The organism is Anaerococcus ihuae, assembly GCF_928368155.1.
Taxonomy (GTDB): Bacteria; Bacillota; Clostridia; order Tissierellales; family Peptoniphilaceae; genus Anaerococcus; species Anaerococcus ihuae.
Genome location: NZ_CAKMRU010000001.1, coordinates 115,343 through 173,013 on the forward strand (window position 1 = coordinate 115,343; position 57,671 = coordinate 173,013).

Annotated in this window: 50 protein-coding genes, 3 tRNA genes and 1 pseudogene (2 of these 54 running past the window's edge); 43 read left to right on the forward strand and 11 right to left on the reverse strand. The window is 28.6% G+C overall.

Features of this window, described 5'->3' with window-relative positions; all coding sequences use genetic code 11:
- The 4 genes in view from L6653_RS00520 to L6653_RS00535 are tightly spaced (at most 11 nt apart) and all read left to right on the forward strand, a layout consistent with a single transcriptional unit that may run on beyond the window.
- Positions 1–156, forward strand: partial view of a DUF4430 domain-containing protein gene (locus L6653_RS00520; protein WP_236784873.1) — the end only. Its footprint begins 270 nt before the window's first position; the window shows 156 of its 426 coding nt (coding positions 271–426); its start codon lies beyond the left edge, outside the window; it ends in the stop codon at positions 154–156.
- A complete protein-coding gene (locus L6653_RS00525) occupies positions 157–669 on the forward strand; it encodes a hypothetical protein (RefSeq protein WP_236784875.1) in 513 nt (170 codons plus the stop codon).
- 9 nt (positions 670–678) lie between these two features.
- A complete protein-coding gene (locus tag L6653_RS00530) occupies positions 679–1,794 on the forward strand; it encodes a uroporphyrinogen decarboxylase family protein (protein WP_236784877.1) in 1,116 nt (371 codons plus the stop codon).
- An 11-nt stretch (positions 1,795–1,805) separates the two neighbouring features.
- Positions 1,806–2,918 (forward strand): uroporphyrinogen decarboxylase family protein, encoded by a 1,113-nt coding sequence (locus tag L6653_RS00535; protein ID WP_236784879.1) that lies wholly within the window; start codon positions 1,806–1,808, stop codon positions 2,916–2,918.
- A 101-nt stretch (positions 2,919–3,019) separates the two neighbouring features.
- Here L6653_RS00535 and msrB read toward each other — a convergent pair whose 3' ends face one another.
- Positions 3,020–3,457 (reverse strand): peptide-methionine (R)-S-oxide reductase MsrB, encoded by a 438-nt coding sequence (gene msrB / locus L6653_RS00540; RefSeq protein WP_058990818.1) that lies wholly within the window; start codon positions 3,455–3,457, stop codon positions 3,020–3,022.
- A 120-nt stretch (positions 3,458–3,577) separates the two neighbouring features.
- Here msrB and L6653_RS00545 point away from each other — a divergent pair, with 120 nt between their 5' ends.
- From L6653_RS00545 to L6653_RS00565, 5 genes are all read left to right on the forward strand, one after another.
- A complete protein-coding gene (locus L6653_RS00545; protein WP_236784881.1) occupies positions 3,578–4,816 on the forward strand; it encodes an aminotransferase class I/II-fold pyridoxal phosphate-dependent enzyme in 1,239 nt (412 codons plus the stop codon).
- 457 nt (positions 4,817–5,273) lie between these two features.
- Entirely contained in the window at positions 5,274–6,779 is a 1,506-nt protein-coding gene (purH, locus tag L6653_RS00550) for a bifunctional phosphoribosylaminoimidazolecarboxamide formyltransferase/IMP cyclohydrolase (RefSeq protein WP_236784883.1), read from the forward strand.
- A 9-nt stretch (positions 6,780–6,788) separates the two neighbouring features.
- A complete protein-coding gene (locus tag L6653_RS00555; RefSeq protein ID WP_236784885.1) occupies positions 6,789–10,457 on the forward strand; it encodes a phosphoribosylformylglycinamidine synthase in 3,669 nt (1,222 codons plus the stop codon).
- Between the two features lie 8 nt (positions 10,458–10,465).
- Complete coding sequence (gene guaB / locus L6653_RS00560) at positions 10,466–11,917, forward strand: IMP dehydrogenase (RefSeq protein WP_236784887.1); 1,452 nt, start codon at positions 10,466–10,468, stop codon at positions 11,915–11,917.
- Between the two features lie 85 nt (positions 11,918–12,002).
- On the forward strand, positions 12,003–12,395 hold the full coding sequence (locus L6653_RS00565; RefSeq protein ID WP_236784889.1) for an ATP cone domain-containing protein: 393 nt from the start codon (positions 12,003–12,005) through the stop codon (positions 12,393–12,395).
- A gap of 32 nt (positions 12,396–12,427) precedes the next feature.
- Here L6653_RS00565 and L6653_RS00570 read toward each other — a convergent pair whose 3' ends face one another.
- Genes L6653_RS00570 through L6653_RS00580 form a run of 3 tightly spaced genes read right to left on the reverse strand, consistent with a single transcriptional unit; the run spans position 12,428 to position 14,908 of the window.
- A complete protein-coding gene (locus L6653_RS00570; RefSeq protein ID WP_236784891.1) occupies positions 12,428–13,120 on the reverse strand; it encodes an LrgB family protein in 693 nt (230 codons plus the stop codon).
- The gene (locus tag L6653_RS00575) at positions 13,113–13,463 is read right to left on the reverse strand and encodes a CidA/LrgA family protein (RefSeq protein ID WP_004838185.1); all 351 of its coding nucleotides are present in this window, start codon (positions 13,461–13,463) and stop codon (positions 13,113–13,115) included. The genes L6653_RS00570 and L6653_RS00575 overlap by 8 nt, the downstream gene beginning before the upstream one ends.
- 17 nt (positions 13,464–13,480) lie before the next feature.
- Positions 13,481–14,908 (reverse strand): D-lactate dehydrogenase, encoded by a 1,428-nt coding sequence (locus L6653_RS00580; protein WP_236784893.1) that lies wholly within the window; start codon positions 14,906–14,908, stop codon positions 13,481–13,483.
- 567 nt (positions 14,909–15,475) lie between these two features.
- Here L6653_RS00580 and L6653_RS00585 point away from each other — a divergent pair.
- From L6653_RS00585 to murJ, 11 genes are all read left to right on the forward strand, one after another.
- Entirely contained in the window at positions 15,476–16,612 is a 1,137-nt protein-coding gene (locus L6653_RS00585; RefSeq protein ID WP_236784895.1) for an acyl-CoA dehydrogenase, read from the forward strand.
- A gap of 27 nt (positions 16,613–16,639) precedes the next feature.
- Positions 16,640–17,452 carry an electron transfer flavoprotein subunit beta/FixA family protein gene (locus tag L6653_RS00590; protein WP_058990801.1) on the forward strand — a complete coding sequence of 271 codons (813 nt, stop codon included), beginning with the start codon at positions 16,640–16,642 and terminating at the stop codon, positions 17,450–17,452.
- Positions 17,453–17,462: 10 nt separating this feature from the next.
- The gene (locus L6653_RS00595) at positions 17,463–18,467 is read left to right on the forward strand and encodes an electron transfer flavoprotein subunit alpha/FixB family protein (RefSeq protein WP_236784897.1); all 1,005 of its coding nucleotides are present in this window, start codon (positions 17,463–17,465) and stop codon (positions 18,465–18,467) included.
- A gap of 146 nt (positions 18,468–18,613) precedes the next feature.
- Positions 18,614–19,951, forward strand: coding sequence for an acetyl-CoA hydrolase/transferase C-terminal domain-containing protein (locus L6653_RS00600; protein ID WP_236784899.1), 1,338 nt, complete (start codon positions 18,614–18,616; stop codon positions 19,949–19,951).
- 112 nt (positions 19,952–20,063) lie between these two features.
- Complete coding sequence (locus L6653_RS00605) at positions 20,064–20,906, forward strand: 3-hydroxybutyryl-CoA dehydrogenase (protein WP_058990798.1); 843 nt, start codon at positions 20,064–20,066, stop codon at positions 20,904–20,906.
- 125 nt (positions 20,907–21,031) lie between these two features.
- Positions 21,032–21,874, forward strand: a complete 843-nt coding sequence (ispE, locus tag L6653_RS00610) for a 4-(cytidine 5'-diphospho)-2-C-methyl-D-erythritol kinase (protein WP_236784901.1) — start codon at positions 21,032–21,034, stop codon at positions 21,872–21,874.
- Positions 21,867–22,616, forward strand: a complete 750-nt coding sequence (gene murI / locus L6653_RS00615; protein ID WP_236784903.1) for a glutamate racemase — start codon at positions 21,867–21,869, stop codon at positions 22,614–22,616. Before ispE ends, murI begins: the two co-directional genes overlap by 8 nt.
- A 51-nt stretch (positions 22,617–22,667) precedes the next feature.
- Positions 22,668–23,573 carry a Ppx/GppA phosphatase family protein gene (locus tag L6653_RS00620; protein WP_236784905.1) on the forward strand — a complete coding sequence of 302 codons (906 nt, stop codon included), beginning with the start codon at positions 22,668–22,670 and terminating at the stop codon, positions 23,571–23,573.
- Positions 23,574–23,576: 3 nt separating this feature from the next.
- Positions 23,577–25,745: an RNA degradosome polyphosphate kinase gene (locus L6653_RS00625; protein WP_236784907.1), complete on the forward strand. Its 2,169-nt coding sequence runs from the start codon at positions 23,577–23,579 to the stop codon at positions 25,743–25,745.
- Positions 25,746–26,022: 277 nt separating this feature from the next.
- Positions 26,023–27,021 (forward strand): M15 family metallopeptidase, encoded by a 999-nt coding sequence (locus tag L6653_RS00630; protein ID WP_236784909.1) that lies wholly within the window; start codon positions 26,023–26,025, stop codon positions 27,019–27,021.
- Between the two features lie 170 nt (positions 27,022–27,191).
- Positions 27,192–28,712 (forward strand): murein biosynthesis integral membrane protein MurJ, encoded by a 1,521-nt coding sequence (gene murJ, locus L6653_RS00635; protein WP_236784910.1) that lies wholly within the window; start codon positions 27,192–27,194, stop codon positions 28,710–28,712.
- A 46-nt stretch (positions 28,713–28,758) separates the two neighbouring features.
- On the opposite strand, the gene L6653_RS00640 is transcribed toward murJ, so the two are convergent.
- On the reverse strand, positions 28,759–30,486 hold the full coding sequence (locus L6653_RS00640; RefSeq protein WP_236784911.1) for a vWA domain-containing protein: 1,728 nt from the start codon (positions 30,484–30,486) through the stop codon (positions 28,759–28,761).
- Entirely contained in the window at positions 30,479–31,387 is a 909-nt protein-coding gene (locus L6653_RS00645) for an AAA family ATPase (protein ID WP_236784912.1), read from the reverse strand. Before L6653_RS00645 ends, L6653_RS00640 begins: the two co-directional genes overlap by 8 nt.
- A 96-nt stretch (positions 31,388–31,483) precedes the next feature.
- On the opposite strand from L6653_RS00645, the gene L6653_RS00650 reads away from it, so the two are divergent.
- From L6653_RS00650 to L6653_RS00660, 3 genes are read left to right on the forward strand one after another with little or no spacing between them, the layout of a single operon-like run.
- Complete coding sequence (locus L6653_RS00650; protein WP_236784913.1) at positions 31,484–31,927, forward strand: MarR family winged helix-turn-helix transcriptional regulator; 444 nt, start codon at positions 31,484–31,486, stop codon at positions 31,925–31,927.
- Positions 31,924–33,690, forward strand: coding sequence for an ABC transporter ATP-binding protein (locus tag L6653_RS00655; RefSeq protein WP_236784915.1), 1,767 nt, complete (start codon positions 31,924–31,926; stop codon positions 33,688–33,690). Before L6653_RS00650 ends, L6653_RS00655 begins: the two co-directional genes overlap by 4 nt.
- The gene (locus L6653_RS00660; protein ID WP_236784917.1) at positions 33,680–35,536 is read left to right on the forward strand and encodes an ABC transporter ATP-binding protein; all 1,857 of its coding nucleotides are present in this window, start codon (positions 33,680–33,682) and stop codon (positions 35,534–35,536) included. The genes L6653_RS00655 and L6653_RS00660 overlap by 11 nt, the downstream gene beginning before the upstream one ends.
- 35 nt (positions 35,537–35,571) lie before the next feature.
- Here the strand turns inward: L6653_RS00660 and L6653_RS00665 are convergent, their stop codons facing one another.
- Positions 35,572–37,467, reverse strand: a complete 1,896-nt coding sequence (locus L6653_RS00665) for an acyltransferase family protein (protein WP_236784919.1) — start codon at positions 37,465–37,467, stop codon at positions 35,572–35,574.
- 178 nt (positions 37,468–37,645) lie between these two features.
- Between L6653_RS00665 and L6653_RS00670 the strand changes: the two genes are divergently transcribed.
- The 3 genes from L6653_RS00670 to rlmH all read left to right on the forward strand — a co-directional run bounded on the left by L6653_RS00670 (position 37,646) and on the right by rlmH (position 41,141).
- Positions 37,646–39,928, forward strand: coding sequence for a metallophosphoesterase family protein (locus L6653_RS00670; RefSeq protein WP_236784921.1), 2,283 nt, complete (start codon positions 37,646–37,648; stop codon positions 39,926–39,928).
- A 101-nt stretch (positions 39,929–40,029) separates the two neighbouring features.
- The gene (gene trmB, locus L6653_RS00675; RefSeq protein WP_236784923.1) at positions 40,030–40,662 is read left to right on the forward strand and encodes a tRNA (guanosine(46)-N7)-methyltransferase TrmB; all 633 of its coding nucleotides are present in this window, start codon (positions 40,030–40,032) and stop codon (positions 40,660–40,662) included.
- Complete coding sequence (gene rlmH, locus L6653_RS00680; RefSeq protein WP_236784924.1) at positions 40,659–41,141, forward strand: 23S rRNA (pseudouridine(1915)-N(3))-methyltransferase RlmH; 483 nt, start codon at positions 40,659–40,661, stop codon at positions 41,139–41,141. Before trmB ends, rlmH begins: the two co-directional genes overlap by 4 nt.
- A gap of 50 nt (positions 41,142–41,191) precedes the next feature.
- Here the strand turns inward: rlmH and L6653_RS00685 are convergent, their stop codons facing one another.
- Complete coding sequence (locus L6653_RS00685) at positions 41,192–41,572, reverse strand: VOC family protein (protein ID WP_236784926.1); 381 nt, start codon at positions 41,570–41,572, stop codon at positions 41,192–41,194.
- 318 nt (positions 41,573–41,890) lie between these two features.
- Here L6653_RS00685 and L6653_RS00690 point away from each other — a divergent pair.
- The 7 genes and pseudogenes from L6653_RS00690 (at position 41,891) to L6653_RS00720 (ending at position 45,940) form a co-directional block, all read left to right on the forward strand.
- A tRNA-Phe gene (locus L6653_RS00690) sits at positions 41,891–41,966 on the forward strand.
- 6 nt (positions 41,967–41,972) lie between these two features.
- A tRNA-Gly gene (locus L6653_RS00695) sits at positions 41,973–42,047 on the forward strand.
- Between the two features lie 3 nt (positions 42,048–42,050).
- Positions 42,051–42,124 (forward strand) — tRNA-Cys (locus L6653_RS00700).
- Between the two features lie 49 nt (positions 42,125–42,173).
- A pseudogene (locus L6653_RS00705) lies at positions 42,174–42,739 on the forward strand (DUF6873 family GME fold protein).
- A 120-nt stretch (positions 42,740–42,859) separates the two neighbouring features.
- Positions 42,860–44,158, forward strand: coding sequence for a histidine--tRNA ligase (gene hisS / locus L6653_RS00710; protein ID WP_236784929.1), 1,299 nt, complete (start codon positions 42,860–42,862; stop codon positions 44,156–44,158).
- An 8-nt stretch (positions 44,159–44,166) separates the two neighbouring features.
- On the forward strand, positions 44,167–45,033 hold the full coding sequence (locus L6653_RS00715) for a DegV family protein (RefSeq protein ID WP_236784931.1): 867 nt from the start codon (positions 44,167–44,169) through the stop codon (positions 45,031–45,033).
- A gap of 7 nt (positions 45,034–45,040) precedes the next feature.
- The gene (locus tag L6653_RS00720; RefSeq protein WP_236784932.1) at positions 45,041–45,940 is read left to right on the forward strand and encodes a DMT family transporter; all 900 of its coding nucleotides are present in this window, start codon (positions 45,041–45,043) and stop codon (positions 45,938–45,940) included.
- Between the two features lie 25 nt (positions 45,941–45,965).
- Here the strand turns inward: L6653_RS00720 and L6653_RS00725 are convergent, their stop codons facing one another.
- Together L6653_RS00725 and L6653_RS00730 are read right to left on the reverse strand one after the other, a co-directional pair.
- The gene (locus tag L6653_RS00725; protein WP_236784934.1) at positions 45,966–46,658 is read right to left on the reverse strand and encodes a hypothetical protein; all 693 of its coding nucleotides are present in this window, start codon (positions 46,656–46,658) and stop codon (positions 45,966–45,968) included.
- Positions 46,655–47,131 carry a YbaK/EbsC family protein gene (locus L6653_RS00730; protein WP_236784936.1) on the reverse strand — a complete coding sequence of 159 codons (477 nt, stop codon included), beginning with the start codon at positions 47,129–47,131 and terminating at the stop codon, positions 46,655–46,657. Before L6653_RS00730 ends, L6653_RS00725 begins: the two co-directional genes overlap by 4 nt.
- A 102-nt stretch (positions 47,132–47,233) precedes the next feature.
- On the opposite strand from L6653_RS00730, the gene L6653_RS00735 reads away from it, so the two are divergent.
- Both L6653_RS00735 and L6653_RS00740 read left to right on the forward strand, forming a co-directional pair.
- Positions 47,234–48,007, forward strand: coding sequence for an MBL fold metallo-hydrolase (locus tag L6653_RS00735; protein WP_236784938.1), 774 nt, complete (start codon positions 47,234–47,236; stop codon positions 48,005–48,007).
- A 5-nt stretch (positions 48,008–48,012) separates the two neighbouring features.
- Positions 48,013–48,867, forward strand: coding sequence for a DegV family protein (locus L6653_RS00740; protein WP_236784940.1), 855 nt, complete (start codon positions 48,013–48,015; stop codon positions 48,865–48,867).
- Positions 48,868–48,921: 54 nt separating this feature from the next.
- Here the strand turns inward: L6653_RS00740 and L6653_RS00745 are convergent, their stop codons facing one another.
- On the reverse strand, positions 48,922–49,281 hold the full coding sequence (locus L6653_RS00745; protein WP_058990773.1) for a desulfoferrodoxin family protein: 360 nt from the start codon (positions 49,279–49,281) through the stop codon (positions 48,922–48,924).
- Between the two features lie 110 nt (positions 49,282–49,391).
- Here L6653_RS00745 and L6653_RS00750 point away from each other — a divergent pair, with 110 nt between their 5' ends.
- The 8 genes from L6653_RS00750 to recQ form a co-directional block, all read left to right on the forward strand.
- Positions 49,392–50,534 carry a THUMP domain-containing class I SAM-dependent RNA methyltransferase gene (locus tag L6653_RS00750; RefSeq protein ID WP_236784942.1) on the forward strand — a complete coding sequence of 381 codons (1,143 nt, stop codon included), beginning with the start codon at positions 49,392–49,394 and terminating at the stop codon, positions 50,532–50,534.
- 28 nt (positions 50,535–50,562) lie between these two features.
- Complete coding sequence (locus tag L6653_RS00755; protein WP_236784944.1) at positions 50,563–51,981, forward strand: L,D-transpeptidase family protein; 1,419 nt, start codon at positions 50,563–50,565, stop codon at positions 51,979–51,981.
- 89 nt (positions 51,982–52,070) lie between these two features.
- Positions 52,071–52,901, forward strand: a complete 831-nt coding sequence (locus L6653_RS00760; RefSeq protein ID WP_236784946.1) for an energy-coupling factor transporter ATPase — start codon at positions 52,071–52,073, stop codon at positions 52,899–52,901.
- Positions 52,898–53,755, forward strand: a complete 858-nt coding sequence (locus L6653_RS00765) for an energy-coupling factor transporter ATPase (protein WP_236784948.1) — start codon at positions 52,898–52,900, stop codon at positions 53,753–53,755. Before L6653_RS00760 ends, L6653_RS00765 begins: the two co-directional genes overlap by 4 nt.
- Complete coding sequence (locus L6653_RS00770; RefSeq protein WP_236784950.1) at positions 53,748–54,542, forward strand: energy-coupling factor transporter transmembrane component T family protein; 795 nt, start codon at positions 53,748–53,750, stop codon at positions 54,540–54,542. Before L6653_RS00765 ends, L6653_RS00770 begins: the two co-directional genes overlap by 8 nt.
- Positions 54,539–55,297 carry a tRNA pseudouridine(38-40) synthase TruA gene (truA, locus tag L6653_RS00775; protein WP_236784952.1) on the forward strand — a complete coding sequence of 253 codons (759 nt, stop codon included), beginning with the start codon at positions 54,539–54,541 and terminating at the stop codon, positions 55,295–55,297. The genes L6653_RS00770 and truA overlap by 4 nt, the downstream gene beginning before the upstream one ends.
- 21 nt (positions 55,298–55,318) lie before the next feature.
- Positions 55,319–56,305 carry a DUF4097 family beta strand repeat-containing protein gene (locus L6653_RS00780; protein ID WP_236784954.1) on the forward strand — a complete coding sequence of 329 codons (987 nt, stop codon included), beginning with the start codon at positions 55,319–55,321 and terminating at the stop codon, positions 56,303–56,305.
- Between the two features lie 40 nt (positions 56,306–56,345).
- Positions 56,346–57,671, forward strand: the 5' portion of a protein-coding gene (recQ, locus tag L6653_RS00785) for a DNA helicase RecQ (RefSeq protein WP_236784956.1). 462 nt of this gene lie beyond the right edge of the window; 1,326 of the gene's 1,788 nt are visible here — the first part of the coding sequence; the start codon lies at positions 56,346–56,348; its stop codon lies beyond the right edge, outside the window.

Below are 57,671 nucleotides of genomic sequence, written 5' to 3' on the forward strand. Positions count from 1 at the left end.
GACGGAATGATGACAGAGCTTGAAGGAATAAAACAAGATAAGGAAAAAAGTCAATACTGGATGTATTATGTAAATGGAGAAATGGCTGAAGTTGGAATAGGCGATTACCTTCCAAAAGAAAATGACCAAATAGAATTTAGATTTGAACAAATGTAGATGGATACAAAAAAACTTACAAGACTTGCAAGTCTTTGTGCAATTTGTGTAATCACAAGGATATATTTGAAATTAATTCCAAATGTCCAAATCTTATCAGATATAATTTTAATACTTGCAATAAACGGAAAGCTTGACGAATCTTTGATTGTAAATGCGACTACTATGATCATAACAAGTTTTTTTCTAGGTTTTGGTTATTGGGTTATGTTTCAAGTTTTGGATTTTGGAATTTTGGGAATTTCAAATTATATGATATTTAACAAAATAAATATCAAAAAAACAAAAATGAATAAGGCCATAGCTCTTGGGCTTTCTGGTTTTATTTATGGATTTTTGATAACTTTGATGCAAGTTTTTTTGGTATCTGGAAATAAATTTACTTTTTTTGGACTTTATGCTGGCTCAATTCCTTTTGATATTAACCATATGGTTGGAAATATCGTAATTTATATTTTTCTTATCTTTAGGCTTGAAAAATATATTACTGGAGAAAAGCATTTTAAAAATTAAGGAGAGATAATGGATAAAATAAAACTTCAAAAAGAAATTTCAAATTATAAACCAGAGATGACTTCAGACGAAAGATTAAAAGCCTATTTTAAAGGAAAGCGAGTTGACCACTTGCCATTTAATCTCATGAGTCTTGATATGGCCTATGGAATGAATTTGGGATATTCATTAAAAGAAACAGACCAAATTGAAAATTTAATAAAAATTATTAAAAAAAGATGCCAAGAATACAAGGTGTATGGAATTTCTGAAGGTTTAAATCTTAGGTCAATGGGATATGCACTTGGTTCAAGTGGGATTTTTTCAGAAAATGATATAGACCATGTCGAAAAATATTTGTTAGAAGATGAAATTGATATGAATTTATTAGAAATGCCAGATCCTTATAAAAACAATTTTTTAAAAAGAAAAATCGATAATGCAAGAAGGCTCAAAGAAACTTTCCCAGACCATAAAATTTCTACTTTTGTAGCAGGCCCTATGACTGTTCTTTCAGCCCTTAGGCCAATCGAAAAACTTTTGAGGGATTTGAGAAAAAATCCCCAAGGAGTAAAAGAATTGCTGGACTTTGTTTTGGAAGCAAATATGAAATGGATTGAAGCTTTTAATAAAGAATTTGGAGATGTAGGAGTAATGATTGCAGACCCAGTTTCTTGTGATGATATTTTAAGTCCAAAACAAGTAAAGGAATTTTCATTTCCATATTTAAAAGAATTGACCGATAGGATCTATAAGGTAAATAATATCAAGGCAAATCTTCATATTTGCGGTCACACAAAAAGGCAATGGGAAAATCTTACAAATTTACAAATTGGATCATTTAGTGTTGATAATTGTCATGACCTTAGTGAATGTAAGGAAATAATTCAAGATAAATTATCCTTAATGGGAAATGTTCCGCCGGTTGATATAATGAGAAATGGTAGCGTGGATGATGTAATAAATTCTGTAAAATCTTGTATAAAAAAAGGTGCAGATAACAAAATGGGTTTTATTTGTGCAACTGGTTGTGCAACACCTGCAAATAGTCCAAAAGAAAATTTAGATGCCTTTGTCTATGCAGTTCAAAAATACGGAAAAGATGCAAAAATCGGAGAAATTCCACAAGCTGTGTGGGAAGATTAATGGGAGGATTTATGAACAAAGAAGAACTTAAAGAAGAGATGAAAAATTATAAAGCAGAAATCACTTCATCGCAAAGGATATCTAAATATTTGAGCGGCGAAAGAGTTGACCATATTCCATTTGCAATTATGAGTACAAATAGGATTATTGCAAATCATCTAAATTATACAATTAGTGATATGGAAGATGTGGATAAATTGTCAGATATTGTCCAATATAAATACGATAATTATAAAATTGTTGGCTTAACAGAAGAATTAAGTCTTAGGACTATGGGCCATGCTGTCGGTTCAAAATTAGTTTTTCCAGAAGATGACATTGATTATATAGAAGAATTTGTAATGGATGATATGCTTGATATGGATTTGATCGATTTGCCAGATCCCTTTACAAATGAAGTTTTGGCACCAAAATTAGAAAGAGCAAGAATTCAAAAAGAAAGATTTCCAAATATGGCAATAGAAACAGAAATTCCAGGTCCAATAACAACAGCCGCCGCCATAAGACCAATTGAAAAACTTTTGAGAGATTTGAGAAAAAATCCACAAGGAGTAAAAGAATTATTAGATTTTTGTTTTGAAGCAAATATGAGATGGGCGAAAGCTTTTAAAAAAGAATTTGGACCAACAAGTATCATGGTTGTAGACCCTGTAGGATGTGATGATATTTTAAGTCCAAAGCAAGTTAAAGAATTTTCCTTACCATATTTGAAAAAACAATTGAGTGCTTATTATGAATTAAATGGAATAAAAGCAAATTTACATATTTGCGGTCACACAAAAAAACAATGGAAATATTATAAAGATTTGGATATAGATTTTTTCTCTGTAGATAATTGTGAAGACTTAGAAGAATGTAAAAATGAAATAGAAGATAAATTGATTGTTGTAGGAAATATTCCTCCAGTAGAAGTGATGCGATATGGAACAATTGATGATGTAATAAAATCGGTAAAAACTTGCATAAAAAAAGCTGCTGACGCAAAATGTGGCTATATAGCAGCAACCGGTTGTGGTTCTCCAGTAAAAACTCCAATAGAAAATTTGGATGCCTTTATTTATGCGATAAATAAATATGGAAAAAATGCAAAATTAGGCGAAATGCCAGAAGCTATAAAAAATTAAAAAATTATAAAAAATGAGCCGAAAATTTTCAAAATAAAATTTTAGGCTCATTTATTTTTGTCTATCAAAAATATATAAAAAATTTATTTGAAAATTCGTTTTTAATTTTCAAATAAATCAAGATATTCTTCATATCCTTCTTCTTTTAATTTCTTTTTTGGTATAAATTTAAGGCTTGCACCATTTATACAATATCTAAGTCCTCCCATTTCTTTTGGACCGTCATTAAAAACATGACCTAGGTGGGAGTTTGCTTTTTTGGATTTTACTTCAGTTCTAACCATTCCGTGTGATAGGTCTTCGTTTTCTTTTATATTATCTGCTAGTGGTTTTGAAAAAGAAGGCCAACCACAACCAGAATCAAATTTATCTAAAGATGAAAATAAAACTTCTCCACTTATTATGTCCACATAAATTCCATCCTTATAAAAATCATTATAGATACTAGAAAAAGGTTTTTCTGTACAAGAATTTTGAGTAACTTCAAAAGATAATCTAGATAGGTTTTCAAGTCTATCTTTTTTTAATTTTTCATCCATAATATCCTCCTTACAAATATTTTACTAATTTATAATAATTTAGGCAATAGTTTTCTTGCTTTTAAAAAAATATGATTAGTGATACAATATTTTAAATAATAATGAAAAAAGGGGAAAATTATGGGAAAAAATATAATAGCAGATCATGCAAAATGGCCAAGACTTGAAGATGCCATTTTTAAAGTTAGTGGAGAATGTAAAAAAGCAATAGAAAAATTTGGAAAAGAAAAAGTTATAAATTCAACTCTTGGAACTTTAATTGACGATGATGGAAATATTATTGCCTTTGACAGCGTCTATGATACTTTAAAAAATATGGACAAAAAAGATATAGCAAGCTATGGGGCAATTGAGGGCGACAAAGATTATTTGGATTTGGTAATTGAAAAATGTTTTGGACCTTACAAACCAAGTGGATTTATAAAATCAGTAGCAACGGCAGGAGGAAGTGGAGCAGTTAGGCATACTTTTTGGAGCTTTTCAGAAGCTTGCGATTATGTAATTTGTCCAAATTGGTATTGGCCAGCTTATGCCACAATGTGTGAGGAATATAATAGGGAATTTTTAAATTATGAATTTTTGGATAAAAATTTTGAATTTAATTTAAAAGAATTTACAAAAGCCTTGGATTTTTCTTTAGAAAAAAGAGATAGGGCTCTTTGTGTATTTAATTCGCCTGCAAATAATCCAACAGGATTTACTATTGAAGATTCTATGTGGGATAAAATTTTAAAAATTATAAAAGAAAGGGCAGTTGAGGGAAAATTTATTACGATTTTACTTGATGTTGCCTATATAGAATTTGCAGGAGACGGAAGTCAAAAGAAATTTTTCCAAAAATTTGGAGATTTGCCAGAAAATATTATAACAACGGTAGCCTATTCTATGAGTAAATCTTACACAGCTTATGGACTAAGGTCAGGAGCTTGTATTATAATTTCATCAAATGAAAAAATTGCAAACGAGGCTTTCGATTCAATGAAACACTCAAATAGGGCAATTTGGTCAAATATAACCCACGCAGGAATGAATATTTTGGTAGATTTAGAAAAGGATGAAAAAAAGAAAAAATCCTACGAAAAAGAGCTAGAATTTTACAGAATAATGCTTGAAAAAAGAGCCAAAGCCTTCACAGAAAATGCGAAAAAAGTAGGACTTGTAACACTTCCATATTTTGGTGGATTTTTCATATCAATTCCTTGCAAAAATTCAAAGAAAGTTTCTGAGAAATTAAAAGAAAAAAATATGTATATAGTTGCAAACAAAGAAGGATTAAGATTTGCAGTATGTGCAGTAAGCGAAGAAAAATGCAAAATTTCACCAAAACTTATAAAAGATGCTATGGATGAGATAAATTAAAATATTGCCTTTCTAACAGGAAGGCTATTTTTTTAAGGAATGAAAGTGAAAAATATTTTTTGAAATACAAAAAGTATTGATTTTAATGTCTTATTTTGATAGTTATAGTTTTTTAGTGATTGCTTGATGTTTTATGTAAAAATTTTACCTATGCTTTAATACATAAAGATTTTTTAAAAAAATAAAAATACATCTTTAATTTTCAAAAAAACTATGGTATGATTATTTTACATTCATTTGGGGGAAATAATCATGGATTTTGTTTTTAAAATTAGAAAATTTTCAAATATGATTTTATCTATGAAAAAAATTGAAAGACTAAGATATGTCTTTGGATTTCTATGCCCAATTTTGTCTATGAATGGATTAATGTTTTATCAAGGGAAGCTAATTTTTTGTTAGCTTCCCTTTTCTTGTCTTTAATTTAGACTGAAAGCTTTATAATATGGAGGGATGAATGAGAGCTTTAATATCTGTTACTGATAAAAAGGATGTCGAAAAACTTGCTAAAGGCCTAAGTGATTTGGGAGTTGAAATTGTATCTACTGGTGGTACATACAAAAAAATCAAAGAAAGCGGAGTAGATGTAAAGGAAATTGAAGAGATAACAAATTTTCCAGAAATTTTGGACGGTAGGGTAAAAACTTTATCTCCTTATGTTCATGGTGGAATTCTTTATAAAAGAGATGACGAAAATCACAAAAAAACTGTGGAAGAAAATAATATCAAGGATATTGATATAGTTGTTGTAAATTTATATAAGTTTGAAGAGTCCTTGAAGAGTAATGATATTGACAATATTATTGAAAATATTGACATAGGTGGGCCAACTTTGATTAGATCTGCTGCAAAAAATCACAAGGACTGTATCGTTTTGACAGATCCAAAAGATTATGAAGAACTTTTGGAAAGATTAGAAAATAATCAAGTTGATTTAGATTATAGAAGATATTTGGCTATGAAGGCTTATTCTCTTACTGCTTATTATGACAGTGTAATCTCTAGATTTTTCAAAGATTTGACCAAAAAAGAAAGTGAATATAAAACTTACGGTCTTAGAAAAATTGAAGATTTAAGATACGGAGAAAATCCAAGCCAAAAGGCAAGTCTTTATGAAGATACTTATGCAAAGGGACTTTTGAAAGATATAGAAATTCTTCACGGAAAGGCAATGAGCTTTAATAATTATAATGACTTAAATGTTGCCCTAGAACTTGCCAAAGAACTTGGTGAAAATTCTTGTGTAGCTTTAAAACACCAATCTCCTTGTGGTGCTGCTATTGGAGAAAATGCCTTTGATGCTTACAAAAAAGCATACGAAGCTGATTCCTTATCAATTTTTGGTGGAATTGTTGCCTTAAATGGAGTAGTTGATGAAAAAACTGCAAGTATGATGAGTGAAATTTTCCTTGAAATTGTTGCAGCAAATGACTTTACAAAAGAAGCTTTGGAAATTCTATCTAAAAAGAAAAATATCCGTCTAATAAAAGTCGACCTTTCAAAAGATTTTGTAAAAGACGATGTAAAATATTTGGAAGGAAAAGTTTTAGTTCAAGATAGGGATACAAAAGAAGATGATTTTGAAGTGGTAACTGAAGTTAAACCAGAAAAAAAAGATATTGACGATTTAAAATTTGCTATGACTGTTGTAAAATATACCAAATCAAATGCAATTGTAATAGTTAAAGATGGAAAAACTTTGGGAGTTGGCTGTGGACAAACTTCAAGAATTTGGGCATTGGAATCAATCAAAAATAACCACCCAGATGTAGACTTTACTGATTCAATTATGTCATCAGATGCCTTTTTCCCATTTGACGATTGCGTAGAATTTGCCCACAAAATCGGGGTAAAATCAATAATCCAACCAGGTGGATCAATTAGAGATAAAGATTCTATTGAAAAATGCAATGAGTACAAAATGTCCATGGTATTTACCAACAACAGACACTTTAGACATTAAGGATATGATATGAAAAAGTCAGTTAAGAGAATTTATGTAAGAAAAAAAGATAGGTTCGATTACAAGTCCAAAGAAGTCAAAAAAGAAATTGAAAATCTTTTGAAAATAAAATTAGAAAAATTAAATATTTACAACAGATACGACCTTGAAATAAGCGATGAAAATTTGGATAAGGCAATTAATAATGTCTTATCTGAAAGAAATCTTGACTATGTTTATGCAAAGGATGAGGCAAAAAAACTTGAAAATTCTTTTGAATCTGCCCTTGCAGTTGAATATCTTCCAGGACAATTTGACCAAAGAAGAAAGGGAGTTCTTGATACCCTAGACTTAATTTTGGATGAAAAAACAGATTGTAAAACTGCAACTGTCTATGAATTTTCAAAATTAAGTGAAAATGACCTAAAAAAAATTGAAAATTATCTAGTAAATCCAGTTGATAGTCACAAAATTGATTTAAAAGAAATGCCAGAAAGTTTGGATACAAAAAGGGAAAAAAATCTTGAAAATGAAATTTATGATGGATTTATAAATTATTCAGATGAGGAAATTTCTAAATTTTTAAAAGCTCACGACCTTGCCATGGACGAAAATGATTTGAAAATGGTTAGGGATTATTTTAAAAAAGAAAATAGGAATCCAAACGAAACTGAAATAAAAATATTAGATACTTATTGGTCAGACCATTGTAGGCATACAACTTTTAATACCAGTCTTGATATTGATATAAAGGCAAAAACTGTTCTTGATGAGGCTATTAAAAATTCTTTTGAAAAATATTTAAAAATGAGAGATGAGCTTGAAATCAAAAAGCCAATAAATCTTATGAGTTTTGGGACGATTCTTTCAAAATATATGAGAAGTAAAAATGAATTTGATGATTTGGAAGTTTCAAGCGAAATTAATGCTTGCTCTGTTTATGTAAAAGTTAGGGTAGAAAAAGATGGCAAGGAAAATCTTGAAGATTATCTTTTGATGTTTAAAAATGAAACCCACAACCACCCTACAGAAATTGAGCCTTTTGGAGGAGCATCAACTTGTCTTGGTGGGGCAATTAGAGATCCACTTTCAGGCAGAAGCTATGTCTACCAAGCTATGAGAATTACAGGTGCTGGAAATATTTTGGAAGATGTCGGTAAGACAATGGAAGGAAAACTTGCCCAAAGAAAAATTTCAAAACTTGCTGCCAGGGGATATTCTTCCTACGGAAATCAAATTGGTCTTGCAACAGGATTTGTAAAAGAAATTTTCCACGAAGGCTACAAGGCAAAAAGAATGGAATGTGGGGCAGTTATAGCTGCAGCTCCAAAGGAAAATGTAAAAAGACTTACACCAAAAAAAGATGATATAGTTTTATTAATTGGCGGAAGAACTGGAAGAGATGGAATTGGTGGAGCAACAGGTTCATCAAAATCTCACAAATTAACTTCAATAATTACAGAATCTGCCCAAGTTCAAAAAGGAAACGCCCCAGAAGAAAGAAAACTTCAAAGACTATTTAGAAGAAGTGAAGTTTCAAAACTTATAAAAAAATGTAACGACTTTGGAGCTGGTGGAGTTTCAGTTGCAATTGGAGAACTTTATGATGGAATTGATATAGACCTTTCAAAAGTGAAATTAAAATATGAAGGCCTAAAGCCATCAGAAATTGCAATTTCAGAATCTCAAGAAAGAATGGCAGTTTTAATTGATAAAAATGATAGGGAAGAATTTGAAAAATATTGTAGGGAAGAAAATGTAGAAACAGCCCTAGTTGGGATAGTTACTGACACAAATAGGATGAGAATGTTCTATGAAGATAAAAAAATTGCAGATATTTCCTACGATTTTATAAACACAAATGGAGCAGACAGAAAGGCAAAAGTTAATTTTGTAAGCGAAGAAGTTCCAAAATATTTGAAAGATGTATCATCTGATCCAAAATATTTTTATGAGAAAATAAAAGACTTAAATGTTATTAGCCAAAGAAATCTAATAGAAATATTTGACTCAACCATTGGACAAAATACAGTTCTTCAACCACTTGGAGGAAAAAAACAAGTAAATCCTTCCCAAGCCATGGTTGGAAAAATTCCTGTAAATGAAGGAAAATCTAAAACCGTTTCAATAATGTCCTACGGTTTTGACCCATATTTATCAGAAAAAAGCCAATATTTGGGAGGATATTATGCAGTAATTGAATCAATTGCAAAACTTGTTTCTGTGGGAAGTGATTTGGAAAAAATAAGATTATCTTTCCAAGAATTTTACGAAAAAATGGACAATGAAAAATCTTGGTCCAAGCCATTAAAATCACTTTTGGGAGCCTTTGAAGTAACAAACTTTTTCAAAATGCCTCCAATTGGTGGAAAAGATTCAATGAGTGGAAGCTTTGAAGATTTGAATGTTCCACCAACTTTAATTTCTTTTGCAACAACAACTGAAGATATTGAAAATATAAAATCAAATGATTTAAAAGGAAAAGGAAAAATTGGTCTTCTTAGGGCAAAATATAATTCCGATATGACCCTTGATCTTGAACATTATAAAAATTTATTGGAAAAATTAATTGGTGCTATGAGAGATGGAAAAATTATTTCTACAATTGCTCTTGATAATAAGGGAATTTTAGCGAATATTTACGAACAAGCTTTGGGAAATTCTAATTTCACCCTAGATTTTGACAATTTATATACTCCAATGTTTGGATCTTTTGTGGTTGAATATATAGAAGATTTAGATTTTGTTGAAAAAATTGGTGAATTTTCAAAAGATTTAATTGTAAATGGTGAAAAATTAGACGGGGAAAAATTAGAAAAATCTTACTTAAATGAATTAAATCAAGTTTTTGCACCAAAAGAAGAAATTCCTTATAAAAAAATCGACCAAAAAGAGATGAAAGTATCTCTAAAATCAAAAAAACCAGTTGATAAGGTCAAGGTTTCAATTCTTGCCGTAACTGGTACAAATTGCGAATGGGATACAAAAAAAGCCTTTGAAAAATACGGGGCAGAAGTTGAGATAAATTTATTTAGAAATTTAGATAAGAAAGCTATAGAAGAGTCTATTGAAAATCTTTCAAAATCAATAAGAAATTCACAAATTTTTGCAATTCCTGGTGGTTTTTCTATGGCAGATGAGCCAGATGGTTCTGGTAAATTTTTGGCAAATATTATAAGAAATAAAAAAGTAAAAGAAGCCATAGAATATATGCTTGAAGAAAATGATGGATTAATAATTGGAATTTGTAATGGCTTCCAAACTTTAGTAAAAACTGGTCTTCTTCCTTATGGAAAAATTAAAGAAATCGAAGAAGATGATCCATCACTTACTTACAACACAAATGACAGGCACATTTCAACAATTGTTGATACAAAAGTTTTAAATAACCAAAGTCCATGGACAAAAGGTCTTGATTTGGATATAACTTACAAAATTCCAATTTCTCACGGCGAGGGCAGGTTTATAGTAAATGAAGAAAAATATAAAGACTTATTAGAAAATGGTCAAATTTTTTCTGTATATGAAATAAATCCAAACGGATCTGATTATAATATTGAAGGAATTTTATCCAAAGACGGAAAAATCTTGGGAAGAATGGGCCATGTTGAAAGACTGGATTCAGACTTATATAAAAATATTTACGATAAAAAAGAACAAAAAATATTTGAAAACGCAATAAATTATTTCAAAAAATAGGAGGTTTTATGCAAATAATAGGAGAAGGATTAACATTTGATGACCTACTTTTGGTTCCAGGTCCATCAGAAGTTCTACCAAACGAAGTTTCATTAAAGACAAATTTAACAAAAAAAATCAAATTAAATATTCCCTTAATGTCAGCGTCAATGGATACCGTAACAGAATCAAAAATGGCAATTGCTATGGCAAGACAAGGTGGAATTGGAATAATTCACAAAAATATGTCAATAGAAGAACAAGCAAAAGAAGTTGACAGGGTAAAAAGAAGTGAACATGGAGTAATAACCGATCCATTTTATCTAAAACCTGAAAATATTTTGAAAGAAGCTTTGGAAATAATGGCAAATTATAAAATAAGCGGTGTTCCAATTGTCGATGACCAAATGATTTTAAAGGGGATTTTGACCAATAGGGATGTAAGATTCCAAAATGACGAAAATGTAAAAATTGATGATATCATGACAAAGGAAGGTCTTATTGTTGGTCACGTTGGAATTTCTATGGAAGAAGCTGTTAAAAAAATGGAATCTGGAAAAGTTGAAAAACTTCCAATAGTTGACGATGATTTTAAATTAAAAGGCCTAATTACCATTAAAGATATAGAAAAATCAAAACAATATCCAGATTCAGCAAGAGATGATCACGACAGATTATTAGTAGGAGCTGCAGTAGGAATTACTCGCGATATGATGGATAGGATTGATGCTTTGGTTAGTGCAAAAGTTGATGTTGTAACAGTTGATACAGCTCACGGTCATTCAAAAGGAGTTATCACTGCAATTAAAAAAATCAAAGAAAAATATCCAGATCTTCAATTAATAGCAGGAAACGTTGCAACAGGAGAGGCCACAAAAGATTTGATAAAAGCTGGAGTTGATGCTGTAAAAGTAGGAATAGGACCAGGATCTATTTGTACAACAAGAGTTGTAACAGGAGTAGGTGTTCCACAAATTTCTGCAATAATTGATTGTGTAAAAGCTGCAAAAGAATATAATATTCCAATTATAGCTGACGGTGGTATAAAATATTCTGGAGATATTACAAAAGCCCTTGCTTGTGGAGCAAGTGTAATAATGGCAGGATCCTTATTTGCAGGAACAGAAGAATCCCCAGGAGAAACAATAGTATTTGAAGGAAAACAATACAAAGAATACAGGGGCATGGGCTCACTTTCTGCTATGAAATCAGGATCAAGCGATAGATATTTCCAAAATGATACCAAAAAATTTGTCCCAGAAGGAGTAGAGGGAAGAGTTGCCCTAAAAGGATATGTAGGAGATGTAATCTACCAACTTCTTGGCGGACTTCGCTCAGGTATGGGTTACGTTGGAGCAGGAAATTTAAAAGAATTAGAAGAAAAATCAAAATTTGTAAAAATATCCCCAGCAACCCTCGTAGAAAACCACCCACACGATATCCAAATAACAAGAGAGTCACCAAACTATACAAAAAAATAATAAGTAAAAGATTGGCTTTTGTCCAATCTTTTATTTTCTAAAAAATTGGGGTAAGAATATAATAAGAAAAAATTTAGGGGGATATATGTCAGATCTTACAAAAATAATTATTGATTATTATAAAGGAAAAAATCTATCAATTGAGGAAATTGCAGAAGAGCTAGATAAGGCAAAGATTGAAGTTGTTGAAAATTTTTTGGACAACAAATTATATGTTAAAAAGAGAAATGGAAAAATTGAATTATTTGATATAGAAAAAATATCAAGATCCATAAAAAATGCAGCAAGAGATGGGGAAATAGAACTTAACACTTCTGATGTATCCATTTTAAAAAATGATCTAGAAAAAATAGTAGAAAAAAATCATCAAAGAATTCTTCCTACATCTAAAATTAAAGAATATGTAGAAAATATTTTGGAAGAAGACGGATATAAAAAAGTGTTAGAAAAATACAAAACTTATATTAAAAAGAAATAAAATGAGCCGACAAGGCTCATTTTAAATTTCTATTAAATTATTATTTCAACTAATTTCATAGCAATTGGCATTATTATTACAGCAGTTATTCCAGCAATAGCAATAGAAAGACCGCTCATTGCTCCTTGAATTTCTCCCATAAGTCTTGCCTGGCTTGTTCCTACGGCATGGGATGATGTCCCTATGGCAACTCCTTGGGCAACAGGATCTTTTATTCTAAATATTTTCATTACGATAGGGGCAAAAACTGCTCCGCTTACTCCTCTAATTACAACTACAATTGCAGTAAGTCCAATTATTCCTTGGTATTCTCCGGAAAGAGAAATAGCTATTGCTGTTGTTATTGATTGTGGAATTAAACTTGCAACTAAATTTTTATCAATTTGGAATATTTTTGATAAAAATATGGCAAGCACAAATGAAAATATTGTTCCAAATCCAACTCCAACAAGTATTGGCAAAATATTTTTCTTTAGTGTGTCAAGATTTGCATATAAGTCTAAAACCATTGCAACTGTTGCAGGTCCTATAAAAAATGCTATAAAATCTCCACCTTTTTTGTAATATTCGTAGTCGATTCCTGTAATGGATAAAAATCCTATAATCAAAAGTATAGCAATAAGAAGTGGATTTGCTATAGGAGTTTTTAATTTTTTATTTATCCATTTCCCAATTTCGTAGGCAGCAAAGGATAAAACTATGCCGAAATATTGATTATCAAGCATCTTTCCTCCTTTGTAAAAATTGCACTACAAGTCCTGTAAGAGCCATTGAAATTATTGTTCCAATTATAACTAAAATGATTATTTGGAAAATTTTTCCTTTTATGACATCAACATTAGCAAGTATTCCTACTCCTGCTGGTACAAAAAGAAAAGCTAAATTTTTTAAAATACCATCAGAAGTTTCTTTTATATCTTCACTTTTGAGTATGTTAAATTGTAGGGCGATAAAAAGATAAATCATTCCATAAACAGGTTCTGGTATAGGATAATTTATAATACTTCTTGTAATAGCTCCTAAAAATAAACAAACACAAAGGATTACAAATTCTTTTAGGTAATTCATAATCAAATCCTTTAAATTTACTCACCTAATAAGGCAATAACTTTATCTGGATTTAAAATCATATTTGGGTCAAAGGCTTTTTTGATTCCTCTCATTATCTCGATATTTACATCTCCTTCAAAATTCTTTAAGTATTTTTTCTTTCCATGACCAATTCCATGTTCACCAGAAATTTTTCCACCTAAATCATATGCTTTTTTGTAAATTACATCCATGAATTTGTCGACTTCTTCTTTAAATTGATCAAGCTTATCTTCTTCGTTTGATAGGGTATAGATGTGTAAGTTTCCATCACCAGCATGGCCGAAAGATTTTACATCAAACATGTAAGATTCACTTTCCTTGTTAACAAAGTTTATATATTCAGCAATTTTTGTAACTGGAACAACCACATCACATTCATCCAAAAGTTTATTTTGAGTTTCAATTGCTTCAAGGAAAGAACTTCTTGCAGCCCAAGCATCTTTGATTGCATTTGGAGTATCAGCAACCAAAACATCAATAGCTCCGTTATCAACCAAAACTTCAGCAGCTTGCTCAAGAGTATTGTCGATTAAATCCTCATCATCTCCATCAAAAGTAATTAATAAATAAGCTCCAACATCAATTCCTTCCATAGTTTTTGGGAAAGTTTCCTTGCCTATATATTTTTCGCTTGCAATAACAATATCTCTTTCCATAAATTCTATAGCTTGAGGATTTAAATTATTTTGGAATAATTTTGGAACAGTAGAAATACAATCATCCAAATCTTCAAAAGGCACAATTAAAGAAACAGTATGTTTAGGATTTGGGACTATTTTTAAAGTAAGCTCAGTTATAATTCCAAGAGTACCTTCACTTCCAACCATCAAATCTTTTAAAGAATAACCTGTAGAAGATTTAGAAACAATAGATCCAAAAGTTGTAATTTCTCCATTTGGCAAAACAACTTCCATTTTTCTTACATAATCACGAGTTGTTCCATATTTAACTGCACGCATTCCACCAGCATTTAGTGAAACATTTCCACCAAGTGTAGCATTTTTTTCACCTGGATCAGGTGGATATAAATATCCTTTATCAAGGCAGGCTTGAGCTAAAGTACTTAACAAAACTCCAGATTCAACACGAACAACCATGTTGTCTTCGTCAAATTCTAAAATTTTGTTCATAGATTGCATATTAATCATTACACCATTTTTAATAGCAACGCCAGCACCAGTCAAACCACTACCAGCACCTCTTGCTATTACAGGAATTTTATTTTCATTACATATTTTCATAATATTTGCTACATCTTCTTTACAAGTAGCATCAACCAAAAGATCTGGAATGCCTTGTCCATATATTGGCATTTCATCGTGGAAAAAATCTTCATTTATTTCTTCTCCCACATAAACTTTTCCATTGACAGATGATTTGATTTTTTCAATAATTTCATCGTTAATTTTGTTGTAACACATTTTTCCCTCCTAAATTTAAATAGTAATTAATATGTATAATTAACTTGCCACATTAGTTGTCTATTTAAGTATAACATTATTTTAACAATCGGAAAAGCTTTCCCATAAATAATTAAAATATAAACAATATTTATTTTCTCATATAAAAATATGTAATATATATATGTTTAAATTTTCCTAAAATTAAATTATAAATAAATATCAAATAAATAGAGTAATTAAAGATGAATGAAGATTTTTAATATATTGATAAAGATTTGACAGATTGACAGGTTATGATATTATTATAGTGTAGGTAAAGATATTTTGGGAAATCTTTTTTCTTTAATATTGTTATAAATAAATTAAATCAAAATTGCATTTTCAATCTAGATTTTTTATTTACCAAGAAAAGATTTTCAAAATATTTAAGGACTTAAAGCTTAAAAGCTTGATAAATAATTAGCTAAGAGGCTTGACAAGTCTAAGTCCCATTGTTAATATAATAACATAGGCAATCAAAAGTGTTTCTAGATATTATTTTTAACGATAAAAATAATAAATATGGAAAATTATTTAGGAGAAAATATGTATAAATTATCAGAAGATTATGAAGAAATGAGAGAAATGTTTCATGATTTTGCAGAAGGCGAAGTTAAACCTTTAGCTCAAAAAGTTGACGAAGAACACATGTTCCCAGAAGAAACAGTTGCAAAAATGCAAGAATTAGGTTTCTTTGGTATACCATTTGATGAAGAATTTGGCGGACAAGGTGCTGACACACTTACATATGTACTTGCAGTTGAAGAAATTTCAAAATATTGTGCATCAACAGGTGTAGTTTTATCAGCTCACACATCTTTATGTGCAGATTGTATAAACAAATTTGCTAATGATGAACAAAAGAAAAAATATCTAACACCACTTGCAAGCGGAGAAAAATTAGGAGCTTTCGCTCTAACAGAACCAAATGCTGGAACTGATGCTTCAGGTCAACAAACAGTTGCAAAACTTGATGGTGATGAATATGTACTTAATGGTACAAAAATATTTATTACAAATGGTGGATACGCTGAAACATATATTGTATTTGCTATGACAGATAAATCTAAAGGAAATCATGGTATTTCTGCATTTATAGTTGAAAAAGGAACAAAAGGATTTGATTTTGGTACTCTTGAAAACAAAATGGGAATCAATGGTTCATCAACTATGGAATTAATCTTCCAAGATTGTAGAATACCTAAAGAAAATTTACTTGGTGAAGAAGGTAAAGGATTTAAGATTGCTATGGCTACTCTTGATGGAGGAAGAATAGGAATCGCAGCTCAAGCTCTTGGTATTGCAGAAGGTGCTTTAGAAAAAGCTATTCAATATTCTAAAGAAAGAGAACAATTTGGACGTCCTTTAGCAAAATTCCAAAATACTCAATTTAAATTAGCTGAAATGGCTATAGAAATAGAAGCAGCAAGACACTTAGTTTATAAGGCAGCTAGCCTAAAAGATGCTGGTGAAAATTATTCAGTAGCAGCAGCTATGGCAAAATTAAAAGCTTCAAGAACAGCATCATATGTAGCAAGTAGAGCAGTTCAAATTCTTGGTGGATATGGATATATCAAAGAATATGATGTTGAAAGAATGATGAGAGATGCAAAAATTACAGAAATTTATGAAGGTACTTCAGAAGTAATGTTAATGGTTGTATCAGGAGCCTTATTAAGATAAGTTATAGTAAAAATTTAGGAGGAATAAATGAATATATTTGTATGTGCAAAGCAAGTTCCAGATACTAATGAAATTAAAATAGACCCTGAAACTAATACTCTTATTAGAAAGGGAGTTCCTAGTATCTTAAATACTTATGATGCTTTTGCCCTTGAACAAGCTTTAAGAATAAAAGATAAAGATCCAGAAAATGTAAAAATTACAGTAATTTCAATGGGACCACCTCAAGCTGAATCAATGCTTAGAGATACTTTAGCAGTAGGAGCTGACAAGGCATACTTGGTTACTGATAGAAAATTTGGTGGTTCTGATACACTAGCAACAAGCTATATTATTTCAGAAGCTATAAAAGAAGTTGCTAAAAAAGAAGGCGATTATGACATGATTTTCTGTGGTCTTCAAGCAATTGATGGAGATACAGCTCAAGTAGGTCCAGAAATCGCTGAACACTTAGACCTTCCACAAGTAACTTATGCTTATACAGCAGAATTAAATGATGAAGGAATCAAAGTTCTTAAAGAAGTTGAAGGTGGAGCATTAAATATTCAAGCTAAACTTCCAGCACTTGTAACATTTACAAAATATGGTGATGAAGAATTAAGATATCCTAAAATCAAAAATAAAATGAAAGCTAAAAAAGCTACAATTGAACAAATTACTTTTGAAGAACTAAAAGAAAATATTGACGAAACAGCAATAGGACTTAAAGGTTCACCAACAAGAGTTAAAAAATCTTATACACCTGAACATAAGAAATCTGGAGAAATCTACAACGATGAAGATGCTAGCGTTTCTGTAGATAAGTTAATAAATGCTCTTTCTGATGAGAAACTTATTTAGGAGGATATAGATGAGTGAAAATAAAAATCTTTGGGTAATTGTAGAAACAAAAGAAGATGGATCAGCTGTAAATGTTGGCCTTGAACTAATGAATCCAGGAAGAAAAATGGCTGATGCTATTGATGAAAAACTTTATGCTATAATTATCGGATCAAATGTTGATAAGGCTAAAGAAGAAGTTAAAGAATATGGTGTAGATGGAATTATCACAGTTGATGATGAAGTTTACAAAGAATATAATACTGAAATTTATGCAGACGCAATAGACCAATTAGTAAAAAAATATAGTCCAAATATAATCTTAATTGGTGCAACAAACCAAGGAAGAGATTTGGGACCAAGAGTTTCAGCTAGACTTCACACAGGACTTACAGCAGACTGTACAGAACTTGGTATTGACGCTGAGAAAAAAGAAGTTAGATGGACAAGACCTGCATTTGGTGGAAACTTAATGGCTATGATTTTATGTCCAGACCACAGACCACAAATGGGAACTGTTAGACCAGGAGTATTCTCAAAAGAAGCTATTGGAGCTAAAGATGATATAGATGTAATTGATGAAGATATCAAATTTGAAGGTGAAGCTAGAACAAAAATATTAGATTTCATTCCAAGAGATGAGGGAGATGAAGTTGATTTAGTTGGAGCTGAATTTATAGTTTCTGGTGGACGTGGACTTGGAGATCCTAAAAACTTCTCACTTATTAAAGATTTAGCAGATGCACTTGATGGAACTGTTGGATCAAGCCGTGCGGCTGTAGATGCTGGTTGGATTTCACACTCCCACCAAGTAGGACAATCAGGAAAAACTGTAGGACCAAGAGTTTATATAGCTGTAGGAATTTCTGGAGCTATCCAACACTTGGCAGGTATAAATGCTGCTGATAAAGTTATAGCAATAAATAAAGATCCAGATGCTCCAATATTTGGTAGAGCTGACTATGGTATAGTTGGAGATTTATTTGAAGTTGTACCAAAACTTACAGAAGCAATAAATAAGAAAAAAGGAAAATAATTAAATTAAATTTATAAATTTGGGTATATCATTATTAGTATCTCAAATTGATTTTAAGGATGAGATAACTCTCATCCTTAATTTTTATTAAAGATAATATAAATTTTTCTATTATTATGAAAATATAAAAGCAAATGGAGGATGATATGGACTATAGTAAGCTTTATAAAGAAAAATTAATAAGTGCAGGGGATGCGGCAAAGCTTGTTAAAGATGGAGATTATGTTGACTATTCATGGGGAGTTATTTCGCCACATGATTTTGATGAAGCTTTGGCAAAAGAAATTACTAATCTTAATGACATCGTTGTCAGAGGTGGAGTGGAGCTTGAAAAATTCAAAATATTTGATGCTGATCCAACAAATGAACATTTTGTTTATAACTCTTGGCATTCTTTGGGACCTATAAGAAAATTAGCTGGCCAAGGAAGAGCGTTTTATGCGCCAATAAAATATTCTGAACTTCCTAAATATTACAGAACATCAATAAAAAAACCAAATGTTTTTGTAACCCAAGCTACTCCAATGGATGAGCATGGATTTTTTAACTTTGGTGTTTCAGCATCACATCTTTATGCTGCGATTGAAAATTCAGATATAGTAATAATAGAAGTGAACAAAAATGTACCAAAAGGACTTGGTGGTTATGAAAATTGTATCCACATTAATGAAGTTGATTATATCATTGAAGGATCAAATCCAGAAATGATAGCTTTGGGAAAACCTCAACCAAGCGAATTGGATAAGGAAGTTGCAAAATATGTAGTAGAAGAATTAGTTGATGGAGCATGTCTTCAAATTGGAATTGGTGGACTTCCTACAGCAATTGGAAATGAAATTGCAAATTCTGATTTAAAAGACTTGGGAGTTCATACAGAAATGTATGTAGATTCTTTTGTAGAATTATCAAAGGCTGGAAAAATTACAGGTAAAAAGAAAAATATTGATAGGGGAAGACAAGTTTATGCCTTTGCAGCTGGTAGCAATGAATTGTACGATTTTATAGATAATAATGAAGAACTTTGTGCAGCTCCAGTAGATTATTGTAATGGAATAGAACAAATTTCTGCTTTAGATAATTTTATGTCAATAAACTCAGCCCTTGAAGTTGATTTGAATGGTACAGTTTCTGCTGAAAGTTCTGGAATAAAACATATTTCAGGTTCAGGTGGAGCTTTAGATTTTATGCTTGGTGCATATAATTCTAAAGGTGGAAAATCTTTTGTAACCCTACATTCATCAAGAGTTGATAAAAAAGGAGTTAGACATTCAAATATAGTTCCAACTTTATTACAAGGAACTCAACCAACAGGTTGTAGAGCTAACACTCATTTTATAGCTACAGAGTTTGGTATGGTTAACCTAAAGGGTCAATCTTTATGGGAAAGAACAGAAAAATTAATTTCAATTGCTCACCCAGAATTTAGAGATGATCTTATAAAAGAGGCTGAAAAAATGAGAATTTGGAGAAAATCTAATAAATAGTTAAAAAAAAGTCAATATTTCTTGATAAAACGGGAAAACAATGTTATAATATATGTATAAGTTATTAATTTAACAAGCAAACGAAACTTTTTTAAAAAACAAAGGAGTAAATATGAAAATTGGTGTAATTGGATCAGGAATTATGGGTGGCGGAATTGTAGAAGTAGCTGCTAAATTCCACGAAGTAGTAGTAAGAGATATCAAAGATGAATTCTTAGAAAACGCTAAAGCTAGAATTGAAAAAGATTATGCTAAACAAGTTTCTAAGGGAAGAATGGAAGAAGACGCTAAAGAAAAAGCTATAAAAAATATTTCTTACACAACAGAAGTTAAAGATTTGGCTGATTGCGATATAGTTATAGAAGCTGCAACAGAAAATCCAAAACTTAAAAAAGAAATTTTCAAAGAATTAGATGAAGTAGTTAAAGAAGGAGCAATTCTTGCTTCAAATACATCTTCACTTTCAATTACTGACATAGCTGCATCAACAAAAAGACCAGAAAATGTAATAGGAATGCATTTCTTCAATCCAGTTCCAGTAATGAAACTTGTAGAAGTTATTAGAGGACTTCACACAAGCGATGAAACAAATAAAAAAGTATTTGAACTTGCTGAAGAATTTGGAAAACAACCAATAGAAGTAAAAGAAGGTCCAGGATTTGTTGTAAACAGACTTTTAATTCCAATGATCAACGAAGGAATCGGAGTTTTATATGATGGACTTGCAAGCGTTGAAGATATTGATAAGGGAATGCAACTTGGAGCAAACCATCCAATGGGACCTCTAGCTTTAGCTGACCTTATAGGACTTGATACATGTCTTGCAATTATGGAAGTACTATTCAATGAATTTGGTGATAGCAAATATCGTCCAAACCCATTATTAAGACAAATGGTAAGAGCAGGAGATTTAGGTAGAAAAACTGGTAAAGGATTCTACGACTATTCTAAATAATTTAAATTTTAAAAGACTTTGCATAAGCGAAGTCTTTTTTTGTGTGAATTTTTTTATTTTTAAAAATTTTATTTGTATTTTTATTTTCAACAAATTCCTTATGGTATAATTATATTGAGGTAATTATGGAAAGAAAATGTTATTGTAAAATTAATCTTAGTTTAGATTCTTTGTATAAAAGAAATGATGGTTATCATGAAATTGATACTATTATGACTAGGATTTCTTTGTTTGATAAATTAAAAATTGAAAAAAATAATACGAATGATATAAGAATAAAAACTAACAGTGAAGTTTTATCTAATGAAAATATTAAAAATAATTTGATTTATAAAGCTTGGGATATTTTAAAAAACAAGGTAGAAAATCCTGGAGTTAATGTATATTTAGAAAAAAATATTCCCATAGCTGCGGGTCTTGCTGGTGGGTCTACTGATTGTGCTGAAATGATTTTGGCTTTAAATGATTTGTGGAATTTGAATATGAGTGATAGGGAAATTTTTGATATTGGAAAAAATTTGGGAGCTGATATTCCGTTTTTCTTTTTGAAAAAATCTGCAAGAGCCCAAGGTATTGGAGAAATTTTATCTCCTTTTGATATAAATTTAGATATGAAAATTCTTTTGGTAAATGATGGGACAAGTATTTCTTCAAATTTTGTATATAAAAGATTAAAAGATTATGGAAATATTGAAACTGAAAAAATAATTGAAGGTTTAAAATCTTCTGATAAAAATATTGTAAAATATTTTTCTAATGTGATGGAAGATGTGGTATATGAAAATTTTCCTCATCTTTATAAAATAAAAAATAGACTTGAAAATCTAGGGGCAGCCAAAGCACTTCTTAGTGGTAGTGGAGCTAGTATTTTTGCTGTATTTTTTGATGAAGAAAAAATTAATAAAGCTTTTAATGAAATTAAAAACGATTATAAATTTGTTGAGAGGGTGAGTTTGATAGATGACTAATATTGGAGTTTTTGATTCTGGACTTGGAGGACTTACAGTTCTTAAAGAATTAAGTGATAAACATAAGGCTAATTATTTTTACTTTGGTGATAATAAAAATGTTCCTTATGGAGATAAGTCAAGTGGTGAAATAATCGAACTTTCAAAAAATATTGTTAAATTTTTACTTAAAAAAGATATTGATTTTTTTGTTGTTGCTTGTAATACTATTTCTGTTGTGGCAATTGATGAGCTTAAAAAGACTTTTGATAAGAAATTTATTTCTATAACTGATCAAGGAGTTGAGGAGCTTATAAAAAAAGATGGAGATGTTTTTGTTATGGCAACAAGAGCAACTTGCTTAAAACATGGCTATAAAGAAAAAATAAGTAAACTTTCTGATAAAAAAGTCTTCGAACAAGCTTGTCCTTCCTTGGTTTCATTTATTGAACAAGGCATAGTAAATGGTAGGGAGCTTAATAGTGATTTGAAAGAATATTTAGCTTTTGCAAATCAAAAAAAAATCAAGAATATAATTTTGGGTTGCACGCATTATCCAATTATTGAAAAAGAAATTAAGAAAAATTTAACTTATGAAGCAAATATTATTGATCCTGCCAAGGTTTTGGCAAGGGATATTGTTTTTGATGAGGATGAGAATTTAAATATAGAGATTTATATGACTAATGTAAATGAAATCTCACAAAAAATGACAAATATTATCATGGGTAAGGATTTCAAAGTGAAAAGTGCTTATAAGTAAATCTTACAAAAATTTTACATAAATTTTATATTAAAAAAAGGAGAAAATTATATGATATATGCGATTATAGATATCGGATCAAACACTATAAGACTTTCAGTTTATAAGGAAAAAGATGGAATAATCCATAATTTATTTAATGAAAAAGAAGGAGCAAGTCTTAGGTCATATATAAAAAATGGAAAGCTTAGCGATAAGGGTGTTGAAAGATTAATGGATACTTTGAAAAGATTCAAACACCTTATTGATAATTTTGATGATATAGATGTAGTTTTACCATTTGCAACAGCTACAATCAGAGATTCTTCTAATAGAAGTGAAATTTTAAAAAAAGTTAAGGATGAAATAGGCTTTGATATTGAAATTTTATCTGGTGAAGAGGAATCACAATTTGCCTTTATTGGAGCTAATTCTTCACTTGAAATTAAAAAGGGAGTTTTGACTGATATAGGCGGCGGATCTAGTGAAATTGTAATAATTGAGCAAGGTAAGGTTATTAAATCTACATCTCTTGATATAGGTTCTCTTTCTTCTTTTAATGATAATGTTGAATTTTTATTTCCTACAAAAGATGATAGAAAGGATATTGAAAAGGCCATTGAAGATGAATTAGTAGAGAGAAATTTCTATCAAGAAAATCATGAAACTTTGTGTGGAGTTGGTGGTTCTGCTAGGGCAAGCCTAAAATTATACAATGAATATTATAATATTGATAAGGATAATTTTTCTATGGAAAGGAAAAAGCTCAAAGATATGATAAAAGATTTGATTGACCATGAAAATAAAGAACTTTTGGATTTGATTCTTTCTGTAAAGGCTGATAGGGTTCATACTCTTATTCCTGGCATGATTATTTTAAATAAAATTGCAAAATATTTTAAGGCCGATGTTATAAATATAAGTCAAACTGGTGTAAGAGAGGGATATGTTTACGATAAAGTACTAGGAAAGGAATAGAAAATGGATATATCTTTTACGCAAAACAGGGAATTGTCTTGGCTGAAATTTAATGAGAGAGTTTTGGATGAGGCGGATGAAAAAAATGTTGAATTGTTTGAAAGGCTAAAATTTTTCTCTATATTTGATACAAATTTAGAAGAATTTTTTATGGTTAGAGTAGGTTCACTTGAAGATTTGACAAGGCTTAAGAAAAAAGCAGTTGATAATAAGTCAAATATGACTCCAGAAGATCAGCTTGCTGCCATTATGAAAGAATGTAAAAGATTATACCAAAAAAAAGACTCAGTTTATACTAGTATTATAAATGATTTTAAAAGTGAAGGGATAAATATTGAAAAAGTTTCAAATCTTGATAAAAAAGATTATGAAACTGCAAAATTTTATTTTGATAGTAAGATTGAACCAATTTTAAATTTTCAAGTTGTCGATAGGGTAAGACCATTTCCAAGGCTTCCAAATCTTTCTATAAATGTTATTTTTAATCTTGTAAAGGAAAGAGAAAATAAGAAAGACAGAAATTATTTTGGAATAATTTATGTCCCAGATAAGATTGATAGATATTTAAAAGTTTCTCAAACAACTATGGTTTTGCTTGAAGATATTATTAAAGAATTTGGGGAAAATGTCTTTGATAATTACAAGTGCATTTCAAAGCATATAATGTCTGTTACGAGAAATGCAGATATTTCATACGATGATGATGATTATGATGTTGACCTTGATTATAGGTCTTATATGAAAGATGTTTTAAAAAGAAGAAAAAGACTCCAACCTGTAAGGCTTGAACTTGATGAGGAAATTGAAGAAGAAGTTTTTGCTTTATTATTGGAAAAACTCCCATTAAAAAGAGAAAATGTATTTGTTACAAAATCTCCAATGAGAGCAGGGTTTGTTTTTGATATGCTTGATGATATGCCTGAAGAACTAAAAGAGAAATATTATTATGAAAGTTTTTCGCCACAAAAATCAGACAAAATTCAAGATGACATTCCAATGCTTGATCAAATAGAAAAAAATGATCTTCTTTTATCCTATCCTTATGAGAGCATGGATCCAGTAATTAGATTGTTAAATGAAGCAAGCGTAGATGAATCAGTTATAAGTATAAAAATAACTTTATACAGGATTGCCAAAGATTCTGAAATTGCTAAAGCCCTAATAAAGGCAGCAGAAAATGGAAAAGAAGTTTTTGTTTTAATGGAACTAAGAGCAAGATTTGATGAAAATAATAATATTATCTGGTCATCAAGACTTGAAAATGCTGGATGTAAAATTGTCTATGGATTTGATAATTACAAGTGCCATTCGAAAGTTTGTCTAATAACAAGAATAAAAGATGACAAAATTGCCTACACAAGTCAAATTGCTACAGGAAATTATAACGAAAAAACTGCAAAACTTTACACGGATTTTTCTTTTATGACAAGTAATGTTGGAATAGGAACCGATGTTAAGGAAGTTTTTGATAATATCATGATAGGAAATCTTGATGGGGACTACAAACATCTTTTAGTTTCACCAAAACCAATGCAAAGAAGGCTTTATGAATTAATTGATGAACAGATACAAAGGCAAAAAGAAAGCAAAAATGGTTATATAAGACTTAAAATGAATTCAATTTCTGATAGAATTTTGATAGATAAATTATCAGAAGCCTCAAATGAGGGAGTAAAAATTGATCTTATGGTTAGGGGAATTACTTGTATTTTACCAGGAATAAAAAATAGGACAGAAAATATAAAAATACATCAAATTGTTGGAAGATTTCTTGAACACCATAGAGTTTATCAATTTGGTCAAAGTGATGATTGCAAATTATATATTTCATCAGCAGATTTTATGACAAGAAATATTAGAAATAGGATGGAAGTTGCCTGTCCAATTTATCAAGAATCTATAAAAAAACGAATTTTGGAATTTTTAGATATAATGTTTGCTGATGATGTAAAAACTAGGGTCATGAACTCTAAGGGTGAATATGAAAAGGTAGAAAACAAAAAAAATCTAATTGCCCAAGAAAGATTCATAGAACTTGCGAAAGCTAGTGCTAGGGAAAAAGATTTAGTAAATAGGAGTGAGCTTATTCCAAATAATATTTCTATAAATGAAAATGACAAGGAAAAATCAAAAACATTTTTTGAAAAAATAAAAGATTTTTTTAGAAAGTAAATTTAAACCATATACAGTTTGGATTTATTAAAAATAAATTTTAAATCGCTAAAAATTAGAATTTCTAATTATTAGCGATTTTTTTTAATAATTTTCGAAAAAAATCATTTATACTCTACATATTTCTCAAAACTTATGTTATAATGGAGTTAAGAAAATATTATAAAGTTTTTAAAATCTTTTTTTATGAATTGAAATATATTTGTATGGTTTTGAAAACAATCCCACAGACGTAAATTTAGTTATATTGAAATATATTTAAGGAAGAAAACTAAAAATGGCAAACAAAAGTATTAGAGATTTAAGACGTAAAAAATTAAGAGAGAAAAAAATAAAAAGAAGAAAAAATTTAATTAAAGTTGGAATATTTGCTCTTTTGATAACAGGAGCTTTGAAGATAGATTTTAAAAGAAATACCGATGATTTTCAAATTAAAAGACCAGTAGAAAACAGGTATGCACAGGCAAACAAAAAAGAAGAAATAAAAGATGAAATAAAAGCAGTTAAAACTCAAGTTGCAACACCTATTGGATTTGAAAATGTTGTAATTTCTGATGAAGAAAAAATTGATAATGATGGTTATAGTGATGTTATGAAATCCTATGTAAAATCATTAAAAAGTCAATACTGCTACCAAGAACCAAGCGATTTTACAAAAACTGAAGTAAGTATTAATAAAAACCAATATGTTGAATATTATGGTACAGAGAATTCTTTTTCAAAAATAAAAATAAATGATGATTTTTATTATGTGAATAAATATGGTCTCGGAAAGCTTAAGGGGGAAGAAAATATCAATGTTATAAATGGAATTGTATTTGTAAATGAAAAAAATCCTCTACCAAAAGATTTTGATCCAGGCTTAGATCCAACCAGCAAAAAAGCTTTTGATACTATGCTTATTGATATACAAAGACAAGGATTAGATTTAAAAATCGCGTCAGATTTTAGATTAGGCCAAAGTGAAGAAAAATTATTAGATCAAAATAATCCTGATGCGGACTTGGCTTTTACGAGTGAGCACCAAACAGGAACTTGTTTTGACTTTTATACTGATAATACAAAATATTCAGATAAATTTAAAGAAACAGATGAGTATAAATGGCTAAAGGAAAATGCTTATAAATACGGATTTATACAAAGATATACTAAAGATAAGGAAAGTATTACTGGAAAAAAAGAAAGATGCTGGCATTTTAGATATGTTGGTGTAGAAAATGCTAAGTCTATGTTTGATAATAATCTTTCTTTAGAAGAATATTTGAAAATAAAATAATAAATTATAGCACAAGTGATAGGTCTATTTCTTGTGCTTATTTTTATTTTTTTATTAAAGATTAAAATTTAAAATGAAAAATAAATTTTTGAATTTTATAAAATTCACTTAATTGAAAGTAAGATTTTAAAAGATATAATACAATTTATAAATTAAAAAGAGAGGTATTTATGGGACAAACTGCTTTTATGTTAATGATTGTAACAATTCTTTCCAAAGTTTTTGGATTTTTGAGAGAATCTGTTATGGCATATTTTTATGGAGCGGGAGATATAGTTGCAATTTATGCAGTTGCAAACACTCTCCCAGTGGTTATAGCAAATTTTGTCGCATCAGGTATTATTTTTGGATTTATTCCGATTTACACCAAGGCGAAAAATGAAGAGGGAGAAGAAGCGGCTGAAGAATTTACTTCAAATATTTTTAATATTTTGATGGTGTTTAGTCTTGTGGCAGTAATTATTGGATTTATTTTTGCTGGAGCTTTTTGTAAATTATTTTCTCCTGATTTAAAGGGCGAACTTTTACAAACAGCAATTGTATTTACAAGAATTATAATGTTTGCAATTTTTGCATATTTGTATTCAGCAGTATTTAGGGGATATTTAAATTTAAAAGGAAATTTCTTTATACCAGCCATTACTGGCATAATAATGAATGTAATAATAATTGCCTTTACAATTTTTTCAGGCCTTGCCAAAAATCCATATCTTCTAGCAATAGGATGTTTGTTGGGAAATGTTTTGCAGTATATAATGTTTCCAAAGGCAAATAGAGATCATGGTTACAAACACTCAAACACAATTGATATACACAATAAATATATAAGATCATTAATCTGGATTGCAATTCCAGTTATAGTTTCATCAGCTGCAGGAGAGATTGCTCTTACAGTAGATAATTCCATGGCTTCATACTTTTTTGGAAATGCATCAATATCTTATTTAAGATATTCAAAAACTCTTTTATCTTTAATAACAGGAGTTATAACAGTTTCAGTTACAACTTCAATTTTTCCAACCATTTCACATTTGGGTCAAAGTGGAGAATTTGAAGATATGAAAAGTCACATAAATTCAGCCATAGTTTCAACCATGCTTTTGGTAATACCTGCAACAATAGGGATGATGGCTTTGGCAGTTCCAATAATAAAACTAGTTTATCAAAGAGGAGCCTTTGATGATAAATCAGTAATTATCACAGCAGCTATGCTTATTGCATATGCACCATTTGTAATTTTTCAATCATTTTCAGATGTTATTGACAAGGGATTTTATGCAGTTGGAGATTCAAAATCACCAGTAATAATAGTTGTAATCCAACAAATTATAAATATAATTTTCAATTTTATTTTGATAAAATTTTTCGATATTGAAGGATTGGCACTTGCAACAACAATTTCAGCGCTCGCTGGAGCATTAATGATGCTTTATAAATTTAGAAAAAATTTTGGAAGATTAAATTTCAAATCATCATTAAAATCATTGATAAAAATTACCATACTTTCAATTTTAATGGGACTTCTAGTTTGGAAAATTTATGGTTCATTAAGCGGAAAAATGTCATACCTATTAGCTATGTTTATATCAATTTTTCTAGGGGCAATTTTCTATATATTTACAATTCTTTTATCAAGAATTCCAGAAGTTATGAAGATGGTAAATCATCTTTACCATAAATTTAAAAAATAGTTTTAAAATAAATTAAAAGATGACCTAGTAAAATGCTGGGTCATCTTTAGTTTGCTATTAAATTTTTCATATAGATTGAAACTATTTTTGAGAAATTGTCTAAATTTTTTATCCTACAAAAATCAGTTCCATATATTAATTTTGCATTTTCTATATCTTCATCTTCTCCAGTAAATACTCCCAAAACTTGGATTCCATCGCTTTTTAAAGATCTTATTTCTTTTGCAGTATCATCAACTGCTTTTTTGTCTATATATTGGTCCTTAATTTTTGCATTTACTGTATTTATATTGTGCTTTTCATCATTTGGGCGTCCGTCCGATAAAATTATTAAAATTTTTCTCACACTTTCATTTTTATCTTCATTGATTAATTTGTGGATTGTTTTAAAGGCAAGACCATCTCTGTTTGCACCAGAAGCGAAAAAATTATAAATATTTTCATTTTTTCCCTTATCTTTAAAATCCCTGTACATATTAAAAACTGTATAATCTCTTAAAGTTGAAAAAGAAGAAACTCTTATAGGAATATTTACCTTATCCATGGCATTTGCAATTATAAAAGCTTGGTTTGCTACAAGATTTTGCCTTTTGATTTGGCTTGCCGATCCGTCAATTAGTAAATCCAATTGAAATTTTGGTTTTGGATCTTTGTTATTTGAAAAAAATACTTTGGATTCATTTAATACAGGAGCCCTCCAAACATTTATAGAATCAAGAAGCCCATAATTTTTTCTGTAAAGCTCATCTTCTTCGTGATTTGCTAAAGAATTTTCTATAGTTCTTGTTAGCTCATTTACAGCCCTGTTGTTTATTGAAAGATTATTTTCAATATATTCTTTTGTTTTTTCCCTTTGTTTTTTCCTAACTTTTTGGTTGAATTTTGCATTTGGAGAATCAGTGTATTCTCCCTTGGTAAAATACAATTTTTTTGATTTATGAATGCCCTTGGCAAGTTCTTTTTCCAAAAGTTCTTGCCTTTTTTTGCTTATAGAAAGTTTTCCATAAAAATCCTCTATAAAGGAATCTTCTCTTTTGTCTTTTTCACTATCAGATTTTTCAAAGATAAATATATCCTTGTTCATATCTTCTTTTTTTTCTTCAAAATAAATATAACCATTAAATTCTGCTGATTGGATTTGAAATTGGTCTTCAATATTTTTTTCAATGTCAGACTCGTCCAAATCTTCATGATCAAAATTTTTGGGTTTTTCTTCCTTTATCATTTGATCAAAAAGTTCATTGTATTGGTCAAATCTTTCAAAAAGAAAATATTTTTTGAAAAGCTCGTTTAATTTTTCAATTATTTCGCTAGACTTATAGGTATCAATTGAAAAAAGTTCAGCATAAAAATCTCTTACAAGCCTTGCTTCGGTTATAGGTTTATTAAAAATTTTCCCATAATAGGCCTTTTCAATTTGTTCGTAAACATTGTCGGTTTCTTTTTTGTATTGGTATTTGTCGAGAATTTTTTTGGCATAAGATTTTCTTAAATCTTTTATAACAAGATTTGTTTTTTCTAATTTTCTGTAGGATAAATCTTCCAACAAAAGAAGGGTGATTGCCTTAAATTCTTCAAAAAAAGGGTTGTCCTTTTTTAAATAAGAAAAAAATGAAGAAAATAAATCAAGCCTAAAATTTTTAAACTTGTACCCTTCAATTATATTTTTGTAATTTTTATCCATGGGAAAGTATGATTTTGGAAAAATTTTATAATCATCAGCAAAATCCCAAATTACATTCATTGCCCTTAACTTTTCGAAAGTATCAGTCATCAAATACACTCTCTTTGATTTCTTTTGGAAGTTTTGAATCAACGCTATCTCTTACAAGCTCTCTTTCAAATTCATCAAAAGATTTATTAATTAGTCCCATTTCTATTGCATCGTATGGGTTAAGTCCTATTTCCATAGTTTCAATTGCAGAAATTAATCCCCTAAGGTCGACTGATTTTGTAGAAATTTCCGAATTTTCACTTTTTTCTTGGAGAGATTCAAAAATATCTATAAAAGTTTCCATATATTTTTCTTTTAATTTTGGAAATTTATCCCTTAATAAGTGTTTTAAATTTTCTCTTGTAATATTTGGCATATTTATAACCATAAATCTTGATGCAAGTGCCTCGTTTACTTCTCTTGTTCCAACATAACCATAATTCATTGTTGCAATAAATCTTGTCTTATCGTCAAGCTTTATTTTGTCATAGCCTGGAATATCAATTACACGTCTGTGATCAAGGGTTGCGTGGAGGACAGAAATTGCTTCGTTTTTTGCCATATTTATTTCATCCAAAACTCCAAAGCCACCTTTTTTTGCACATTCATAAACTGGACCCTTTCTAAAAACTACTTTTCCGTCTTTGAAAGTGTCAGCTCCAACCAAGGAATTGTAATCAGTATTTACGTGAAAAGAAATATCCCATGATGGACGATTAAAAATATAGGAAAGATTTTGGGCTAAAACATTTTTTCCTGTGGCTTTTGGACCAGAAAGTAAAATATTTTTTCCAGATAAAATTGCAGTGATTGCTTTTTTCAAAACATCTTCACCATAATATTTAAATTCTGGTTTAACAATTCTATCCTTGTCCTCATCATCTATATTTGATTTTCTAAATTCTATTATTTTATCAATTAATTTTTGATCTAAATTTATTTCATTTAAATAATCTATCATAATTCACCTCAACTGATATTATACAACAAAAATTTTTAGAGGCTATTGACAAAGTCCATTTTAGGACTATAATAATTAAAAATAGAAAGGAAGAAAATGAAAAAAGATAAATCACTTGAAATTTTTAAATTATTTTCCTTAATTAGAAAAGTGCAGGGCCTAAAAAACCAAAGCTTCAAAGATAGAAAAGCTAATGGAATTGAGACTGCAATTTTTTTATTTCTAATTTATGAAGAAAAAATCACTCAAGCTATGATTGTAGAAAGAATGGCTGTTGCCAAACAAACAATCAATAATGTAATAATTGAGCTTTGTGAAAAAGAATATATAAAAAAAATTTCAGATAAAGATGATAAGAGAGTAAAAATTTTGGTATTGACTGAAAAAGGAAAAATTTATGCTGATGAATTTTTAAAACCCTTAATTGAATTTAATGAGAAATTATATGATAAGTTGGGAGAAGAAAAAATTGATCAAATGACAAAAGACTTTTCAGATCTTGCTGAAATTTTGTGCGTATTTAATAAGGAGGAGATTTGAATAGTTTAAAAGAATTTTTTGAGAATTTTAAATATCTTACGCCAGCCTTTGGAGATTATAAGAAAAATGCAAAAATTTCTATGTTTGCAACGACCATAGAAACCATTTTGGAGCTAGTTGTTCCAACTATAATGGCACTTATAATCGATAGGGCAGTAAGCAGGAAAGATATAAAAATGACTCTAATTTTGGGTGGACTAATGATTTTGGTTTCACTTTTGTGCATGTATACAGGAATGGTCGCAACCAAACACGCATCGGCAACTTCCTCAGGTTTTGGAGCAAATTTAAGAAAAATTTCATTTGGAAAAATTCAAGAATTTGGTTTTGAAGATTTGGAAGAATTTAGGACTTCATCTTTAATAACAAGACTTACAAGTGATATCCAACAAATCATTTTTTCTGTATTTTTGGGAGTAAGATTTATTATAAAAACTTTGGTTATGGCAATTGTTGCAGTAATTTTATCAGTAAAAGTTTCACCAAGACTTTCACTTTTATTTTTGGTGACCTTGCCACTTTTGCTTGTAGCCATATTTTTTACCATGTCTAAGGCAATTCCTGGATTTAAACAATACAGGAAAGAATTTGACAAATTAAATCAAATTATTCAAGAATCCTTAGCAAATATTAGGGTTGTAAAATCTTTTGTAAGAGATGATTTTGAAATCAAAAAACTAAGAGAACAAAATTTCACCATGTTCAAATTAATTGATAAGGCTGGTGGGGCAATTTCATATATTTTTCCAATTGCAAATGTAATTATGTTTGGATCTATGATTTCCATTGTTTGGTTTGGTGGAAATGAAATTATTAGTGGAAAAATCCAAGTTGGAGAGCTAATGAGTTTTATCATGTATTCAATGATGCTTTTGGGAGCATTTATTGGAATTTCTATGGTTTTAGTTCAAATGATGTCATCAAGTCCAGGAGTTGTTAGACTTGCTGAGGTTATAGAACATAAGCCTTACATGAATAATGATGAAAAAATAAATAATCTTGAAGTTAAAGATGGGTCAATTGATTTTTCAAATGTTTCATTTAAATACGGAAAAGATTCTGATAATTTTGCCCTAAAAAATATTAATCTTCACATAAAAGAGGGAGAATCAATTGGGATTTTGGGTTCAACCGGATCAAGTAAATCAAGTTTAGTTCAATTAATTCCAAGACTTTATGATATTTATGAAGGGGAAATTAAAGTTGGTGGAGAAAATATTAAAAAATATGATTTAAAAAAATTAAGAGATGCCGTAAATATAGTTTTACAAAAAAACACCTTATTTTCTGGAACAATTGAAGAAAATATAAGGTGGGGTGATGTGAACGCATCCTTTGAAGAAGTAGAAAAAGTTTCAAAAATTGCTTGTGCAGATGAATTTATTAAAGAAAGAAAAGATGGATATAAATCAGTTTTGGGTCAAGGAGGAAGTGGAGTTTCTGGTGGACAAAAACAAAGAATTTGTATTGCAAGGTCTTTGTTAAAAAAACCAAAAGTTTTAATTTTAGATAATTCGACTTCAGCAGTTGACACAAAAACAGAAAGAAAAATTGTTGATGGAATAAATAAATATTCCAATAAACTTACAAAAATAATAATATCTCAAAGAGTTTCATCATTTAAAGGCTGTGATAGGATTATGGTTATGAAAGATGGATATATTGAAGATATTGGAAGTTACGACGAACTTTACAATAAAAACGAATTTTATAAAAAAACCTACGATATGCAAGAGAAAGGAAGTGATATAGATGAAAAATAAATTAAATTCATCCAAAAATAAAACTTCCAAGGGTGCAATAAAAAGGCTTTTAAAATATTTATTTAAATATAAGTGGCAAATGTGCCTTGTAATAATTTCTGTAATTATTTCAACAGCAAGCCAAATTTTTGGAATGGCACTTTTAAGACCTACAATTGATAATACTATATTAAAAGCAGATATATCTGGCCTTATGGCAAATATTATTAAAATGATAGTTTTATTTGGAACAAGCGTTATAACTTCCATAATTTTTTCAAGACTTATGGTAAGGGTTAGTGAAAGAAGTGTTAAAGATATAAGAAATGAATTATTTGAAAAAGTTCAAAGTTTGGAAGTTGGATTTTTTGACCAAAATACCCACGGGGAAATAATGTCAAGATTTACAAATGATACTGATATGTTAAGCCAATCCCTATCATCATCAATCCCAAATCTTTTACAATCATTTCTTTTATTTACCGGAACTTTTATAATGATGTTTGTAATTAATTTCAAACTAACACTTCTAACAATTTTGACAATATTTTTAATGCTTGCAGTTTTGAAAAGAATAATAAAAAAATCTACAAAATTATTTTCGAAAAACCAGGTAGAAATTGGAAAAATGAATGGATTTATAGAAGAAACTTTATCAGGTCAAAAGGTTGTAAAAGTTTTTAATTTTGAAAATAATTTGATAGAAGAATTTAATAAAACTGCCGATAGGGTTAGAGAATTAATTTGGAAGGCAAACACAGTTATGGGAAAAATTATGCCATTTCTAAAAAATGGGATTAATATTTCCTACGCAATAATTTGTATAGCTGGTGCTTTTCTTACAATAATTGGTCAAATGAGCGTAGGAACTTTGGTAACATATTTAACCTATGTAAGGCAATTGCAAAACCCAATCGCTACAGTTTCCCAACAAGCAAATGTCTTGGCTCAAGCTATGGCTGGGGCAAATAGGATTTTTGAAATTTTGGATATGGAAGGCGAAAAAGATAATGGATATATTGATCTAGTCCACGCAACAATTGATAAAAATGGAAAATTTCATGAATCAGATACTTTAACAGGAATTTATGCTTGGAAAAAAATTGAAAATGGTAAAGCAATATATAAAAAGCTTGAAGGAAAAATTGATTTTGAACACGTTAATTTTTCATATGATGGGAAAAATCAAATTTTAAAAGATGTAAGTTTTTATGCAAGACCGGGAGAAAAAATCGCCTTTGTAGGATCAACCGGAGCTGGTAAGACAACCATAACAAATGTAATCACAAGATTTTATGATATAGATTCAGGATCAATCAAAGTTGATGATATTGATATTAATAAAATTCAAAAACAAGCTTTAAGAAGAGCATTTGGAATGGTACTTCAAGATGTAAATTTATTTACAGATTCTATATATGAAAATATAAGATATGGAAGGCTAGATGCAAATGACGATGAAATAAAAGCTGCAGCAAGGATGAGCAAGGCGGATTCTTTTATAAGAAGACTTCCTCAAGGCTATGATACAAAAATTTATGGAAATGGATCAAGTTTATCAGATGGACAAAATCAATTGGTTTCAATTTCAAGAGCAGCAGTTGATGAGCCGTCAATGTTAATTTTGGATGAAGCAACAAGTTCAATCGATTCAGCTACAGAGCTTACAGTAACAGAAGCTTTGGATAATCTTATGGCGGGTTCAACATCGATTGTAATTGCCCACAGATTATCAACAATCAAAAATTCTGACGTAATAATGGTAATGGATGATGGAAGAATAATTGAAAGAGGAAATCACGAATCTTTAATGGAAAAAAGAGGAACTTACTATCAATTATATACTGGAAAATTGGAATTAGATTAAGAAAAAAGCGTAGTGGTCGTTTGACACTACGCTTATTATTTTGCAAAAGAATTTATGATTTCTCTTTCAATAAGATTTCTATAAACTTTTGAACCTTCAACTTCTGGATGAACCATATCTTTGGCGAATAAATTTGCTTTTTCCTTGGCAAATTTGTACCAATCAACCATGTAGGCGTTTTGATTTTCATCACAGAATTTTTTGATTCTTGCATTAATTGGACCTTCCCAAGACTGGCTGTTGATAGTATTTACAAAAAATACCTTTCTTCCTTCAGAAATGTTTAAAATATCAAGCATATTTTGCTTGCTTAAGGTTCCATTAGAACCAAGGCTAACAAGGATTATATTTCCAAGTCCATTTTTATTTTTTATATCTTGTAAAACTTTTGGTCCATCAGTCATTTGCCTTCCAACTTCAGCATCAAGATAAAGATTAGGATTAAATTCCCTAATAAAAGGATCGACATTTATTAAAACCGAATCCCCAATTGCAGTAATTGAAGTATTTTTTAAAAATTCCCTTTCATTTTCTGTAAAATTAAAATCATCATAAGCTTTTTTTTCAAAAGTAATTTCTTTTTTTTCAGACTTTTTATTATCATTTTCTTTTTTGTTTTTGTCTTTTTCATTTGAATTTGAAAGTTTATTCTTGTTCTCTTTTTTCTTTTGATCTTGTAAAAATTTTTCGTTATTTTTCTTAATGTTTTCCTTGTTATCATTTATTCTTTTTTCAAGATTTTTCATATCTTCAGCCTTAGGATTTGGAATAAAGTTTGCCAAAACATTTAGGCTTAAAATTAGGATAGCAGATATAATAAAATATTTTTTTAGGTCAAATTTTTTTTGAAAAATTATATAAGTTATTTCAGATAAAATCAAAACCAAAAATATTTCCAAAATGTAAGCCAAAATCCTACTTTTTGTAGTATGGGCAAAGGCGTAGGATATAAAAGTATTTATTATATATTGCCACATATAAATGTAATAAGATCTAAGACCTATATAATAAAGAAAAGTTTTTACAAATCCCATTTCTTTTTTATTAATTGAAATTATATTCTCTTTTTCATAAGTATATAAAAATCCAATTAACAAAGCTTGAATTAAGGTATAAATAGGAATAATTATCCTATAAGTATATAAATTTTCCCCGTTTACTAAAAAGTAAATGATAAAGCTTAATAACAAAATACCATACAAAATGTATTTTTCTGAAAATTCTTTTTCTTTTGAAAAATCAATAATTTTAGTAAAATTATCAACCAAAAGATAGGTGATAGCTCCAATAAAAATTGCATTAATTCTGGTATCTGGACCATAGTAAATTCTTGAAATATTATTTTTGTCAAAAGAAAAAATAACCATCAACGAGATTGAAATTACTGAAAGTAATCCAAAAACATAAATTCTTATTTCTTTATTTGTAAATTTATCTTTATATTTATCCTTAAATTTATCCAATAAATAATTTATCAGATAAAAAATCAAAATAAATTGAATTTGCATGGATATATACCAAAAATGAGTAAAGATAGAAAAATATCCATTTTTAGTAAAATAAGAACCACCCTTAAAAATTTGGTATAAATTTTGAAAAGCTAGGGCAGATGGAATTGAAGCTTTGATTGAATCGTGAAAAATAATTTTAGAAAAAATCAAAGCTATTATTAAAGATGAGCTTATTACAAAAATCAAGCTAGGCATAAGCTTTAAAAATCTTTTTTGAATATTTATTTTAAATTCTTCCAAATTGAAGTTTTCTATACTATTTAATTTTTTCATCATTAAAAATCCACTCATAACAAAAAAGCCGATTACTGCCATAAATCCACCAGGCAAAATTTGAACTGATGAATGAAAAATGCAAATTGCAATAATAAAAATAGCTCTTAAAAAAGTGAATGAATCTATTTGTTTGTGTTTTCTCATGTATCCCCCAATGAAGTTAATTATAAATTATCAAGAGAAAAATATCAATAGATTAGCGAAATTGTAACCTTTGTAATAATATTAAATAAATTATACATAATTATTACAAAATATTATAAATTTTTTAATAAAAATTCGCTATATTATTTACAGAACAAGAAAAATTTTGGAGGAAATAATGAAAAACAAAAATAAATTAATTTTGGCTTTATTAATTGCAAGTGCGACTACTACAATTTTTCCAGAAAATATATCTTTTGCAAGCGATGATACCAGTACAAATGTAGAAATTACTGAAAAACAAAATCAAGATGGAAAAGATAATATAGCTGATATTCCAAAAGATGATGAAGTAACTTTCCCAAAAAATGAAAAAAATACTAGAGAATCTGATGGAACAAATAAATTTAATAGGGCAACTGAAACTGAAAGAGAAAGTTTTGGTGAAGATAAGAATGTAGGAAATATTGATTCAAAAGTAAAAGAAAAATTAGATCAAACGAAGGGAGAATATGGCAAGAAAAATGGATCATATGCAAATAATAATTTAAAAGCCATTGATACTCCAATAAAAGATATTACAATAAACCCTGGTCAAAATGAAAATGAAGTAGCTGTAACCTGGTTTGGTAAAGGTGAAGTAAATGAAAATAGCAAATTAATTTTTAATAATAAGGAATATAAAGCAACTAGGGCAAGAAAAACTGGCGATTCTAATGGTTATTCAACTTATACTTCAATTGTTCAAATAAAACCTGGTGAAAATTATGATTATTATATTACAAATGATGGTTATAAAAGTGATATTTTTACTTTAAGAACTAAGGCTCTTGGAAAAAATAATGAATTTTCTTTAGTTTATTTGGGCGATCCTCAAATGGGATCAGGAGATAGTGTTTGGGATAAACATGGTTTAAATAAAAACACCCAAGCAAAAGTTGACCAAGATAAGGCTGATTTTGCAAAAACTTTGAAAAAAGCTCAAGAGCTCGATCCTAATTTTTATTTGTCAATGGGAGATAATGTAGAAATCGCTGGTTATGAAGGAGAATATGATTATTTCTTTGATAATGATTTATTTAAAGAAAAAATTTTCTCATCAGTAATAGGAAATCACGAAACCTATATCGATAAAAATGATTCAAGTTTACAAAATACAGTTTTTTCTGACCATTTTTATCTAGCAAATGAATCAGAATTAGGCTCAATTTCAAAAGAAAATGAAGATGGAACAAGAACTTATATACCTGGAGATTTTTGGTACTCTTATGGAGATACACTTTTCTTAAATTTAAATTCAAATGTAAATAATTCAAAAGAACATGAAGAATTTATAAAAGAAGCTATAAAACAAGCTGAAGAAAAAAGAGGATCAAAATTTTCATGGAAAGTTGTATCCTTCCATCACGCACCATATTCTACAGCGACTCACACTACTGATGATGATATTTTACAAAGAAGAAATGAACTTGTAAAAATATTTAATAACAACAATATTGATGTAGTTTTAAATGGTCACGATCATATTTATACAAGAACAAAACATATGCTTGCTGGAGAAAAAACTTTAGATTTCAAAGATGCCTATGGAACAGATTTGAACGATCCAAATGCAGAAATTAAAGACAGTTTTTCAGAAACTTTTAACAATAAAATTTATCCAAATGGAAAAGTTATAGTTGATGGAATCGGAATTGATTATGGCAAAAACCAAGTTACAAATCCAAAAGGAACTTTATTTTTAACAATGTCAGCGTCAGCAGGTGCAAAATTTTACAATCCAATCGGAGAAGACCAATGGTTTGTAAATAGATCACTTGATGATAGAAGTCAATTATTTTCACATTTAACATTTTCAAAAAATCAATTTAAAATTGTGACAATGGATCAAGATGGAAAAGTTGTAGATACTTACACAATTAATAAGACTGATGAGAAAATTTCAAATCCAGATTTTGAAAAAAATAATACAGATTACTCAAAATTGGAAAAATATATAGAAAACATTATGGGCAAAAAAGTAGTATTAGAAGATAAAAACATTGAAACTTACAATATTGCCCTAGAAAATGCAGTTAGAATTTTAAACGATAAAAATGCAAGTCAAGAAGAAGTTGATAGTGCAGTTGAAGTTTTAAAGACAAGACTTAGCGAAGTGTCATTTGCTAAAGAAACTCCAAAAACAAATCAAAATGAAATTAATGATAATGAAAAAGAAAATAAAAATAAAAACGATGACCAAAAATCAAAAACTGAAAATGGATCATCAAATAAAAGTAAATTGAAGGGCAAAAAAGTAAAAGCAGAAAACTCTAAAAAAGATTCTGACTTTGAAAATAAAGGCCTAAATAAAATTTACACAAAATCTACAAATGTAGAAACAGGAGTAAAATCTTTAAGCACAATATTTATAAGCTTATGTCTTTCTCTTGTTGGATTATTTAAAATTAAAAGAAAATAATTTTTAAAGCCCAAAACCCAAAGTCCAAAATAGGATTTTGGGTTTTTCTTGTTTATATTCAAAATATTTTGTAAACTATTACTTAATAGAAAGGATAAAAAATGAGATTAAGATTTAAAGAAAATGCAATTCCGGAAATGAAAGAAAATCCTCAGATATTTTTTGGTGGAAAAGAAAATAAGGGGAAATGGAAAGAAATTTTTGGAAATGAAAATGATATATATTTGGAAATTGGATCAGGCAGAGGAGATTTTTTAATTGACATTGCAAAAGATAAAAAAGAAAAAAATTTTATAGGACTTGAAGTAAATACTAATGCCTTTGTAGTTTCCAGTAGAAAAATGAAAGAAAATGAACTCACAAATGTTAGGGGTCTTATTGCAGATGCTGAAAATTTGGAAGAAATTTTTGAAAATGAAGAAATTTCAAGAATCTATTTAAATTTTTCAACTCCGTGGCCAAAAAGACGCCACCACAAAAGAAGATTAAGTCATGAAAGATTTTTAAATAGGTATAAAAATATAATTAAAGACAATGCGATTTTGGAATTAAAGACAGACAATAAAGAATTATTTGAAGAATCAGTTAAATATTTTGAAGATTTTTCTATGGATATTATTGAAATAAACGAAAATTTGTCAGAAGAAAAAAGCAAATATATAAGCGAATATGAAAGAAAATTTAGAAACAAAAAAATGCCAATTTATTATATAAAAGCGAGATTTAATAAATGAATATATCGATAGTAAGCGTTGGAAAAATCAAGGAAAAATATTTTAAAGATGCCATAAGTGAGTATGAAAAAAGATTAAAACCCTATGTAAAATTAAAAATATTTGAAGTAAATGACGAAAAAGCTCCAGAAAATTTATCAGAAAAAGAACTAGAAATAGTAAAAGAAAGGGAAGCTGATAGGATTTTAAAAAAAATAAAAGAAAATTCATATATAATTAGCCTTGAAATTGAAGGAAAAAGTCTATCATCAGAAAAATTTTCAAAACTAATAAAAGATCAAATGACCTACGGCATGGGTAAAGATTTAGTGTTTATAATCGGAGGATCAAATGGTTTATCAAAAAAAATAAGTGATAAGGCAGATTATAAATTATCATTTTCAAAAATGACCTTTCCCCATAAATTAATGAGATTAATTTTAATAGAACAAATTTATAGGGCATATAAAATTATAAATAATGAACCTTATCACAAATAAACGGACCTAAAAAGGTTCGTTTTTTAAAAGTATAAATTATCAAATAATTATTATTTTTCTTCAATTATTTCTATAGAAAAGCCTTGAGGATCTTTTATAAAATAAAATTTATCAGAACCGTCAGAAAGTCCGCCAATTTCTTGACTTACAACTCCCATTTTTTTGTGAAGTTCATAGGCTTTTTCAAATTCTTTTGTTTTAAATGCCATGTGTCCATAATAAGATCCGTGTTCATATTTTCTTCCGTCATGGTTGAAAGTTAATTCAAGTTCATAAGCTCCATCTTCTGTTGCCATATAAATTAAAGAAAATTCATCTTCATCATAATCTTTTCTTCTTGTTATGTGCATATTTAATGCATCTTCATAAAACTTTATACTTTCTTTGTCGTTGTCTGTGTATATGCATGTGTGAATTGATTTAAATTTCATAATACCTCCTAAATTTCTCTATTAAATTTATACCCAAAAATTTAAAAATAAATTTTACCAATATTTTACAAGATAAATTTCAGCCAGGGTATATAAATAATGGATAAGAAATTTCGCAATCTTATGACCAGGGCTTTGCAAAACTACTAATTTTTTTTGCAAGGCTCTTTTTTTGAAATTTTTTTAATTTGCTAAAATAAATTTATCAGGTATAATTCATTTTGCAATCTTTTGAAAAAATAATTTAAATTTTTGTTAAAATTATTAAAAAAATTTGACAAGAAATAGAATTTATCTTATACTATAAAAGTAGTGTTTGCCCAGATAGCTCAGTCGGTAGAGCAGGGGACTGAAAATCCCCGTGTCGGTGGTTCGATTCCGCCTCTGGGCACCAGAAAGTGCGGAAGTGGCTCAGTGGTAGAGTATCGCCTTGCCAAGGCGAGGGTCGCGGGTTCGAATCCCGTCTTCCGCTCCATATGGCGCCATAGCCAAGTGGTAAGGCAGAGGTCTGCAACACCTTTATCCCCAGTTCAAATCTGGGTGGCGCCTCCAAATTTGTCCTCTTTGAGGACTTTTTTTGTACCTAAATTTAAGGAGAATTATGTTAATTATTAGTCACAAATCTAAAAAAGAATTTACAGATTTTTTAGATTCTAAAAAAATTAAATATTTAAAAACAATTGACAACCCAAATCTTGATAAAAGAATTTCAGATCATCCGGATTTGTCGATTTTTAAATTAGATGATGAAAATATAATTGTTGATAAAAATGTCTATGATTATTATAAAAAAAATCTGAAAAATATTAATGTAATCAAGGGCGATGAAGTTTCAAAAAAATATCCTTACGACGCCCTTTATAATATTGTAAAATTTAAAAATTATTATATCCACAATGATTTTACAGAAAAACATATAAAATTATATTTTAAAGAAAAAAATATCGAACACTTGTTTATTAAACAAGGATACACAAGATGTTCTATGCTTGTTTTTAATGAAAATCTTTTGACTTCTGATATGGGAATTTTTAAAAAATTAAAAAATATTCTTCCAATAACTTTATTAAAAGAAGAAAAATTTCTCTTGACGGTTTTGATACGGGATTTTTAGGAGGATGTTTTGGAAAAATTGAGAGAAAACCTTATTATTTAATGGAAATATAGAAAGATTAAATTCATATGATATAATTAAAAATATAGTAGATAAAGAAAATTTAAATTTATTATATCCAGACACTAATTTAATAGATACTGATCTTATATGGATATGATTAGGAGATTAGAATGAATATAGTAAAACCACAAACAATTGCAGGCGTAATGGAACTTTTGCCAGAGGACCAATTAGTTTTTGATTATATAAAAAATATTATTGAAGAGACTTTTTTATCTTATCAATTTTTGCCTATTGATACGCCAGCTATTGAAAAAAATGATATTTTATTTGCCAAAGGTGGCGGCGAAACTGAAAAGCAAATTTTTGGAATAGACTCATCAAAAAAGGACATGTCTTTGAGATTTGATTTGACAGTTCCTCTTGCAAGATATGTATCTGAACATTTTTCTGATTTGAATTTCCCTTTTAAAAGATATCAAATTGCAAAAGTTTATAGGGGAGAAAGAAATCAAAAAGGAAGATATAAGGAATTTTACCAATGTGATATTGATATTATTGGAAATAATTCTCTTTCAATTCACAACGATGCACTTTTACCAAAGGTAATTTATGATATTTTTCAAAAACTTGATTTTGATGGTCTTAAATTTCACATCAACAATAGAAAATTATTGAACGGATTTTTTGAATCAATTGAAATTTCTGATAAGGAAGAAGTTTTAAGAACTATTGATAAAAAAGCAAAAATTGGTGATGAAAAAACAAAAGAGCTTTTGACAGATCTTTGCGGTGAAGAAAAAGCTTTAAAATTAATGGAATTAATTAATAATAAGAGAGAAAATGAAGAACTTTTGACCTATCTTGAATCTTTGGACTTAAATGAAAATTATAAAACAGGTCTAAGGGAATTAAGAGAAATTTATGATTATATGATTAAATTTGGAATTGATGATAAGTCAATTATGATTGATTTATCCATTACTCGTGGTCTTGATTATTATACTTCTACAGTTTATGAAACATTTTTAAATGGATACGAATCCATTGGAAGCGTGTGTTCTGGTGGAAGATATGAAAATCTTGCTGGAAATTTCTCTAAACAAAATCTTCCAGGAGTAGGTCTTTCAATTGGACTAACTAGATTATTTTATCAATTCCAAGAACTTGGTCTTGTAGATAAATATAGGAATAAATTTACAGATTGCTTGGTTATTCCAATGGATGAAAAATTAAATTTCTATGCTATTGAAATAGCAAATAATTTAAAAAATCAGGGGTATAAAGTAGATATATATCTTGAAGATGGTAAATTTAAGAAAAAAATTAATTATGCTGATAAAATTGGTGTAAAAAAAGTTTTAATCATTGGTCAAGAAGAATTTGAAAATAAAATGGTTTCTGTAAAAAATATGGAAGATGGAAATCAAGTTAGCGTAAAAATTGAAGAAATTTCCGCTTATATTTAAGGAGAGTTATGACATTTAGAATAATTACAGATGGTTCTAGTGATATGAATGTTGATTTTATAAAATCTTCAAACATAATCATAGTTCCCATGCAATCAAATATGGAAGATGAGGTCTATGAAATTATAGGCACAGATTTGGAAAATTTAAATAAATATTATGAATTTATGTTAGAGGACAAAAATGTATCAACAAGTCAAGTAAACTTGGCTTCATTTGAAAAATATTTTGAAGAAGTTTTAAAAGATGGAAAAGATATTTTTTATATAGGTTTAAGCGATGCTTTATCAGGAACTTTTGAAAATGCTCAAAAAGCAAAAGAAATTTTAGAAAATAAATATCCAGATAGAAAAATTTATATTTATAATATAAAACAAGCATCAACTGGTGCAGGTCTTTTGTGCCAAATTATTGTAAAAATGCAAGAAGAAGGAAAAGACATTGACCAAATAGGTTCTTTTATAGAAGAAAATTCAAAATATATGGTTTCACAATTTGGGGTTGAAAGTCTTAAATATCTTTATAAGGGCGGAAGAATTTCAAAAACTAGTGCCGATATAGGTAATTTTTTGAAAGTAAAACCAGTTATTCACATTACAGATGATGGATCACTTGAAGTTTTAAAACTTGAAAGAGGAACCAAAAGAGCTATAAAAGTTTTATTTAAAAATTTCCAAAAAAATTGGGACCCAGAATTATCAGAAGAAGTCCTTATAGGCTATGCATATTTTGATGAAAATGCAAAAAAATTAAAAGAAATGGTTGAAGAAAAATATCCAAATGCTAAAGTAAGCCTTGCTCCAATTGGATCTTTGATTGGATCTCACGTTGGACCTGGTATGTATTCTTTATCATATTTTGGAGAAAAAAGATAGGAGAAATATGCTAAAAAATAAAAAAAATGCAGTGATTTTTTCTTTAATAGCAATGTTTTTATGGGGGAGTGCAATCCCCCTTATTAAATCTACTTATGTAGTTTTGGATGTTAAATCTTATGACACCTTTGCCAAGGTTTATATTGCAGGAATTAGGTTTTTTATGGCGGGAATTTTGGCATTTTTTTATGCGAAAATTTTTGGGAAAAATAAGATTTCATTTAAAAGTGTAAACTTAAAATTGGTGATAGTTCTTGCAATACTTCAAACTTTTTTGCAATATTTTTTCTATTATATAGGCTTATCAAACACAAGTGGAGTAAAATCATCAATTATTCAAGCATCAAATTCCTTTATGATTGTAATAATTTCACTTATTTTACTTCCTGAAGATAAAATTACTTCAAATACAATCCTTGCTTTAATAATTGGAACAGCTGGAATTATTTTAGTAAATTCAAATCAAAAAATGGGAAGTGGATTTAAATTAAGCGGAGAAGGATTTATTTTCACTTCAACTTTTATAAATGCACTTGCCTCAGTTTTACTTAGAAAATATTCCAAAGGATCAAATCCATATATTTTGAATGGAATGGCTTTATTTTTGGGGTCCTTGCCTTTAATCATTCTAGGTAAAATTTTACTTATAAACCCAATTCATATAAATTTAAAAGCTTTTATAATGCTTTTTTATGGGGCCTTTATTACAGCGACTTCATTTACAATTTGGACTATTGTTTTACAAAACCACAGTGCAAACCAATTTGGAGTGTTCAAATTATTTATACCAATATTTGGATCAATTTTATCAGTAATAATTTTGGGCGAAGTTTTTACAATAAGATTGTTTTTGAGCTTGATTTTAGTATTGACAGGATCTTTGGTCTTAATGAAAGGAAAAAAATAAAAAAAGATAGTTTAGGAAAAATTTTCTAAACTATCTTTTTTGTTGGTCTTTTTAAATTGTTAGTGAGTTTATAGATTTCTTCTATATAAAAATATCTTTTTTTATCTTTGTATCTTGCAATTATCATAAGGTCTAGTGCCCAATTTACTAAATATTTTGACAAGTAAAAGGCATAGATATCATTTGCAAGAATTGACCTTCTTCCATTTATTACTATATCATTTCGAATTTCTTTAAAATATCTTATTAAATTTTTTCTATTATATTTAGAAAAAATAACTTCAATCATTGAAACGAGAGCCAAAATATACTTATCCTCAAGAATATTTAGTGTAAAATCAATACTTTCATCCTCATTTAAAATTATATCTTCAAATTTTTCATGATTTTTGTAAAATTCAAAGTATTTCTCTTTTGAAAAATCTTCAAAAAAATTAGGATAAAGTCCATATTCAAAATTAGATTTTTCTAAATTTTCCCTAAAAAATTCAAGAGATGTAGAATTATCAAAAATTGTTATAAAAATCGGAGATAAAATTACTAAAAGTCTCAAAGTCTCATTTTCTTTATCATTTTTAAAATTTAATATTATTTTTTCTTTTTCATCTATTTTTTCTAATTTAGAGAAATCCTTATTTTTTAATTTATTATCTAGGTCAAAAACGTCTGTTGCTTGGTATTGGTATAATTTATTATTTTTAAAAATTTTTACAATCATTGCCTTATATTTTCAAATTTTCCATTTACAGCATCTGCCAAGTCAAATGGATTTAATTTTAAACTAACTCCACATTTTCCACCAGAAACAATCATTTTATCAAGATCTTTTGCGCTATCATCAATAAAAACTGGATAATCTTTTTTCATGGCAAGAGGAGTCGTTTCACCTCTTTGATAGCCTACTTTAGATTTTAAATTTTTGGTTGGAAGAATTGAAATGCTTTTAACACCTGCAACTTTAGCTGCTTTTTTCATATCGATTGAATCATAAGATCTTACCAAATAAATTATAATTTCCTTATCTTTTGAAATTGTAGCTATAGTTTTATACATTTTATTTAAATCGACGTGAGATTTTTTACCAGCATCCACTGCTGATTTAAATTCTCCGCCCAAGTCATACTCTATTTCTTCATAATCAATATTTTTATTTTCTAAAATTCTCATTGCATTTGTTTTAACTTTTCCCATACTAGCTCCTTTCTTTTTTAATATTACCAGAAAATTACAAAAAATCATTAATATTTATCAATTTTGGGTATACTTAACTTATAAGAAATTAGGAGAATTTGGATGATTGAAAAAATTATAATAACTTATATTTATCATTCCTGCTATAGTGTTGAGATAGGGGATTATTTTATTATATTTGATTATTATAAGGGAGTTTTAAATATACCTGAAGATAAAAAAGTGATTTTTGTTGCAAGTCATGGACATTCCGACCACTACACTTCAGAAATTTTAAAAATTCCTAATATGAAAAATTATACTTATATTTTATCAAGTGATATCGCACACTTGGAAAGTGATGACAATATTATTTATATAAAAGAAAATAAATTGGGCATGGACCAATTGAAATCTTTATATAATTCAAAAAATGTATATCTTGTTGACCCTTACCAATTTAAGGAAATTAATATTAAAGGAAGGAAAATTTCTATAAAAACTTTTGGCTCAACTGATGAGGGAATTTCCATAATTTTATATATAGATGGAATAGAAATTTTTCATGCAGGAGATTTAAATTATTGGGCTTGGGAAGATTATGATGACAAAAGTGTAAAAAAAGAGTATTATGCTTTTATCGACCAAATAGAAAAAATAAAAAATGAACCGATAGATATAGCTTTCTTTCCAGTTGATTATAGGTTGGGCGAAAATTATTATAAGGGTCCAAAAATTTTTGCAGACACCGTAAAACCTCAACTTATGTTTCCAATTCACAGTGGAGATCATGAAAAAATCAGCTTGAAATTTGCGAGGGAAATAAAATTAAAAGAAACTGTATTTAGACCAATTATAGATAAGGGTCAAAAAATTATTGTAGATATAAAGGATTAGGTAAGATGGAGAAAATAGCAGTATTAGTAGATTCTGGGTCAGATATAGATTTAGAAAAAGCTAAGGAATTTGGCATTTATTTGATGCCATTTTATGTAAATTTAGATGGGAAATTTTATAAAGAACAAGTAGATTTAAAACCAGAAGAATTTTATGATTGGATAAGAAAAAATGAAAAATTGCCAAAAACTTCTATCCCATCACCAGGCGAGTTAGAAGAAAAATTAAATGAAATAAAAAATGATGGATATGAAAAATTAATAATAATTACCATATCCAAAAATTTCACAGGATTTTTCAATTTATGTTCACAAATGGATTATGAGGGACTTGATATAAAAGTTATTGATTCTAGGTCAGTTGCCCTTACAACAGGTTTACTTGCAATTTATGCCAAAGATTTAATAGAAAAAAGGTTTGAATTTGAAAAAATAGTGGAAATGGTAGAAGAAAAGAAAAAAGAATCAAAAATATTTTTTACTATAGACACATTTAAATATATAATTGCAGGAGGAAGAGTTCCTAAAGCTTTTGGAAAAGTTGGAGAACTTTTAAATATAAAACCCATAGTTTTATGTGATCCAACTGATGGTAAATATCACATAGTAAAAACTTGCAGGGGCGAGAAAAAAGTTATAAAAGAAATGGAAAAAATCGCAAACGAATACTTGGGAAAATTTGACAAATATTACATGATAATTTCAAATGGTGGATACAAAAAAGGCTCTGAAATTTTGGAAGAAAAATTAAAAGATTTTAAGGAAAAATCTAGCCTATTTTTATCATCACAAATAGCTCCAAGTCTTGGAGCAAATACAGGACCAGGTTTATTTGGCTTTGGATTTTTACCTATTGATTAATAAACAAAAAGACGAGAATTTTTTTCTCGTCTTTTTAAGTGAAAATTTTTAATCTTATTTAATTTCTAAAGAATTTTCCCAAAGGCCATGGATATTGCAATAACTTAGTGCAAATAAAGTACCTTTTTTGTCAGATTTAAATTCACCAACAGCTTTTGGAGTTGTATAAATTTCACTTTCACCGTGAGCTGAGAAATTATAATTTGCAATTTCTACAGGTAATTTTTCTCCTTCTGGAATAAAGAATACTTTAATCCAAGCAATATGATGCTCTAAAGTATTTGGGTGAGCAATTTCTTTTCCAACAAAAGCAGAAACTTCATATTTTCCTTCACCAAGTTCTTTATATTCTAATTCTGGTACGTGTTTTTCATTTTTCCAATCGCCTGATTGAACAGTTTGTGTTAATAACATAAAATCCTCCTAAATTTTTATCTACACTTATTTGATACCCATAGGCAAAAAAAAATAACAAAAATATAAAAGTTTTTTTAAGGCTTCAAATTTGTTATAATATAATTGTTATGGAAAAAATTATTATTACAACAAGTTTTGGTTTAGAAAGCTTAATAAAAAGACAATTACAAGAAGAAAATTATAAAGATTTTGAAGTTTTAAATGGAAAAATAATTTTAAATGGAAATTTGGATGATGTTGGTTATTTAAATTTAAATTTAAGAGAAGCAGATAGGGTGTTTTTAGAAATTGCATCATTTGAGGCTAAAAGCTTTGAAGAATTATTTGAAAATATAAATAAAATAGATTGGTTTGATTTTTTATCAATTGACGATAATTTCATTATAAATGCAAGGACTTACAAATCAAAATTATTCTCACTTCCTTCAATCCAATCAATAAGCGAAAAGGCTATAGTTGATTCCTTAAAAAGAAAATATAAAATTTCAACTTTTAAAAAAACAGGAGCTCGCGTTCAAATTGAAATAATGATTGAAAAAAATATAGTTTCAGTTTGCCTTGACACATCGGGAGATGGTCTTCACAAAAGAGGCTACAGGGAGGGCAGTGTGAAAGCTCCTTTGAGAGAAAATTTGGCAGCTGCTCTAATAGATTTATCTTTTTATAGAGATGATAGGTTTTTGTTCGATGGTTTTTGTGGATCAGGAACTATTTTAATCGAAGCTGCAAGAAAAGAAAGAAATATAGCTCCAGGTCTTGATAGGGATTTTGATTTTACATCTTTTAAATTTTACGATAAAAAAAGATTTGAAAAAATAAAAAAAGAAGCCTATGAAAAAATCGACTATAATAAAAAAATAAATATTTTAGGCTCAGACCTATCAAAAAAAGCAATTGATCTTGCAAAAAATAATGCTTTAAATGCTGGAGTTTATGAAGATATCACTTTTTTGAATAAAGATTTTAGAGAAATAAATTTAAAAGATAATTTTGGAATTTTTATATCAAACCCACCATATGGAGAAAGATTATCAAGATTTGACAAGGAAAAAATCTCGAAAATGATAGATGATAAGTTTAAGACTTTGGATACTTGGTCAATGTTTATAATTTCATCAGATGAAAAAATTGATAAAAATATTAAAAGAAAGTTATCAAAAAAGAGAAAATTATATAATGGGGGAGAAAAAGTTGACCTCTACCAATATTTTGGTAAAAGACCAAAAAAAGATAGAAAAGTTAAGATTTAAGTGGTACTATAATTACAGCTACTAGGAGGTGTTTATTATTAATAGTAACGAAACAAACAAAAAATCAAATAAAATATGGATTACAATCGGTGGAATTGTAGTAGGAATATATATAATAGGAACAGTTTTGTTTTCCTTTGTTTGCTTGCCAAATACTCATGTGAATGGGAAGAATGTCTCATTTGCTCCAAAAGAATCAGTAATTGGTGAAAGTGTAGGAGATTTTGATATAAAATTTAAGGGATTAGATGATAAGGAATTATCATTTAACTCAAAAGATGTTGATTACAAGGCAAATATTCCAAAAGGAGCAAGCCTTGATCAAAATCCTTTAAAATGGCCAATTAGTTTTTTGACAAAAGAAAATTTTGATTTCGATTACAAGGTAAACTTTGATGAAGGTAAACTTGATAATATTATAAAAAATTCAAGTTTTATGAACAAGGTTATTGAACCTAAAGACGCAAAATTAGAATTTGATGGACAAGAATTTAAAATTGATAAAGAAGTTGAAGGAAACAAGATTAAATATAATAAATTAAAAAAAGAGTTAGTTTCTGCAATAAAAACCAGAAATTCTAATATAGAAATGGATGAAAAATTTTATGAACGTCCAAAAGTTTATTCAGATAATAAAAACTTGCAAAAAGCACTAAAAGAAGCAAATGAGGCTTTAAAATTATCTTATAAATTTAATATTAAAGGCTTTGATTATAAAATTGAAGGTAAAACTTTGGCTGATATGATTGATTTCAAAGATGGAAAATTAACTTTAAATTATGATAAGCTTGCCCAATTTGTTTCAAAAATGGCAGAAGAAACAGATACTTACGGCAAAAATAGGAAATTTAAGGCGACTGATCTTGGTGAAATCACAGTAAATCCTGGAGTATATGGTTTTATTATGAACCAAGAAGAAACCATTAATTCTGTCTTAAAATCATTTGATCAAAAAAAATCAGCAAATATTGATCCAATATATGAAAAAGAAGGATTTGCAAGATACGATGATGGATCTGATTTGAAAGATACCTATGTTGAAGTGGATATTTCAAGACAGCAATTATGGTATTATCAAAATGGTGAGCTTCTACTTTCTACGCCTGTAGTTACGGGAGATGTTTCTCAAAAAGGATTTACAAATGTGGGTGTAGGTTCAATTCTTTCAAAAGAAACTAACAAAAAATTGAAGGGAGATAACTTTGATGGAAGCAAGTATTCAGTTCCCGTAAAATATTGGATGCCTATAGGATGGGATGGTGAAGGACTCCACGATGCTGGATGGAGAAGTACTTTTGGTTCAAATTATTATATGTATTCAGGGTCAAATGGATGTATAAATATGCCGCCAGACCAAGCCGCAAAATTATACTCAGTTATAGATTTTAATACTCCAGTTGTTGTCTATGAATCATCAACAAATAATTCACCAAATATGTTATATTAATTTTTAAAAGGGGCTGTTGCAAAACTATGAATAATTTATTCGTTTTGTAACAGTACCTTTTTATATTTACTAATTGAAAGGAAGAAAAATTGATTAAAATTGAAAATTTAAATTTTTCTTATAAAGATAATTCAGAAGAAAATGAAATTAAATCCACACAAGCTTTAAATAATTTAAATTTATCTATTAAAGAAGGAGAATTTGTGGCGATTTTAGGCCATAATGGTTCAGGAAAATCGACTCTTGCAAAACTTTTAAATGGACAAATATTTCCAACTAAAGGAGATATTTTGATTTGCGGAATGAATACAAAAGATGAGAAAAAAATTTGGGACATAAGAGAAAAATGTTCAATGGTTTTTCAAAATCCAGATAACCAAATGGTAGCGACAACTGTAGAAAACGAAGTGGCCTTTGGTCCAGAAAATTTACAAGTCAAAAATCCTGAACTTAGAGAAAGGGTAGATGAGGCAATTAAGCTTGTCGGTATGGAAAATTATAAAAAAAGATCTCCTTCTGCTCTTTCCGGTGGACAAAAACAAAGAGTTTCTATTGCAGGAGTTATAGCTATGCTATCAGATTGTATTATTTTTGATGAACCAACAGCAATGCTAGATCCTCAAGGAAGAAATGATGTTATGGAAATTATTCATACATTAAATAAAAAATATAAAAAAACAGTTGTTCACATTACTCATTATATGGAAGAAGCTGCCCTTGCTGATAGGATAATTGTTTTAAATAAGGGAGAAAAAGCTCTTGAGGGAAGTGCTAGAGAAGTTTTTTCAAAGGTAAAAGAGATGAAAGATTTGGGACTTACAGTTCCTCAAGTTACAGAAATTGCCTATGAACTTGAAAAAGAGGGTTATAATTTTGAAAAGTTACCTTTAAATATAGAAGAATTTTTGGAGCTAGTATGAAAATTGAACTAAAAAATGTTGATTATATATATAATGAAGATAGTGAAGAAGAAAACTATGCTCTAAAAAATATTAATTTAGAGATTAATAAGCACGAAATAATTGGTTTGATTGGTCAAACAGGATCTGGAAAATCAACTTTAGTTCAGCTTTTAAATGGTTTACTTATTCCTACAAATGGTGATGTTTTTGTAGATGGAGTAAATACAAAAGATAAAAAAACTAGAAGAGATATAAGATTTAAGGTAGGACTTGTTTTCCAATATCCAGAAAATCAATTGTTTGAAGAAACTGTTCATAAAGATATTGCATTTGGTCCAAAAAATATGGGACTTGATGATGAAGAAATTCAAAAGAGAGTGAAAAATTCTATGGAAGCTGTTGGTCTTGATTATGAAAAGATAGCCAATAAATCTCCATTTGAATTATCTGGAGGTCAACAAAGAAGAGTTGCAGTTTGTGGAATTATTTCCATGAACCCAAAAGTTTTGGTTTTGGATGAGCTTACAGCTGGAATTGATCCAAAGGGAAGAGATGATATTTTTGGAGAAATTTTAAAACTTTATGACGATGATCCAGAACTTACAATTGTTTTGGTTTCACACTCTATGGAAGATGTGGCAAAATATGTTGATAGGGTTATTGTCATGAATAAGGGAGAAGTTTTTTCCGATAAGTCAACTTATGATACCTTTACAAAAACAGATTTATTATCAATTGGGCTTGATATTCCACAAGTTACAAAATTTATGAAAGCCTTAAAAGAAAAGGGCGCAGATGTTAGGGATGATATTTACACAGTAAAAGATGCTGTCGTTGAATTAAAAAAATATTTGGAGGCTAAGAATGAATAATATAGCTATAGGTCAATATTTACCATATGATACCTTTATTCACAAATTAGATCCAAGAGTAAAATTAATTGCATCCTTACTTTTTATAATTACCATATTTTTTGTTCAAACTTTTGTAGGCTACATTCCCTTTGTAATTTTACTAATTGGAATGATTATTGTAGGAAAAATTCCTGTAAAATCATTAATTAGAAGTATAAAACCTTTAATTTGGATTTTGCTTATAACTGGTCTTATAAATTTATTTACAACAAGTGGAAAAACACTTTTTACTATTTTTTCACTTACTGCAACATATGAGGGACTTTATAAAACTATTTTTATGTTTGTAAGAATTATTATGATAGTTGTTTCAACTTCTGTTTTAACTTTTACAACTTCCCCAATGGAACTTACAGATGGCTTGGAAAAATTATTTTCTCCTTTAAAAAGATTTGGATTTCCGGCAGGAGAACTTGCTATGATGGTTTCAATTTCTTTAAGATTTATTCCAACTCTTTTTGAAGAAGCCCAAAGAATAAAAATGGCTCAAATGGCAAGGGGAGCAGATTTTGAATCTGGAAATATTATAAATAGGGCGAAAAATATGATTCCTCTATTGGTTCCACTTTTTATAAATTCATTTAAAAGAAGTGATGATCTTGCAACTGCAATGGAAGCAAGGCTTTATAGGATTGGTAGGGAAAGAACAAGGCTCAATGAAATAAAAATGACAAAAATTGATTATATAGTTTTGATTCTTTTTATTTTATTTTGTGCTGTAGTTATTATTAATTTTTTCATATGACAATTCAAAATATTTTATTAAAGATCCAGTATGATGGGTCTTTATTTGAGGGATTTCAAGTTCAAAATGATAGGAGAACTGTTCAAAAAGAATTAGAAAATGCAATTAGAAAAGTTACTGGTGAAGAAAATAGGATTATTGCAAGTGGAAGAACTGACAGTGGAGTCCATGCAAATGAAATGTATATAAATTTTTTAACTGCAAAAAATATAAGAGCTGATAAATTTCATTTTCATCTAAAAAAATTTTTGCCAGATGATATTTTGGCCTTATCTTCAAAAAAAGTTGATAAAAATTTTCATGCAAGATTTTCTGTGAAAACAAAAACCTATAAATATGTGATTTCCTTGGAAAAAATTCTTCATCCAATTTATAGAAATTATATGGAACATGTAACCTATAAACTTGATTTTGATAAGCTTCAAAAAGGAATGGATGTTTTAAAAGGCGAGCATGATTTTAGAGCCTTTATGCTCAGTGAAAAAAATGATATAATAAATACAATAAGAAAGATTGACGATTGCTACTTTGTTTTGAATGAAAATAGCTTATATTTATATTTTAAGGCTGAAAGTTTTCTACATAATCAGGTTAGAATTATGGCGGGTTCATTGATTGAGCTAAGTCGTGGAAAAATTAGTCTTGAAGATTTTAAATATTATTTTAATGAAAATAATACCAAAAGAGCCAATCCAACTTTAAAGGCTGGGGGGCTATATCTTGAAAGTATTGACTATAGCAATTTAAAAAGTTAGTTATTATTATGGGAGAGTTAAATGAGTAAAAATAAAAAAAATAATAGCTTTAAACTTGATAAAAAGCAAATAGCTATAGGATTTTTTGCCATAATTGTTTTGGCTTTGATTTTCTTTTTATCAAAAAATATTGATTTTTCCAATAAAGAGGGCAAGTCCTCTAAGGAAATTAATGAAAATTCTTATAATTCTTCAAAGATTATGAGAGTTGACCTTGATGAATTAAAAACTATAAATTTAGATTTAAAAACTTGCGATGTAAGAATTCAAGAATCTTCTACAAATCCTTATGTAGAATATACAAATCTTTATAAAGATGATTATTCTTATGAAGTAAAGAGTAAATATAAAGATGGAAATTTGAAATTATCTTCAGATATAAAGGGAAAAGAACTTTATATGAAAAATAAAATTCAAATTGTAAGGATATTTTTGCCAAAAAACAAGAAAATTGACAGTATAAAATTAAAGCTTGGAGCGGGAGATGTTAAAGTTACAAAGCTAGTTTCTGATGATGTAGATTTTAATTTGGAAAGTGGAAATGTAAGTTTTGAAAATTCTAAAATTTCTGGAACTGTAGAAAATAATGCGGGATCTATTCTTGTAAAAAAATCTGAGCTTAAAAATTCTGATTTAAATACAAAAACAGGAAATATTATTATCACAGATACAAAGCTTTTAGCGGATGAGAAGATGCAAAGTCAAAATGGAGATATAATAATAAAAACAAAAGACCCTATAAAATCTTTTAATATTAATGCAAGATTGGATGTAGGAAATTTTGTTTTGGGCAATGTTTCTTATAGGAATATTATTGATGGCTATACAAGCGGAAAAAATAAAAAGAAATCACTTGATCTTAGAACAAATGTTGGAGATATTTTATTTAATCAAAGTGATGAAAATGCAATAAAGGAAGAAGAATTTATCAATGTTTCTAGTCCGGATTCAAATGAAAATTCTGATTCAAATGAAGACAATATTAATACGATTGATGAAAATAATTAAGTTTTTAAGCTTAATTATTTTTTTTAGAAAAAGGTAGGATATGGATACTTTAAAAAGTTTGAAAAAATATTTTGGTTTTGATTCTTTTAGAAAAGGTCAAGAGGAATTAATTGAAAATATTATTAATGGAAAAGATACGCTTGGAGTTTTGCCAACTGGTGGAGGAAAATCTATTTGCTATCAACTTCCAGCATTAATGCTTGATGGAATTTGTCTAGTAATTTCTCCTTTAATTTCTCTAATGAAAGATCAAGTTGATTCTTTAAAGGAAAATGGGATCAGTGCTGAGTTTATTAATTCAAGTCAAGACATTAAAACTTACACTGAAACTCTAAGAAAAATTAAAAGAAATGAAATTAAAATTTTATATATTTCCCCAGAAAGACTTGAAAATGAATTTTTTATAGATTTTATTAAGGAAGTAAATATCTCCTTTATAGCAGTAGATGAAGCTCATTGTATTTCTCAATGGGGGCATGATTTCAGACCTTCTTATAAATTAATTCCACAAATTTATAATCTTTTTGATAAAAAAATTCAAGTTGCAGCTTTTACTGCTACAGCAACTAAATCTGTAAGAGAAGACATAATAAAAAATTTGAAATTATCTGATCCTTTTGTAAAGGTTACTGGTTTTGATAGGGAAAATTTATTGTTTGAAGTTAGAAAACCCAAGGACAAAATGGCCTTTATTTCATCATATTTAGAAGATAAAAAAGATTTATCAGGAATAATTTATGCTTCAACAAGAAAAAGGGTTGAAGCTTGCAATAGGTATTTAAAAAAATTATCTTATAATGTAACTTTTTACCATGCAGGCCTTAGCGATAAGGAAAAAAAGAAAAATCAAGAAGATTTTATTTATGATAGAAAAAATATAATTGTTGCCACAAATGCTTTTGGGATGGGAATTGATAAGTCTGATGTAAGATATGTAATTCATATGAATATGCCAAAAGATATGGAATCTTACTACCAAGAGGCAGGCAGGGCAGGAAGAGATGGAGAAAAATCTGATGCAATTTTACTTTATTCTACTCAAGATATAGTTATAAATAAATATTTAATTTCTCAATCTCCTAACAGATCTTATCAATTTGTAAAACTTGAAAAACTTCAAACAATTATAAATTATGTTAATACTAATAAGTGTTTGAGGGCCTTTATTTTGGAATATTTTGGTCAAGAAGCAGAAGAAAATTGCAATAATTGCTCAAATTGTATAGATGATTATGAAAAAATAGATGCAAGTATTGATAGCCAAAAAGTTTTATCTTGCATTTATAGACTTGATCAAAGATATGGAACTTCAACTATAGTTGATTGCTTAAAAGGATCAAATAATAAAAATTCTAGAGAAAAAAAT

Coding starts and splice junctions, on each gene's coding strand:
- L6653_RS00630 (WP_236784909.1), top strand. CDS start 26,023: ATGGCAAACAAAAGTATTAGAGATTTAAGACGTAAAAAATTAAGAGAG.
- L6653_RS00780 (WP_236784954.1), top strand. CDS start 55,319: ATGAGTAAAAATAAAAAAAATAATAGCTTTAAACTTGATAAAAAGCAA.
- truA (WP_236784952.1), top strand. CDS start 54,539: ATGACAATTCAAAATATTTTATTAAAGATCCAGTATGATGGGTCTTTA.
- ispE (WP_236784901.1), top strand. CDS start 21,032: ATGGAAAGAAAATGTTATTGTAAAATTAATCTTAGTTTAGATTCTTTG.
- L6653_RS00580 (WP_236784893.1), bottom strand. CDS start 14,908: ATGTGTTACAACAAAATTAACGATGAAATTATTGAAAAAATCAAATCA.
- L6653_RS00645 (WP_236784912.1), bottom strand. CDS start 31,387: ATGATAGATTATTTAAATGAAATAAATTTAGATCAAAAATTAATTGAT.
- L6653_RS00745 (WP_058990773.1), bottom strand. CDS start 49,281: ATGTTATTAACACAAACTGTTCAATCAGGCGATTGGAAAAATGAAAAA.
- L6653_RS00670 (WP_236784921.1), top strand. CDS start 37,646: ATGAAAAACAAAAATAAATTAATTTTGGCTTTATTAATTGCAAGTGCG.
- L6653_RS00640 (WP_236784911.1), bottom strand. CDS start 30,486: ATGACTGATACTTTCGAAAAGTTAAGGGCAATGAATGTAATTTGGGAT.
- L6653_RS00620 (WP_236784905.1), top strand. CDS start 22,668: ATGATATATGCGATTATAGATATCGGATCAAACACTATAAGACTTTCA.
- trmB (WP_236784923.1), top strand. CDS start 40,030: ATGAGATTAAGATTTAAAGAAAATGCAATTCCGGAAATGAAAGAAAAT.
- L6653_RS00605 (WP_058990798.1), top strand. CDS start 20,064: ATGAAAATTGGTGTAATTGGATCAGGAATTATGGGTGGCGGAATTGTA.
- L6653_RS00770 (WP_236784950.1), top strand. CDS start 53,748: ATGAATAATATAGCTATAGGTCAATATTTACCATATGATACCTTTATT.
- L6653_RS00525 (WP_236784875.1), top strand. CDS start 157: ATGGATACAAAAAAACTTACAAGACTTGCAAGTCTTTGTGCAATTTGT.
- L6653_RS00725 (WP_236784934.1), bottom strand. CDS start 46,658: ATGATTGTAAAAATTTTTAAAAATAATAAATTATACCAATACCAAGCA.
- L6653_RS00530 (WP_236784877.1), top strand. CDS start 679: ATGGATAAAATAAAACTTCAAAAAGAAATTTCAAATTATAAACCAGAG.
- L6653_RS00545 (WP_236784881.1), top strand. CDS start 3,578: ATGGGAAAAAATATAATAGCAGATCATGCAAAATGGCCAAGACTTGAA.
- L6653_RS00535 (WP_236784879.1), top strand. CDS start 1,806: ATGAACAAAGAAGAACTTAAAGAAGAGATGAAAAATTATAAAGCAGAA.
- purH (WP_236784883.1), top strand. CDS start 5,274: ATGAGAGCTTTAATATCTGTTACTGATAAAAAGGATGTCGAAAAACTT.
- murI (WP_236784903.1), top strand. CDS start 21,867: ATGACTAATATTGGAGTTTTTGATTCTGGACTTGGAGGACTTACAGTT.
- hisS (WP_236784929.1), top strand. CDS start 42,860: ATGAATATAGTAAAACCACAAACAATTGCAGGCGTAATGGAACTTTTG.
- L6653_RS00720 (WP_236784932.1), top strand. CDS start 45,041: ATGCTAAAAAATAAAAAAAATGCAGTGATTTTTTCTTTAATAGCAATG.
- L6653_RS00750 (WP_236784942.1), top strand. CDS start 49,392: ATGGAAAAAATTATTATTACAACAAGTTTTGGTTTAGAAAGCTTAATA.
- L6653_RS00565 (WP_236784889.1), top strand. CDS start 12,003: ATGTCAGATCTTACAAAAATAATTATTGATTATTATAAAGGAAAAAAT.
- L6653_RS00715 (WP_236784931.1), top strand. CDS start 44,167: ATGACATTTAGAATAATTACAGATGGTTCTAGTGATATGAATGTTGAT.
- L6653_RS00660 (WP_236784917.1), top strand. CDS start 33,680: ATGAAAAATAAATTAAATTCATCCAAAAATAAAACTTCCAAGGGTGCA.
- L6653_RS00625 (WP_236784907.1), top strand. CDS start 23,577: ATGGATATATCTTTTACGCAAAACAGGGAATTGTCTTGGCTGAAATTT.
- L6653_RS00575 (WP_004838185.1), bottom strand. CDS start 13,463: ATGAATTACCTAAAAGAATTTGTAATCCTTTGTGTTTGTTTATTTTTA.
- L6653_RS00555 (WP_236784885.1), top strand. CDS start 6,789: ATGAAAAAGTCAGTTAAGAGAATTTATGTAAGAAAAAAAGATAGGTTC.
- L6653_RS00735 (WP_236784938.1), top strand. CDS start 47,234: ATGATTGAAAAAATTATAATAACTTATATTTATCATTCCTGCTATAGT.
- msrB (WP_058990818.1), bottom strand. CDS start 3,457: ATGGATGAAAAATTAAAAAAAGATAGACTTGAAAACCTATCTAGATTA.
- guaB (WP_236784887.1), top strand. CDS start 10,466: ATGCAAATAATAGGAGAAGGATTAACATTTGATGACCTACTTTTGGTT.
- L6653_RS00730 (WP_236784936.1), bottom strand. CDS start 47,131: ATGGGAAAAGTTAAAACAAATGCAATGAGAATTTTAGAAAATAAAAAT.
- L6653_RS00765 (WP_236784948.1), top strand. CDS start 52,898: ATGAAAATTGAACTAAAAAATGTTGATTATATATATAATGAAGATAGT.
- murJ (WP_236784910.1), top strand. CDS start 27,192: ATGGGACAAACTGCTTTTATGTTAATGATTGTAACAATTCTTTCCAAA.
- L6653_RS00595 (WP_236784897.1), top strand. CDS start 17,463: ATGAGTGAAAATAAAAATCTTTGGGTAATTGTAGAAACAAAAGAAGAT.
- L6653_RS00740 (WP_236784940.1), top strand. CDS start 48,013: ATGGAGAAAATAGCAGTATTAGTAGATTCTGGGTCAGATATAGATTTA.
- L6653_RS00585 (WP_236784895.1), top strand. CDS start 15,476: ATGTATAAATTATCAGAAGATTATGAAGAAATGAGAGAAATGTTTCAT.
- L6653_RS00570 (WP_236784891.1), bottom strand. CDS start 13,120: ATGCTTGATAATCAATATTTCGGCATAGTTTTATCCTTTGCTGCCTAC.
- L6653_RS00685 (WP_236784926.1), bottom strand. CDS start 41,572: ATGAAATTTAAATCAATTCACACATGCATATACACAGACAACGACAAA.
- L6653_RS00665 (WP_236784919.1), bottom strand. CDS start 37,467: ATGAGAAAACACAAACAAATAGATTCATTCACTTTTTTAAGAGCTATT.
- L6653_RS00600 (WP_236784899.1), top strand. CDS start 18,614: ATGGACTATAGTAAGCTTTATAAAGAAAAATTAATAAGTGCAGGGGAT.
- L6653_RS00590 (WP_058990801.1), top strand. CDS start 16,640: ATGAATATATTTGTATGTGCAAAGCAAGTTCCAGATACTAATGAAATT.
- rlmH (WP_236784924.1), top strand. CDS start 40,659: ATGAATATATCGATAGTAAGCGTTGGAAAAATCAAGGAAAAATATTTT.
- L6653_RS00650 (WP_236784913.1), top strand. CDS start 31,484: ATGAAAAAAGATAAATCACTTGAAATTTTTAAATTATTTTCCTTAATT.